At 62.7% G+C, this 55864-nt stretch carries 57 protein-coding genes (1 of these 57 cut by a window edge); 26 read left to right on the top strand and 31 right to left on the bottom strand.

Annotation, left to right across the window (positions count from 1 at the left end; all coding sequences use genetic code 11):
- The first annotated feature begins 104 nt into the window (after positions 1-104).
- The 7 genes from IEV38_RS09720 to IEV38_RS09690 all read left to right on the top strand — a co-directional run bounded on the left by IEV38_RS09720 (position 105) and on the right by IEV38_RS09690 (position 8314).
- Complete coding sequence (locus IEV38_RS09720; RefSeq protein ID WP_188395975.1) at positions 105-830, top strand: 16S rRNA (uracil(1498)-N(3))-methyltransferase; 726 nt, start codon at positions 105-107, stop codon at positions 828-830.
- Between the two features lie 115 nt (positions 831-945).
- Positions 946-1935 carry a bifunctional riboflavin kinase/FAD synthetase gene (locus IEV38_RS09715; protein WP_188395974.1) on the top strand — a complete coding sequence of 330 codons (990 nt, stop codon included), beginning with the start codon at positions 946-948 and terminating at the stop codon, positions 1933-1935.
- Between the two features lie 72 nt (positions 1936-2007).
- Positions 2008-4905, top strand: coding sequence for an isoleucine--tRNA ligase (gene ileS, locus IEV38_RS09710; protein WP_188395973.1), 2898 nt, complete (start codon positions 2008-2010; stop codon positions 4903-4905).
- Between the two features lie 66 nt (positions 4906-4971).
- On the top strand, positions 4972-5463 hold the full coding sequence (gene lspA / locus IEV38_RS09705) for a signal peptidase II (protein ID WP_188395972.1): 492 nt from the start codon (positions 4972-4974) through the stop codon (positions 5461-5463).
- A gap of 79 nt (positions 5464-5542) precedes the next feature.
- Positions 5543-6748, top strand: coding sequence for a bifunctional phosphopantothenoylcysteine decarboxylase/phosphopantothenate--cysteine ligase CoaBC (gene coaBC / locus IEV38_RS09700; protein ID WP_188395971.1), 1206 nt, complete (start codon positions 5543-5545; stop codon positions 6746-6748).
- 10 nt (positions 6749-6758) lie between these two features.
- On the top strand, positions 6759-7208 hold the full coding sequence (gene dut, locus IEV38_RS09695) for a dUTP diphosphatase (RefSeq protein ID WP_188395970.1): 450 nt from the start codon (positions 6759-6761) through the stop codon (positions 7206-7208).
- 17 nt (positions 7209-7225) lie between these two features.
- Positions 7226-8314 carry a M48 family metallopeptidase gene (locus IEV38_RS09690; RefSeq protein WP_188395969.1) on the top strand — a complete coding sequence of 363 codons (1089 nt, stop codon included), beginning with the start codon at positions 7226-7228 and terminating at the stop codon, positions 8312-8314.
- 93 nt (positions 8315-8407) lie between these two features.
- On the opposite strand, the gene IEV38_RS09685 is transcribed toward IEV38_RS09690, so the two are convergent.
- The 18 genes from IEV38_RS09685 to IEV38_RS09600 form a co-directional block, all read right to left on the bottom strand.
- Positions 8408-9337, bottom strand: a complete 930-nt coding sequence (locus IEV38_RS09685; protein ID WP_188395968.1) for a CysB family HTH-type transcriptional regulator — start codon at positions 9335-9337, stop codon at positions 8408-8410.
- Positions 9338-9438: 101 nt separating this feature from the next.
- The gene (locus IEV38_RS09680) at positions 9439-10506 is read right to left on the bottom strand and encodes a sulfate/molybdate ABC transporter ATP-binding protein (protein WP_188395967.1); all 1068 of its coding nucleotides are present in this window, start codon (positions 10504-10506) and stop codon (positions 9439-9441) included.
- Positions 10503-11411 (bottom strand): sulfate ABC transporter permease subunit CysW, encoded by a 909-nt coding sequence (cysW, locus tag IEV38_RS09675; RefSeq protein WP_188395966.1) that lies wholly within the window; start codon positions 11409-11411, stop codon positions 10503-10505. The genes IEV38_RS09680 and cysW overlap by 4 nt, the downstream gene beginning before the upstream one ends.
- Before the next feature lies 1 nt (position 11412).
- Positions 11413-12276: a sulfate ABC transporter permease subunit CysT gene (gene cysT, locus IEV38_RS09670; protein ID WP_188395965.1), complete on the bottom strand. Its 864-nt coding sequence runs from the start codon at positions 12274-12276 to the stop codon at positions 11413-11415.
- A gap of 179 nt (positions 12277-12455) precedes the next feature.
- Positions 12456-13742, bottom strand: coding sequence for a saccharopine dehydrogenase family protein (locus IEV38_RS09665; protein ID WP_188395964.1), 1287 nt, complete (start codon positions 13740-13742; stop codon positions 12456-12458).
- Between the two features lie 36 nt (positions 13743-13778).
- Positions 13779-14876, bottom strand: a complete 1098-nt coding sequence (locus IEV38_RS09660; protein ID WP_188395963.1) for a carboxynorspermidine decarboxylase — start codon at positions 14874-14876, stop codon at positions 13779-13781.
- A 46-nt stretch (positions 14877-14922) separates the two neighbouring features.
- Entirely contained in the window at positions 14923-15246 is a 324-nt protein-coding gene (locus IEV38_RS09655; protein ID WP_188395962.1) for a helix-turn-helix domain-containing protein, read from the bottom strand.
- Between the two features lie 84 nt (positions 15247-15330).
- Positions 15331-15972, bottom strand: coding sequence for a hypothetical protein (locus IEV38_RS09650; protein WP_188395961.1), 642 nt, complete (start codon positions 15970-15972; stop codon positions 15331-15333).
- A gap of 62 nt (positions 15973-16034) precedes the next feature.
- Positions 16035-17237, bottom strand: a complete 1203-nt coding sequence (chrA, locus tag IEV38_RS09645; protein ID WP_188395960.1) for a chromate efflux transporter — start codon at positions 17235-17237, stop codon at positions 16035-16037.
- Between the two features lie 160 nt (positions 17238-17397).
- On the bottom strand, positions 17398-17967 hold the full coding sequence (locus tag IEV38_RS09640) for an RBBP9/YdeN family alpha/beta hydrolase (RefSeq protein ID WP_188395959.1): 570 nt from the start codon (positions 17965-17967) through the stop codon (positions 17398-17400).
- A gap of 2 nt (positions 17968-17969) precedes the next feature.
- On the bottom strand, positions 17970-18815 hold the full coding sequence (locus IEV38_RS09635; RefSeq protein WP_188395958.1) for an EAL domain-containing protein: 846 nt from the start codon (positions 18813-18815) through the stop codon (positions 17970-17972).
- A gap of 49 nt (positions 18816-18864) precedes the next feature.
- Positions 18865-19083, bottom strand: a complete 219-nt coding sequence (locus tag IEV38_RS09630) for a TOBE domain-containing protein (RefSeq protein WP_188395957.1) — start codon at positions 19081-19083, stop codon at positions 18865-18867.
- 41 nt (positions 19084-19124) lie between these two features.
- Entirely contained in the window at positions 19125-19964 is an 840-nt protein-coding gene (locus tag IEV38_RS09625) for an ATP-binding cassette domain-containing protein (protein WP_188395956.1), read from the bottom strand.
- Positions 19965-19973: 9 nt separating this feature from the next.
- Complete coding sequence (ssuC, locus tag IEV38_RS09620; RefSeq protein ID WP_229728962.1) at positions 19974-20822, bottom strand: aliphatic sulfonate ABC transporter permease SsuC; 849 nt, start codon at positions 20820-20822, stop codon at positions 19974-19976.
- 12 nt (positions 20823-20834) lie between these two features.
- Complete coding sequence (gene ssuD, locus IEV38_RS09615) at positions 20835-21986, bottom strand: FMNH2-dependent alkanesulfonate monooxygenase (RefSeq protein WP_188396130.1); 1152 nt, start codon at positions 21984-21986, stop codon at positions 20835-20837.
- 51 nt (positions 21987-22037) lie between these two features.
- Complete coding sequence (locus IEV38_RS09610) at positions 22038-23018, bottom strand: sulfonate ABC transporter substrate-binding protein (RefSeq protein ID WP_188395955.1); 981 nt, start codon at positions 23016-23018, stop codon at positions 22038-22040.
- Positions 23019-23128: 110 nt separating this feature from the next.
- Positions 23129-23719: an NADPH-dependent FMN reductase gene (gene ssuE, locus IEV38_RS09605; protein ID WP_188395954.1), complete on the bottom strand. Its 591-nt coding sequence runs from the start codon at positions 23717-23719 to the stop codon at positions 23129-23131.
- Positions 23720-23776: 57 nt separating this feature from the next.
- Complete coding sequence (locus IEV38_RS09600) at positions 23777-24781, bottom strand: sulfate ABC transporter substrate-binding protein (protein ID WP_188395953.1); 1005 nt, start codon at positions 24779-24781, stop codon at positions 23777-23779.
- Between the two features lie 258 nt (positions 24782-25039).
- On the opposite strand from IEV38_RS09600, the gene IEV38_RS09595 reads away from it, so the two are divergent.
- Both IEV38_RS09595 and IEV38_RS09590 read left to right on the top strand, forming a co-directional pair.
- Positions 25040-26086: an NADP(H)-dependent aldo-keto reductase gene (locus tag IEV38_RS09595; RefSeq protein WP_188395952.1), complete on the top strand. Its 1047-nt coding sequence runs from the start codon at positions 25040-25042 to the stop codon at positions 26084-26086.
- Between the two features lie 51 nt (positions 26087-26137).
- Entirely contained in the window at positions 26138-26695 is a 558-nt protein-coding gene (locus tag IEV38_RS09590) for an NADPH-dependent FMN reductase (RefSeq protein WP_188395951.1), read from the top strand.
- A gap of 61 nt (positions 26696-26756) precedes the next feature.
- On the opposite strand, the gene IEV38_RS09585 is transcribed toward IEV38_RS09590, so the two are convergent.
- Positions 26757-27170 carry a diacylglycerol kinase gene (locus tag IEV38_RS09585; protein WP_188395950.1) on the bottom strand — a complete coding sequence of 138 codons (414 nt, stop codon included), beginning with the start codon at positions 27168-27170 and terminating at the stop codon, positions 26757-26759.
- A 144-nt stretch (positions 27171-27314) separates the two neighbouring features.
- Between IEV38_RS09585 and IEV38_RS09580 the strand changes: the two genes are divergently transcribed.
- Complete coding sequence (locus tag IEV38_RS09580; protein ID WP_229728961.1) at positions 27315-28118, top strand: IclR family transcriptional regulator; 804 nt, start codon at positions 27315-27317, stop codon at positions 28116-28118.
- A 66-nt stretch (positions 28119-28184) separates the two neighbouring features.
- Here the strand turns inward: IEV38_RS09580 and pbpG are convergent, their stop codons facing one another.
- The 3 genes from pbpG to IEV38_RS09565 form a co-directional block, all read right to left on the bottom strand.
- Positions 28185-29330 carry a D-alanyl-D-alanine endopeptidase gene (pbpG, locus tag IEV38_RS09575; RefSeq protein ID WP_188395949.1) on the bottom strand — a complete coding sequence of 382 codons (1146 nt, stop codon included), beginning with the start codon at positions 29328-29330 and terminating at the stop codon, positions 28185-28187.
- 200 nt (positions 29331-29530) lie between these two features.
- On the bottom strand, positions 29531-30451 hold the full coding sequence (locus IEV38_RS09570; protein WP_188395948.1) for a DMT family transporter: 921 nt from the start codon (positions 30449-30451) through the stop codon (positions 29531-29533).
- Between the two features lie 121 nt (positions 30452-30572).
- A complete protein-coding gene (locus IEV38_RS09565; protein ID WP_229728960.1) occupies positions 30573-32207 on the bottom strand; it encodes an ABC transporter permease in 1635 nt (544 codons plus the stop codon).
- A gap of 154 nt (positions 32208-32361) precedes the next feature.
- Between IEV38_RS09565 and IEV38_RS09560 the strand changes: the two genes are divergently transcribed.
- On the top strand, positions 32362-33441 hold the full coding sequence (locus IEV38_RS09560) for an ABC transporter ATP-binding protein (RefSeq protein WP_188395946.1): 1080 nt from the start codon (positions 32362-32364) through the stop codon (positions 33439-33441).
- Between the two features lie 49 nt (positions 33442-33490).
- Here the strand turns inward: IEV38_RS09560 and IEV38_RS09555 are convergent, their stop codons facing one another.
- Together IEV38_RS09555 and IEV38_RS09550 are read right to left on the bottom strand one after the other, a co-directional pair.
- Entirely contained in the window at positions 33491-34291 is an 801-nt protein-coding gene (locus tag IEV38_RS09555) for a competence/damage-inducible protein A (RefSeq protein ID WP_188395945.1), read from the bottom strand.
- A 20-nt stretch (positions 34292-34311) separates the two neighbouring features.
- Entirely contained in the window at positions 34312-35205 is an 894-nt protein-coding gene (locus tag IEV38_RS09550) for an EI24 domain-containing protein (RefSeq protein WP_188396128.1), read from the bottom strand.
- Between the two features lie 199 nt (positions 35206-35404).
- Between IEV38_RS09550 and IEV38_RS09545 the strand changes: the two genes are divergently transcribed.
- On the top strand, positions 35405-35761 hold the full coding sequence (locus IEV38_RS09545; protein ID WP_188395944.1) for an FKBP-type peptidyl-prolyl cis-trans isomerase: 357 nt from the start codon (positions 35405-35407) through the stop codon (positions 35759-35761).
- A gap of 47 nt (positions 35762-35808) precedes the next feature.
- The gene (locus tag IEV38_RS09540; RefSeq protein WP_188395943.1) at positions 35809-36063 is read left to right on the top strand and encodes an acyl-CoA-binding protein; all 255 of its coding nucleotides are present in this window, start codon (positions 35809-35811) and stop codon (positions 36061-36063) included.
- A gap of 84 nt (positions 36064-36147) precedes the next feature.
- Here IEV38_RS09540 and IEV38_RS09535 read toward each other — a convergent pair whose 3' ends face one another.
- Together IEV38_RS09535 and IEV38_RS09530 are read right to left on the bottom strand one after the other, a co-directional pair.
- The gene (locus IEV38_RS09535; protein ID WP_188395942.1) at positions 36148-36432 is read right to left on the bottom strand and encodes a polyhydroxyalkanoic acid system family protein; all 285 of its coding nucleotides are present in this window, start codon (positions 36430-36432) and stop codon (positions 36148-36150) included.
- Entirely contained in the window at positions 36429-37418 is a 990-nt protein-coding gene (locus IEV38_RS09530; protein WP_188395941.1) for a 2-hydroxyacid dehydrogenase, read from the bottom strand. The genes IEV38_RS09535 and IEV38_RS09530 overlap by 4 nt, the downstream gene beginning before the upstream one ends.
- A gap of 296 nt (positions 37419-37714) precedes the next feature.
- Here IEV38_RS09530 and fdxA point away from each other — a divergent pair, with 296 nt between their 5' ends.
- From fdxA to IEV38_RS09485, 9 genes are all read left to right on the top strand, one after another.
- Complete coding sequence (gene fdxA / locus IEV38_RS09525; protein ID WP_188396127.1) at positions 37715-38038, top strand: ferredoxin FdxA; 324 nt, start codon at positions 37715-37717, stop codon at positions 38036-38038.
- Between the two features lie 173 nt (positions 38039-38211).
- Entirely contained in the window at positions 38212-38901 is a 690-nt protein-coding gene (gene rsxB / locus IEV38_RS09520; RefSeq protein WP_188395940.1) for an electron transport complex subunit RsxB, read from the top strand.
- On the top strand, positions 38898-39548 hold the full coding sequence (nth, locus tag IEV38_RS09515) for an endonuclease III (RefSeq protein WP_188395939.1): 651 nt from the start codon (positions 38898-38900) through the stop codon (positions 39546-39548). Before rsxB ends, nth begins: the two co-directional genes overlap by 4 nt.
- Before the next feature lie 162 nt (positions 39549-39710).
- Positions 39711-40226 (top strand): sigma-70 family RNA polymerase sigma factor, encoded by a 516-nt coding sequence (locus IEV38_RS09510; RefSeq protein WP_188395938.1) that lies wholly within the window; start codon positions 39711-39713, stop codon positions 40224-40226.
- 10 nt (positions 40227-40236) lie between these two features.
- Positions 40237-41238: a FecR domain-containing protein gene (locus IEV38_RS09505; RefSeq protein WP_188395937.1), complete on the top strand. Its 1002-nt coding sequence runs from the start codon at positions 40237-40239 to the stop codon at positions 41236-41238.
- A gap of 137 nt (positions 41239-41375) precedes the next feature.
- On the top strand, positions 41376-43772 hold the full coding sequence (locus IEV38_RS09500) for a TonB-dependent siderophore receptor (protein ID WP_188395936.1): 2397 nt from the start codon (positions 41376-41378) through the stop codon (positions 43770-43772).
- Positions 43773-44025: 253 nt separating this feature from the next.
- The gene (locus tag IEV38_RS09495; protein WP_188395935.1) at positions 44026-44520 is read left to right on the top strand and encodes a sigma-70 family RNA polymerase sigma factor; all 495 of its coding nucleotides are present in this window, start codon (positions 44026-44028) and stop codon (positions 44518-44520) included.
- Entirely contained in the window at positions 44517-45473 is a 957-nt protein-coding gene (locus IEV38_RS09490) for a FecR domain-containing protein (RefSeq protein ID WP_188395934.1), read from the top strand. Before IEV38_RS09495 ends, IEV38_RS09490 begins: the two co-directional genes overlap by 4 nt.
- Positions 45474-45577: 104 nt before the next feature.
- Complete coding sequence (locus IEV38_RS09485; protein WP_188395933.1) at positions 45578-47929, top strand: TonB-dependent receptor; 2352 nt, start codon at positions 45578-45580, stop codon at positions 47927-47929.
- Between the two features lie 49 nt (positions 47930-47978).
- Here the strand turns inward: IEV38_RS09485 and IEV38_RS09480 are convergent, their stop codons facing one another.
- Entirely contained in the window at positions 47979-48563 is a 585-nt protein-coding gene (locus IEV38_RS09480) for a malonic semialdehyde reductase (protein ID WP_188395932.1), read from the bottom strand.
- Between the two features lie 154 nt (positions 48564-48717).
- On the opposite strand from IEV38_RS09480, the gene IEV38_RS09475 reads away from it, so the two are divergent.
- On the top strand, positions 48718-49146 hold the full coding sequence (locus tag IEV38_RS09475) for a DUF1841 family protein (RefSeq protein WP_188395931.1): 429 nt from the start codon (positions 48718-48720) through the stop codon (positions 49144-49146).
- A gap of 205 nt (positions 49147-49351) precedes the next feature.
- On the opposite strand, the gene IEV38_RS09470 is transcribed toward IEV38_RS09475, so the two are convergent.
- From IEV38_RS09470 to IEV38_RS09460, 3 genes are all read right to left on the bottom strand, one after another.
- Positions 49352-49702: a c-type cytochrome gene (locus IEV38_RS09470; RefSeq protein WP_188395930.1), complete on the bottom strand. Its 351-nt coding sequence runs from the start codon at positions 49700-49702 to the stop codon at positions 49352-49354.
- 12 nt (positions 49703-49714) lie between these two features.
- Entirely contained in the window at positions 49715-50038 is a 324-nt protein-coding gene (locus IEV38_RS09465; RefSeq protein ID WP_188396126.1) for a c-type cytochrome, read from the bottom strand.
- Positions 50039-50183: 145 nt separating this feature from the next.
- On the bottom strand, positions 50184-52310 hold the full coding sequence (locus tag IEV38_RS09460; protein ID WP_229728959.1) for a site-specific recombinase: 2127 nt from the start codon (positions 52308-52310) through the stop codon (positions 50184-50186).
- A 159-nt stretch (positions 52311-52469) separates the two neighbouring features.
- Here IEV38_RS09460 and IEV38_RS09455 point away from each other — a divergent pair, with 159 nt between their 5' ends.
- Together IEV38_RS09455 and IEV38_RS09450 are read left to right on the top strand one after the other, a co-directional pair.
- The gene (locus tag IEV38_RS09455) at positions 52470-53324 is read left to right on the top strand and encodes an AAA family ATPase (protein WP_188395928.1); all 855 of its coding nucleotides are present in this window, start codon (positions 52470-52472) and stop codon (positions 53322-53324) included.
- A 24-nt stretch (positions 53325-53348) separates the two neighbouring features.
- Positions 53349-54518, top strand: a complete 1170-nt coding sequence (locus tag IEV38_RS09450) for a vWA domain-containing protein (RefSeq protein ID WP_188395927.1) — start codon at positions 53349-53351, stop codon at positions 54516-54518.
- Positions 54519-54536: 18 nt separating this feature from the next.
- On the opposite strand, the gene IEV38_RS09445 is transcribed toward IEV38_RS09450, so the two are convergent.
- Positions 54537-55367, bottom strand: coding sequence for a response regulator (locus IEV38_RS09445; RefSeq protein WP_188395926.1), 831 nt, complete (start codon positions 55365-55367; stop codon positions 54537-54539).
- Between the two features lie 247 nt (positions 55368-55614).
- Here IEV38_RS09445 and IEV38_RS09440 point away from each other — a divergent pair, with 247 nt between their 5' ends.
- Positions 55615-55864: the start of a DNA topoisomerase IV subunit B gene (locus IEV38_RS09440; protein WP_188395925.1), read on the top strand. It continues 1745 nt past the right edge of the window; 250 of the gene's 1995 nt are visible here — the first part of the coding sequence; its start codon is at positions 55615-55617; its stop codon lies beyond the right edge, outside the window.

The following is a 55864-nucleotide window of genomic DNA, read 5'->3' as shown; positions in this document are numbered from 1 at the left end:
ATTTTACCAGAGAGCGCCTCCCCGGACTAAAATCGCTGCTGGTGAAAACTTTGCATCCATGCGTTTTCGGCAACCTTTGCCGCGCACCCAACCGGAAAGTCCGCATGCCCCGCTTTTTCTGCCCGCAACCACTCGCCATCGGCCAGACCGTTTCCCTCCCCGACCACGTTGCGCACCACGTCCAGGTGCTGCGCCTGGCCGTCGGCGACCGCATCACCCTGTTCAACGGCGACGGCGGCCAATATACGGCGACGCTGGCGACCATCGAGAAGAAACGCGCCAGCGCCGACATCAAGCTGTTCGAGCCGGTGGAAACCGAACTGCCCTACGCCGTGACGCTGGCGCAGGCGCTGCCCGAGGCATCCAAGATGGACTGGATCATCGAAAAGGCGGTCGAGCTCGGCGTGCACGCGATCCAGCCGCTGGCCGCGCAGCGCTGCGTGGTGCGCCTGTCGTCGGACCGCGCGGAAAAGAAGATGCAGCACTGGCAGGGCGTGATCGTCGCCGCCAGCGAACAAAGCGGCCGCAATCGCCTGGCGACGCTGGCCGAGCCGGTCGCCTTCTCGCAATGGATCGCGCAGGACGACCTGCACCGACGCGTGCTGCTGAGTCCGCGCGCCGAGCAGTCGCTGTCCGACTGGGCGCGCCACCAGCCGCCACAGTCGCTGGCGCTGCTGATCGGTCCCGAGGGCGGCTTCACCGAGCGCGAGGAGGACGACGCCATCGCGCGCGGCGTGCTGGCGCTGTCGATGGGGCCGCGCGTGCTGCGCACCGAAACCGCGGGGCTGGCGGCGCTGGCGGCGCTGAACGCGGTATGGGGTGCGATGTAGCGCGCCTCGGCGCCTGAAACGCCCGTTCCGGCGTCGCGCGCCGGGGAAATCGCGGCGAAAGCATTTATAATGCAAGGTTTTGCGGCGGCCCCGCCGCCCGGCTCTTCCTGACTCGATGAAGGTATTTCGCGGACTTCCCAATGCGGCATCGCGCGCACCGTGTGCGCTGGCGATCGGCAACTTCGACGGCGTGCATCGCGGCCACCAGGCCCTGCTGGCGCGCCTGCGCGAAGTCGCGTCGTCCATGGGGCTGGAGTCGGCGGTGATGACCTTCGAGCCGCATCCGCGCGAATACTTCGCGGCGCGTGCCGGCGATCCGTCGCGTGCGCCCAAGCGCATCGCCAGCCTGCGCGACAAGCTGGCCTCGCTGTCGCGCGCCGGCGTCGATCGCGTGATCGTCGAGCATTTCAACGAACATTTCGCCGCACTGACGCCGCAGGAATTCGTCGAGAACATCCTGGTGCACGGGCTGCACGTCAAGTGGCTAATCGTCGGCGAGGACTTCTGCTACGGCGCGCGCCGCGCCGGCAACGTCGCCACCCTGCTGGAAGCCGGCGAAAAATACGGTTTCACGGTGGAGTCACAGCCGACCGTGACCAGCAGCGGCACGCGTATCTCGTCGTCGGCGGTGCGCGAGGCGCTGATGCACGGCGATTTCGCCACCGCAGAAACCCTGCTCGGTCATCCGTATTCGATCTCCGGTCACGTGGTGCACGGCAAGAAGCTCGGCCGCACCATCGGCTTTCCGACGCTGAACCTGCGCGTCAGCCACAACCGCCCTGCCGTTTCCGGCATCTACGTGGTGCAGGTGCATGGCCTGGCGGACCAGCCGCTGCCCGGCGTGGCCAGCATCGGCGTGCGGCCGACGGTCGATGACAGCGGCCGCGTGCTGCTGGAAACCCATGTGTTCGATTACAACCAGCCGTGCTACGGCAAGCTGGTACGCGTGGAATTCCTGAAGAAGCTGCGCGACGAGGAAAAATACATCGACCTGCCGACGCTGACCGCCGCCATCGTGCGCGATGCGGTCGAGGCGCGCGCCTGGTTCGCGCAACTGCCTACGCAGCGCAGCGACGGCGCGACCTCGGCCACCGACCGAATTTGACGATCGAACGTCCTGCCGGCAGTGCCGGCGCCACGTCCGTTCGATCCACCGATATCTTTCGAAAAGCAGACCATGTCCGACAATCAGAACAAAACCGAGAAAAAAGCCGAAAACAAATCCGGCAAGCCGGCCAGCAAGTATCCGGTCAACATGACCGATACCGCCTTCCCGATGCGCGGCGACCTCGCCAAGCGCGAGCCGCAATGGGTCAGGCAATGGCAGGAACGCAAGATCTATGAAAAGATCCGCGCCGCTTCCAAGGGCCGCCCCAAGTTCATCCTGCACGACGGCCCACCGTATGCGAACGGCGACATCCACCTCGGCCACGCGGTCAACAAGATCCTGAAGGACATGATCATCAAGACACGCCAGTTCGACGGCTTCGACGCGCCTTACGTGCCGGGCTGGGACTGCCACGGCATGCCGATCGAGATCCAGATCGAAAAGCAGTTCGGCAAGAACCTGCCGACCGAGGAAGTCATGGCCAAGGCGCGCGCCTATGCCAACGAACAGGTCGAGCGCCAGAAGAAGGACTTCATCCGCCTCGGCGTGCTCGGCGAATGGGACAACCCGTACAAGACCATGAACTTCGGCAACGAGGCCGATGAAATCCGCGCGCTCGGCACGCTGATGGAGAAAGGCTACGTCTATCGCGGCCTGAAGCCCGTCAACTGGTGCTTCGACTGCGGCTCGGCGCTGGCCGAGGCGGAAGTCGAATACCAGGACAAGCGCGATCCGGCGATCGACGTCGGTTTCCCGTTCGCGGAACCGGACAAGGTCGCCAAGGCCTTCGGTCTCGCCAGGCTGCCTATCGACAAGGGCTACGCCGTCATCTGGACCACCACGCCGTGGACCATCCCGTCCAACCAGGCGCTCAACATGCACCCGGAACTGCGCTATGCGCTGGTCGAAACCGCGCGCAACGGCGAGCCGCTGCTGCTGATCCTGGCCGCCGACCTGGTCGAGGACGTACTCAAGCGCTACGGCTTCGAAGGCAAGGTCATCGCCAGCTGCGACGGCGCAGCACTCGAAGGCATACGCTTCAAGCATCCGTTCGCCGATCTCGATCCCGCCTACAACCGCACCTCGCCGGTCTATCTGGCCGACTACGTGGCGGCCGACAGCGGCACCGGCATCGTGCACTCGGCGCCGGCCTACGGCGTCGATGACTTCATCTCGTGCAAGAAGCACGGCCTGCGCGACGACGAGATCATCGCGCCGGTGATGGGCGACGGCCGCTACGCGTCGTGGCTGCCGCTGTTCGGCGGCATGACGATCTGGGAAGCCTCCAAGCCGATCTGCGCCAAGCTCGACGAAGTCGGCTCGCTGTTCAAGCTCGTCATGTTCGACCACAGCTACATGCACTGCTGGCGCCACAAGACGCCGATCGTCTATCGCGCAACCTCGCAATGGTTCGCCGGCATGGACGTGATGCCGAAAAACCAGGGCGCGACGCTGCGCGAAACGGCCCTGGCCGCGATCGAGGAAACGCAGTTCTTCCCGGGCTGGGGCAAGGCACGCCTGCACGGCATGATCGCCAACCGTCCGGACTGGACGCTGTCGCGCCAGCGCCAGTGGGGTGTGCCGATGGCCTTCTTCGTCCACAAGGAAACCGGCGACCTGCATCCGCGCACGCCGGAACTGCTGGAACAGATCGCGCAGCGCGTCGAGCAGGAAGGCATCGAAGCCTGGCTCAAGCTCGATCCGAAGGAACTGTTGGGCGACGAAGCGGACCTCTACGTGAAGAACCGCGACACGCTGGACGTCTGGTTCGATTCGGGCTGCACGCACCAGACCGTCTTAGGTGGACCAAAAGGACAGGGTTCGCACGGAAAAGAACTGGCCTTCCCCGCCGATCTGTACCTCGAAGGTTCGGACCAGCATCGCGGCTGGTTCCATTCCTCGCTGCTGACCTCGTCCATGCTCAACGGCCGCGCGCCCTACAAGGCGCTGCTGACGCACGGCTTCACGGTGGACGGCGAAGGCCGCAAGATGTCCAAGTCGCTCGGCAACACGCTGGCGCCGCAGAAGATTTCCGACACGCTGGGCGCCGACATCCTGCGCCTGTGGATCGCCTCCACCGACTATTCGGGCGAACTGTCGATCTCGGACGAGATCCTGAAGCGCGTGACCGAAGCCTACCGCCGCATCCGCAACACGCTGCGTTTCCTGCTTTCCAACACCTCCGACTTCGATCCGAAGAAGGACCTGGTGGCGGTGGCCGACATGCTCGAGATCGACCGCTACGCGATCGCGCAGATGCAGGCGATGCAGGACGAGATCCGCGCGCACTACACGGTCTATGAATTCCACCCGGTGGTCGCCAAGCTGCAGGGCTACTGCTCGGAAGACCTCGGCGGCTTCTATCTCGACATCCTGAAGGACCGTCTCTACACAAGCGGCGTCGCCTCGCATGCACGCCGCTCGGCACAGAGCGCGATCTGGCACATGACGCAGTCGCTGCTGCGCCTGCTGGCGCCCATCCTGTCGTTCACGGCCGAGGAAGCGTGGGCCGTGTTCGCCGGCGAGGAAGCCGGCGACACCCTCTTCACGCAGACGCACTACGCGCTGCCCGAAGTGGCCGACGGCGCCGCGCTGCTCGCCAAGTACGCGACCCTGCGCGAGATTCGCGACGGCGTGATGAAGCAACTGGAAGAAGTCCGCGTGGCCGGCGGCATCGGTTCCTCGCTGCAGGCCGAAGTCGATCTCGCGGTCACCGCCGACAAGTACGCGCTGCTGGCGAGCCTGGACGACGACCTCAAGTTCGTCTTCATCACCTCCGCCGCGCGCGTGGCGCAGGCGGCGAGCGCCGACGAGGAAAGCGTCACCGTCACGCCCTCGGCACACGAAAAATGCGAGCGCTGCTGGCACTATCGCGTCGAAGTGGGGTCTCATGCCGAGCATCCGGGCCTGTGCAGCCGCTGCATTTCCAACCTGTTCGGTCAGGGCGAGACGCGGCGCTTCGCCTGATCCAGGGTCGTGCCGGTTGCGTACAGCGCGCCGGCACGACGTTCATCCACGCAACCGACACCATCGATGGCAAACAAACGCTCCCTTTCCTCCGCCGGCCTGCTGCCCTGGCTCGGCATCGCCACCATCATCATCCTGCTCGACCAGATCACCAAGATCGCGGCGGTGCGCATGCTGGCCTATGGCGAATCGGTGGCCATCACCTCCTTCTTCAATTTCGTCCACGTCTATAACAAGGGCGCGGCGTTCAGCTTCCTGGCATCCGAAACCGGCTGGCAGCGCTATTTCTTCACCATCCTCGGCCTCGCTGCCGCCGTCTTCATCATCTATCTGCTGAAGAAGCACGCCGGCCAGCGCCTGTTCAGCTGGGCACTGGCACTGATCCTCGGCGGTGCGCTCGGCAACGTGATCGACCGCCTGCTGTACGGCCACGTGATCGACTTCCTCGACTTCCACGTCGGCGGCTGGCACTGGCCGGCCTTCAACGTGGCCGACAGCGCGATCTGCATCGGCGCCGTGCTGTTCATCTACGATGAACTGCGGCGCGTCGGCAAGTAGGGCATCGCAGGCGGATACAGGCAAGTACAGACGATACGGACGAACTGCTACACTAGCCGGCAATCTTTCAGGAGACGGTATGGATCTCGCTGGTAAACACATCGTGCTGGGCCTCTCCGGCGGCGTGGCCTGCTACAAGGCCGCCGAACTGACGCGCGCGCTGGTCAAGGCCGGCGCCTCCGTGCAGGTGGTCATGACCGAAGCGGCCAGCCATTTCATCACGCCGGTCACCATGCAGGCGCTGTCCGGGCATCCCGTCTATACGCATCAGTGGGATGCGCGCATAGACAACAACATGGCGCACATCGACCTCACGCGCGAGGCCGACGCCATCGTCATCGCGCCCTGCTCGGCCGATTTCATCTTCAAGCTCGCGCACGGTGCCTGCGACGATCTGTTGTCCACATTGTGCGTGGCACGTCCCGCCCATCTGCCGCTGCTGGTGGCGCCTGCCATGAACGTCGAGATGTGGCAGAACCCGGCCACCCAGCGCAACGTGGCGCAGCTGCGCGCCGACGGCATCGCCCTGCTCGGCCCCGACGCCGGCGCACAGGCCTGCGGCGAAACCGGCATGGGACGCATGCTGGAACCAGCACAGTTGCTCGAGGAAATCGTCGCAGCCTTCCAGCCCAAGGCGCTCGCCGGCAAATCGGTACTGGTGACGGCCGGCCCGACCTTCGAACCGATCGATCCGGTGCGCGGCATCACCAACCTGTCGTCCGGCAAGATGGGCTATGCGATCGCGCGCGCGGCGCGCGAGGCCGGCGCCGAGGTCACGCTGGTATCCGGCCCGACCGCGCTGGAAACGCCGTTCGGCGTGCAGCGCATCAATGTGCAGACGGCGCAGCAGATGCACGACGTCGTCATGGCGCGCGCGGCAGCGCAGGATGTATTCGTCGCCGTCGCCGCCGTCGCCGACTGGCGCGTGCGCAACGTCGCCGCGCAGAAAATCAAGAAGACCGCCGAGAGCCGCACGCCTGCGCTCGAATTCGACGAGAACGTCGATATCCTGGCCGCAGTCGCCGCGCTCGACAAGAAGCCGTATTGCGTCGGCTTTGCCGCCGAATCGGAAAACCTGGTCGCGCACGGCGAGGCCAAGCGCCGCAAGAAGAACATTCCGCTGCTGGTCGGCAACATCGGCCACCAGACCTTCGGCCAGGACACCAACGAACTGGTCCTGTTCGACGACCATGGCCACACGCCGCTGCCGCATGCAGACAAACAGACACTCGCGCGCCAGCTGATCGGCGAGATCGCCGCGCGCCTCACCACCTCCCAATCCTGATCCCCGCAACATGAAAACAATCGACGTCAAGATTCTCGACCCGCGCATGAAGGACCAGCTGCCGGCCTACGCCACGCCGGGCAGCGCCGGTCTCGACCTGCGCGCCTGCCTCGACGTGCCGCTGGTGCTCGAACCCGACAGCACGCACCTGGTGCCGACCGGCCTTGCGATCCATCTCGCCGATCCGGGCTACGCCGCCGTCATCCTGCCGCGCAGCGGCATGGGCCACAAGCACGGCATCGTGCTCGGGAACCTGGTCGGCCTGATCGACTCCGATTACCAGGGCCAGCTCATGGTCTCCACCTGGAACCGCGGGCAGACCGCCTTCACGCTGAACCCGATGGAGCGTCTGGCGCAACTGGTCATCGTGCCCGTGCTGCAGGTCGGCTTCAATGTCGTCGAGGAATTCGGCGCCAGCGAACGCGGCCAGGGCGGCTTCGGCAGCACCGGCAAACACTAATTTCAGGAGAACGACTTATGCAAGGCCTGCTTCACCCCTTCGTATCCCGTCTGCGCCGCCTTCCCTCCCGCACAACCGCCTGCCTGCCGCTGGCCGCGCTTGTGCTGGCAGGCTGTTCTACCGTCTCGCTCGACACGCCGCGCACGAGCGGTCCTGCCGCCGGTACGCCGCCCGCCGAATCGCAGCAACTGCAGACGCTGCGCCTGATCACCACGCAGCAGGAGCGCCTCTACAACGTGTCCGCGCCACTGCTGGTCGATAACGCGGAACTGTGCAGGAACAATGCGCGCAAGCTGATCGGTTTCACCGCCAAGACGCGTTACTCGTATTCGGAAGACTATGTTGACGCCGCCACCACGCTCGGACTGGAAGAGCGCCTGCAGATCACCGGCGTGCTGAAGAACAGCGGCGCCGCGCGTGCCGGCGTGCAGCGCGGCGACGTCCTGCTGACGGCCGAGAACCAGGCCATGCCGCAGGGTCCGAACGCCGAGCGCCAGGCAGCCGCCGTGCTCGGCCCCATCGTCAACAGCCTGTCGACGGTACGTCTCGGCCTGCTGCGCAACGGTGCGCCGGTCAACCTGAACGTGCCGCTGACGCCAGCCTGCGGCTTCGGCATCGAACTCGGCAACGTCGATAACGTCAATGCCTACGCCGACGGCCGCCGCGTGCTGGTCACGCGCGGCATGCTCAACTTCGTGCGCAACGACACCGAACTGGCCTACGTCCTGGCGCGCGAACTTGCGCACAATGCGCTCGGCCATCCGTCGCGCCAGCAGATGAACGCCACCATCGGTGCCGTCATCGACAACATGACGCGCGTCAATCCCGACCTGAGCGTGCTCGGTGGCAGTGCCGGCATCCAGCCTTACCCGCAGGACCTTGACGGTGCAGCCGATACCGTGGCGCTGTACATGCTGGCGCGTGCCGGCTACAGCGTCGATGGCGCAGCCGCCTTCTGGCAGCGCCTGGCGAACCAGTATCCGGCCAGCGTCACCAACGGCTACACCGCCCTGCATCCGGCAACGCCGGCGCGCCTGATCGCGATCCGCAAGGCGACGGCCGACATCAAGGCCAAGCAGGCATCGCGCCGGCCACTGCTGCCCTGAACAGAGCGATGATGAAAAAAGGGCGATGCCATGGCATCGCCCTTTTTGTTTGTCCATGCGCCAGCAGGAAATCGACAGCCCGTACAGCGGCGTTTACACCCCGCCGCGCATCGCCTTGTCGATGTCCTCGCGCGTCAGGTCGGGCGCGAACTCGAGGATGAAATCGTAGGTATAGCTGCGCAGGTAGGCCCCCTTGCGCACCGCCAGGCGCGTGACGTTCTCCGCGAACAGATGCGCGCCGTCGATGACCTTGAGGCCGGGATTGGGACCGTTCCTCTTCAGCGCCATCGAGGCCACCAGCCCCACGCCGAGGCCGAGTGCGACATACTGCTGGATCACGTCCGAATCCATCGCCGTCAGCACGATGTCGGTGGTCAGATCGGCATTCTTGAAGGCGTCGTCGATATGGCTGCGGCCGGTGAAGCCGAGGTCATAGGTGATCAGCGGATACTGCGCAAGGTCCTGCAGCTTGACAGGCGACTTCTCGAGCAACGGATGACCGTCCGGCACCACGATCGCATGGTGCCAGCGATAGCACGGAAAGGAGACCAGATCCTCGAACTGGCTCAGGCCCTCGGTCGCGATGCCGATGTCGGACTTGCCGGACAGCACCCATTCGGCGATGTGCTCGGGCGAACTCTGCTGCAGCGCGATGCGCACCTTGGGAAACGCCGTACGGAATGCCTGCACCACCTTGGGCAGCATGTAGCGCGCCTGCGTGTGGGTGGTCGCGACGGCCAGCGTGCCGATCTCCTGCTCCGCGTATTCGCGGCTGGCGCGCTGCAGGTTTTCCGCTTCCAGCAGCAGGCGGTCGATGATCTGCAGGATGCCGCGGCCGGGATCGGTGAGGCCGGTCAGGCGCTTGCCGTTGCGTTCGAAGATATCGACGCCGAGCTCTTCCTCGAGCTCGCGGATCTGGCGGCTCACACCAGGCTGCGAGGTGAAGAGCACATTGGCCACTTCGGTCAGGTTATAGCCGCAGCGTGCGGTTTCGCGTATCGATCGTAATTGCTGAAAATTCATTGCAAGACACCTCGGTCAAACATCGTCGTCATGGGCAAACGGGTTACTGAATCTGCGCGATCACTCCGACGACGTCCGACGGAAGTGTCAGGGGCAATCGCTCAAACGGAATCGTCGACAAACACCTGCAGACGTTTCGGGCGCACCACCAGCGTCTCGCCTTCCTTCAGCGACAACGACGAGAAGCGGTCGTTCGGAATCACTGCTTCGATAAGGTCGCCGTTGTCGTCACGCTCGAGTTCGAGCTGCGCCAGCGGGCCGATCGCATGGGCGCGGCGCAGCTGCACCACGATGCCTTCGGCGCCCGACGTGTAGCGCTCGACTTCCAAATCGTGCGGACGCACGTAGCCGATGCCCTTGGCATCCTGGGTGCCGACGTGATCCGGCGCATCGAAGCGGATGCCCTCGGTCTGCAGCACGCCTTCGTGCACGCGGCCGTGGAACAGGTTGACGTTGCCGAGGAAGCCATAAACGAACGGCGAAGCCGGGTTGTTATAGACATCCTTGGGCGAACCGATCTGTTCGACATTGCCCTTGTTCATCAGCACGATCTGGTCGGCCACCTCGAGCGCCTCTTCCTGATCGTGGGTCACGAAGATGCTGGTGACGTGCAGTTCGTCGTGCAGGCGGCGCAGCCAGCGGCGCAGTTCCTTGCGCACCTTGGCATCGAGCGCGCCGAACGGTTCGTCGAGCAGCAGCACGCGCGGTTCGACCGCCAGTGCACGCGCCAGCGCGATACGCTGGCGCTGGCCGCCCGACAGTTGCGGCGGATAGCGGTCGGCCAGCCAGTCGAGCTGCACCAGCTCGAGCAGCTTGGTGACCTTTTCCTTGATCTGCGCTTCCGACGGACGCGTCGCCTTCGGGCGCACGCGCAGGCCGAAGGCGATGTTGTCGAACACGGTCATGTGCTTGAACAGCGCGTAGTGCTGGAACACGAAGCCGACCTGGCGTTCGCGCACGTGGCGCGCCGAGGCATCCTCGCCGTCGAGCAGCACCTGGCCGTGGTCGGGCTGTTCGAGGCCCGCGATGATGCGCAGCAAGGTCGTCTTGCCGCAGCCCGACGGGCCCAGCAGAGCGGTCAGTTCACCCGCCGGGAAATCCAGCGAGACGTTGTTCAGTGCCGTGAAGCTGCCGAACTGCTTGTGAATGTTTTTGACTTCGATGCTCATGATCCCTGCTCCTGAAACTGTTCGTGTGTGTCGCGCAAGCGCCATTCAATAAAGGTTTTGAGCGCAAGTGTAACCAGTGCCAACAAGGCCAGCAACGACGCAACGGCAAAAGCAGCGGAAAACTGATACTCGTTGTACAGAATCTCGACCTGCAGCGGAATCGTGTTGGTCTGACCACGAATGTGGCCCGACACGACCGACACCGCGCCGAATTCGCCCATCGCACGCGCATTGCAGAGGATCACGCCGTACAGCAGGCCCCACTTGATGTTGGGCAAGGTGACGTGCCAGAAAGTCTTCCAGCCGTTGGCGCCCAGCACCAGCGCAGCCTCTTCCTCCTCGCTGCCCTGCGACTGCATGAGCGGAATCAGCTCGCGCGCCACGAAGGGGAACGTGACGAAGATGGTCGCCAGCACGATGCCCGGCACCGCAAACAGGATCTTGATGTTGTGTTCCTGCAGCCATTCGCCGAACCAGCCCTGCGCACCGAACAGCAGCACGAAGATCAGGCCGGAAATCACGGGCGAGACCGAGAACGGCAGGTCGATCAGCGTCAGCAGGAAGCTCTTGCCGCGGAAATCGAACTTGGCGATGCACCACGACGCCGCCACGCCGAACACCAGGTTCAGCGGCACCGCGATGGCCGCCGTCAGCAGCGTCAGCTTGATCGCGGAGATCGCATCTTCCTCGAGAATCGCGGCGACATAGGCATCCCAGCCTTTTTTCAGCGCCTCGGCGAAGACCGCAACCAGCGGCACGAACAGGAACAGCGTCAGGAACGCCAGCGCGACGCCGATCAGCAGCACGCGCACCCAGACCGGTTCCAGCGTGGCGGCCGGCACCACCGGTGCGGTACGCGTGCCGGCAGCGAACGGCAGGCCGGCGGAAGGAGCAATGGCGGACATGTCAGACTTTCTCCACCTGACCGCGCTTGCGGGACCAGGCTTGCAACAGGTTGATCGTGAGCAGCATCGTGAACGAGACCAGCAGCATCACCATAGCGATGGCAGTGGCACCCGCATAGTCGTACTGCTCAAGCTTGGTGACGATGAACAGCGGCGTGATTTCCGACACCATCGGCATGTTGCCGGCAATGAAGATGACGGAACCGTATTCACCGGTCGCGCGTGCAAAGGCCAATGCAAAGCCCGTCAGCAGGGCCGGCAGCACGGTCGGGAAGATCACCTTGGCGAAGGTCTGCCAGTGGTTGGCGCCCAGACTGGCGGCGGCTTCCTCGAGCTCGCGCTCGGCGTCTTCCAGCACCGGCTGCACGGTGCGCACCACGAACGGCAGGCCGATGAAGGTCAGCGCCACGATCACGCCCAGCGGCGTGAACGCCACCTTGATGCCGATGGCAGCCAGATACTGGCCGATCCAGCCATTGGCCGAGTACAGCGCGGTCAGCGCAATGCCGGCCACTGCGGTCGGCAGCGCGAACGGCAGGTCAACCAGCGCGTCGATGATCTTCTTGCCCGGGAACTGGTAGCGCACCAGCACCCACGCCACGATGCCGCCAAACAGCACGTTCAATGCGGCGGCAATCAGCGAAGCGCCAAAAGTCAGTTTGTAGGATGCCACCACGCGGTCCGAGGTCACGGCCGCGACGAAACCGTCCCAGTTCATCGTGAACGTGTTGATGAAGACCGCAGAGAGCGGGATCAGCACGATCAGGCACAGATAGAACAGCGTAAACCCGAGCGAAAGATGGAAGCCCGGCAACACGCGTGTCGGGCGATATTTCCCTGATGGAACGGCGGCAATGGCGGACATATGCGTCTCTTATTACAAATATAGCTAACAGGCCGCCATAATTGCACCCGATCGTTATAAAAAGAACGAATCTTTTCGCATGTCCTTAGAAGAAAAACAAATAAAGAAACCTGCCGGGAGGCAGGTAAACAGATAATGGCCCGGAACGGGCAACCGGGCGGGTAGCCCGCCCTTCGGTCTCAGTAATTGACTAGGCGTGCCGGTGCGGTCTTGCCTGGCGCTTCCTGCTGCGGGTCGAGGACGCGATCGCCCTGTGCATCGCGGATACGCGTCACCAGCCCCATACGGTTCATCAGGGCAATGAAAGGCGCCGGATCGAGTTCTTCCACATTGGCCATCTCGCCGATATCCCAGGTACCGTTGGCGATCAGCATGGCGGCCGCCACGGCCGGCACCCCGGCGGTATAGGAAATCGCCTGACTGCCGACTTCCTCGTAGCAGGCCCGGTGGTCGCAGACGTTATAGACCAGCACCTCCTGAGTCCTGCCGCCCTTGATCCCCTTGATCAAGTCACCGATGACAGTCTTGCCGGTATAAGCGGGCGCCAGCGATGCCGGGTCCGGCAGCACCGCCTTGACGACTTCGAGCGGCACCACTTCCTGGCCGCGCGCGGTGCGCACGGGCTGCTCCGACAGCAGGCCAAGGTTCTTGAGCACGTTGAAGACGTTGATGTAATGCTCGCCGAAGCTCATCCAGAAACGGATGTTGGGCACGCCGAGGTTCTGCGACATCGAATGCAGTTCGTCATGTCCGGTCAGATAGGTCGTGACCTTGCCGGTCACCGGCATGTCCCAGTCCTGGCGGTGCTCGAACATCGCATTCGATTTCCATGCATTGTTTTCCCACGACCAGACAGTCGAGGTGAATTCGCGGAAGTTGATCTCGGGATCGAAGTTGGTCGCGAAGTAGCGGCCGTGGCTGCCGGCGTTGATGTCGATGATGTCGATCGAATCGACGCTGTCGAAGCAGTTGTCGAGCGCATAGCGCGCGTAGGCATTGACCACGCCCGGATCGAAGCCGACGCCGAGCACGGCCGTCACGCGCGCATCCTTGCAGGCGTCGCGCCGCTTCCATTCGTAGTTGGCATACCAGGGCGGCGTCTCGCACACCTTGGCCGGATCTTCGTGGATCGCCGTATCGAGATAGGCGGCACCGGTCTCGATGCAGGCCGCCAGCACCGACATGTTGAGGAAGGGCGAACCGACGTTGATGACGATCTGGCTGTGGGTAGCGCGGATCAGAAACTTGGTGGCGTCGATATCCATGGCATCGAGCGCGTGCGCCTGCAGATGGCGGTCCTGCTGCAGGCTGCCCTTTTCATGGACCGAATCGATGATGGCCTGGCACTTCGACAGCGTGCGCGAGGCGATATGGATATCGCCGAGCACCGCATTGTTCTGTGCGCACTTGTGCGCGACGACGTGCGCCACGCCGCCGGCGCCGATAATGAGGACATTGCGCTTCATTGGTCTTCCCCCTTCACTCAAAACCGGATGACGTCGTCAGGACAGGCTGGCGACGTAATCATCGAAATCGAATTCGCGCACCACGCGCACACTGCCGTCGGTCTTCCTGACGGCGATCGCCGGCATGTGCACGCCGTTGAACCAGTTCTTCTTGACCATGGTGTAGCCGCCGGCATCGCCGATCGAGATGCGGTCGCCGATCTGCAAAGGCCGCTCGAACTTCGCTTCGCCAAAGATGTCGCCAGCCAGGCAGGTTTTGCCGCACACCTGATACACGTGTTCGCCCTGCCCGTTGCCGATCGGTGCCGTCTCGCGATAGATCAGCAGGTCCAGCATGTGCGCCTCGGTCGAACTGTCGACCACGGCCAGGTTGCGGCCGTTGAAGCCGACATCCAGCACGCTGACTTCCAACGTGGTCGTATGCCGCACGGTCGCCTCGCCCGGCTCCAGATAGACCTGCACGCCGTAGGTCTGCGCAAAGCGACGCAGGCGTTCGCAGAACGCATCGAGCGCATAGCCGGGCGCGGTGAAGCTGATGCCGCCGCCGAGGCTGACCCATTTCAGCTTGTGCAGGATGTCGCCATAGCGCTGCTCGACCTCGCCCAGCAAGGCATCGAAGCGATCGAAGTCGCGGTTCTCGCAATTGTTGTGGATCATCACGCCGTCGATGCGGTCGATGACGGACAGGATGCGCGCCGGGTCGGATTCGCCAAGCCGGCTGAACTGGCGCGCCGGATCGGCCAGATCGAAGCTCGCGCAGCTGACACCCGGATTCAGACGAAGCCCGACCGGCTTGCCCGCCGCATGCAATGCAAAACGCTGCAACTGGCTGATCGAGTTGAAGATGATCTTGTCGCAGTGCGCGACCACGTCCTCGATCTCGTGATCGGCAAAGGCGACGCTGTAGGCGTGCGTCTCGCCGCCGAACTTCTGCTGCCCGAGCTTGACCTCGTACAACGAGGACGACGTGGTGCCGTCCATATGCTGGCGCATCAGGCCGAACACCGACCAGGTGGCAAAGCACTTGAGCGCCAGCAGCACCTTGGCGCCCGAGCGTTCGCGTACCTCGTCGATGATCGCCAGGTTGCGCAGCAGCGCCGCTTCGTCTATCAGGTAATAGGGTGTGGGAATCATCTGCATACTCAAGAAAAACCGGGGGTACGCCGCAATCGGGCGCAGATCAGTTGCGCTTCTTCGGCGCGCGTTTCTTGTCGCCGCGGTGATCGATGATCACGGGCGGCTGGTTGGGAAAGGTCGCCACCAGCGTCAGTTGGCCGCCGATGGTTTCGACATAGTGATGCAGGGTGGACAGCAGCATGTCGCTGCGTTTTTCCAGACGGGAGATGGTTTCCTGGCCGACGCCGAGCGACGCCGCCATTTCTTCCTGGGTCTGTCCCGCGCGCTTGCGCAAGTCCTTCAGGGTGGCGGACGTCATCGCGTTGGCCGCGATGGTCCTGCCACGATTGCCATCGCACATGGAATCCGCATCGCCCTTCTTCGCCATGTCGACAGTTTTTCCGTTCAATGCCAACCGCGAATTATGACTTAAAAGGCATATTCTGTAAAGGGCGTATTCCCTCGGACTGCGCTAGCTTCCGATGACGGGGGAAAAGCCGCCCTGGCGGAAACCGCGCATCACGCGCGCCTGCGCCAGCAGCAAGGCGGAGTAGGCACACAGTTCCGCCAGTTCCTCGAAGACCTGCGAGGTCCCTTCGCTCAGGTTCAGGCTCAGGCCCATGTGCCCTTCCGCCGCGGCAGAGACGAACATGCAGATCACCACCAGCGCCATTTCGCGCAAGGGAATGCTGTGCTGGCGCCACAGCGCGCCAAGCGTGCGCAGATGTCCGCCGCGCACGAAGATCCATACGCAGACCAGGAGCACCAGCGCCAGCACCGGCGTCACGGCCGGCTTGTACCAGAGTTGCATCGACGAAGAGAACATCGGCCCGGTCTCGTGCGAAAACGATACCGGTGCATGGAACACCGCGCCCCAGCTCAGCTCGCGAAAACCGAGGATCAGCCACAACGGTGCGATCGCGTGCCAGAACGCCTTCTCGCGTGGTGACGGCAGACGGGCCGCAAACCAGAAGGCCCACACGCCGCCGGCGAACAGCAGCAGCGCCTGCAGGTTTTCTATCCATCCGTTTTCCCATCCCGCGGTCACCGGCAACAGCGGCGCACACAGATAGCTGACCGCCAATGCCAGCAAAATGAAAACGGAACCAAACATGCCTTGCCATCGTGAAGAGTTCATTCAGTCACATCCATCAAAAAAATAGCTATAGTCAAAAGTCAAAGAAGATGCACTGCCCAGCCAGCCATGCCGCCGAACAATACCACCAGCCACGGCGGCAGCTTCCACGCCGTCAGCGAAGCGAAAGCCAGAAACGTTAGCGCCATGTCCCATCCGTCGTGAATGGTGTCTTTCCACAACGGGTCGAACAGCGCCGCCAACAGCAGACCTACCACTGCGGCATTGATGCCACCCAGTGCCACCTGCATGCCGTAATTGCGCTGCAAGCTGCTCCAAAAAGGCAGGACCCCTGCCACCAGCAGAAAAGAGGGAAGGAAAATGGCCACGAGGCACATGACCCCGCCAAGCACGTCACCCGGCCCGGCGTCCATGACCGTACCGAGAAACGCGGCAAAGGTGAACAACGGTCCCGGCAAGGCCTGCGCCGCACCATAGCCGGCGAGGAAGGTCGCGCTGTCGGTCCAGCCCGGCGGCATCACTTCCGCCTGCAGCATCGGCAGGACGACATGCCCGCCGCCGAACACCAGCGCACCCACGCGATAGAAAGCATCGATCACCGCCCATGTGCGATCGGGCTGCATTTCCGCCAGCACCGGCAACCCCGCCAGCAAAACGAAAAACAGGCCCAGCCATACCGCGCCCGAACGCCGGCCGATTGTCGGCGGCAAGACGTCACTGCCGTGTCCGAGCGCGGGCCTGATGCCGATCCAGCCGATCAGGCCGCCTGCGGCAATCACGACAAGCTGCGCCCATGCCGACGAAAAGAACAATACGATACAGGCGGCAGCCAGCATGATGGCGAGGCGCAACGCTCCTCGACACAAGCTTCTACCCATGCCCCATACTGCCTGCGCCACCATGGCGACCGCCACCAGCTTCAGTCCCTGCATGAGACCTGCCGGCAGAAGCCCTTCGCCGTGCCCCACGCTCAGGCCGAACAGGATCATCGCCGCTGCCGACGGCAGGGTAAAGCCGGCCCATGCCGCCAGCATGCCCGCATAGCCAGCGCGCGTCATGCCCAGCGCCATGCCAAGCTGGCTGCTGGCCGGTCCAGGCAGAAAATGGCACAGCGCCAGCATGTCGGCATACGCGCGCTCGGACAGCCAACGTCGCCGCACCACGAACTCGTCGCGAAAATAGCCAAGATGGGCAACGGGACCGCCAAAGGAAGTCAAGCCCAGCCGCAGGAAAATCAGGAATACCGACCAGGTACGGCGCTGTTCAAGAAAGGGAATCGTCATGCATGCGTCTGCGATCGTTCATGGAACCGCGGAACACGGCCACGTCATCCGGCTCATGCGCAGCTGCACGAAGGAAGACAGCTCTTGCGGTGCGTCATCGTACCGCAGGAGCGAAACGTCGTGGAGAAAGAAATCCGCACGCGGTGCGGGTGAATCGCACTCAGCGTGCCAGCAGCGAAGTCTGCGGATGCGCCAGCGTATCGGCCATCCGGACCAGTTGCTCGAACTGATGCCAACCCTGAGGCCAGTCGCCGAGGCCGGAGTCGGCATTGATGTGGCCGAGCGCGCCCATGCTGATGAAGCCGCTGTTCCAGACATTGGCCCACCACGAGGCGCGCGCCGCCTGCATCCACGGGTCGTCGGTGCTGCCGATGACTACCGCCGGATAGGACAGGCGCGCTTCCTGCAGCGTATCGGCGACACCGAACTTGTCGGGATCGGCGGGCGCGACGAGCAAGGCACCCGCCACGTTGAAACGGTCGTGCCGCGTCGCATGTACTGTTGCCAGGCAGCCGAAGCTGTGCGCCACGATCAGCGTCGGCCGCTCCGACTGCGCCAGATGCTGCTCGAGCCGCCACGCCCAGCGCGGCAGGTCGGGCACCGCCCAGTCGTCCTGCATCACGCGCTCGAAGGCGGGGTGAAGGCGTTCCCAACGAGTCTGCCAATGCTCCTCGCCGCTGCCGTGCAGGCCCGGCGCGACGAGAACACGGTAGTCATCGAGTGCCCGCATGATCAGGACTCCGTGCCGGCCGGCACGGCCGCCTCTTCCTGCGGACTCGCCGGCGCGGAGAACACGGCACGTGGCTGGTCGAACAGATAGCCCTGCACCGCGATCGGCAGCTGCGCGCGCTGCTGCAACCGCTTCAGCTTTTCATGCACCGCTTCCGATTCCACGCGCTTGAACACCACGTGTGCATTGCTTGCGTGTGCTTCCAGCAGCAGTTGCAGCGCGGCCTCTTCGTCATACAGTTCACGCACGTCGACCTTGACCACGTCCGGAAGGATCTGCGCGAATTGCGCAAGTCCCTGCCGCACGTCGGCCACGTTGATCGCCAGGCGGAAACCGTTGCGCCGGTAGTTGTCGGCCACGTAGTGCGCAAGCCAGGCCTGATCCTCGCGAATGACCGGCAACTGCAGCACGATCTTGCGATGCGGCAGTTCCAGCACGTCGAGCACATGGCGGAACGACATGCCGTGGTTGCTGTCGACCGCCGCCAGCAGGCGCGCGTGCACGCTCAGATAGAGATCGACGTCGGCCAGCTCCGGCTGACGATAGAAATTGACCGCATGCAGCAGCCGGCACAGCCGGTCGAGTTCGATCGACTGGTCGTCGGTCGCCACCGTGTCGAGCAGCTTCCAGACGCTCAGGCCCTCGTCGCTGCGCGAATGGCTGCGCATGAAGCCCTGCACGCCGACGACGTGAAGATCCGCCAGATCGCGTATCGGCTGGAATACGCTGGTCAGCGTGGAATTCAGATAGCGCCCGTGCGCCCTGCCCTGCGCATCCAGCCACAGGGAAGTATCCGTCGGCGCGTTCCGCAGACGTGCGAGATAGTCTTGCAGCGCGGGAAATGTCATGGCGTTCCTTGCAGTTTCGGCGTTGCCGGCGAAGGCAACGCCGCATGCCTTACAGCAGTTTGGCCAGCGACACCTCGGTGGCCTTGACCAGCGCCACGACTTCGGTGCCGATCTTCAGCTCCAGGTCCTTGACCGAGCGCGTGGTGATGACGGACGTCACGATACCGGCGGGCGTTTCCACATCGATTTCCGAAACGACCGGACCTTCGATAATGGTGGAAATCTTGCCCTTGAACTGGTTGCGTGCGTTGATTTTTTCGATGCTCATGATGTTCCTTGATGTTGGAGGGATGAAACGGAAATGAATGCCTAGACTGCCCAGGCGAACTGGTTGACGGACTTCAGCAACGACAGATCGCCCAGCGAGGAATCGGGATCGTTGGCGGAAACCGGTTGCTGCAGGACGCGCGACAGGATGTGTTCCTCCAGTTGCGCAAAACTCGGGTTGCCGCGTGCGCGCGGACGCGCCAGCGAAATGCGCTCGTCGAGCGTGATGCGGCCGTCCTCGATCAGCACCACGCGGTCGGCCAGCGCAATGGCTTCCTGCACGTCGTGCGTGACGAGCAAGGCAGTGAAGCCGCGTTCCTGCCACAGCGATTCAATCAGCTGCTGCATCTCGATGCGGGTCAGCGCATCGAGCGCACCCAGCGGCTCGTCGAGCAGCAGCAGTTCGGGATCGTGCACCAGCGCGCGTGCCAGCGCCACGCGCTGGCGCTGGCCGCCGGACAGCACGGCCGGCCACTCGCCGCCGCGGTCGGCCAGACCGACCTGCTGCAGCGAGGTGCGTGCCCCGTCCTTGTTCGGCAGGCCGAGCGCCACGTTGTCGAGCACGCGCTTCCACGGCAGCAGGCGCGAATCCTGGAACATGATGCGCGTCTCGGGGCGCTGCCCCTGCTCGCCGAACACCAGCGCACCGCGATCGGCGCTTTCGAGCTCGGCGATCAGACGCAGCAGCGTGCTCTTGCCGCAGCCGCTGCGGCCGACCACGGCGACGAATTCGCCGGGTTCGATGTCCAGATCGATGGACTTCAGGACCTGGCGGCCGTTATAGGATTTGTAGAGGCTGTCGATGACGACGCGGATACCACGACGCGCACCGCCGCTGCGACCTGCACTTTCCGTTTTCTGTTCTTGCAATTGGGCTGACATGGTCGCTCCTCAATGACGATAACCGGGATGCCAGCGCAACCAGTAACGCTCGAGCAGGCGCGACAGCACGTCGGCCAGCTTGCCGAGCAAGGCGTACAGCAGGATGCCGACCAGCACCACGTCGGTCTGCAGGAACTCGCGCGCGTTCATCGTCATGTAGCCGATGCCGGACTGCGCCGAAATGGTTTCCGCCACGATCAGCAGCACCCACACCAGTCCCAGCGAAAAGCGCACACCGACCAGGATCGACGGCAGCGCGCCCGGCAGGATCACGTCGCGATACAGCGACCAGCCCGACAGGCCGTAGCTCTTGGCCATTTCGATGAGGCCCTTGTCGACCGAGCGGATGCCGTGAAAGGTATTCAGATAGACGGGAAAGAACACGCCGACCGCCACCAGGAAAATCTTGGAGGTTTCCTCGATGCCGAACCACAGAATCACGAGCGGAATCAGCGCCAGCGCCGGGATGTTGCGGATCATCTGCAGCGTGGTGTCGAGCAGCGTCTCGGCGGTCCTGAAGGTGCCCGTCAACAGACCGAGCAGCAGACCGAGGCCGCCGCCGACCGCGAATGCCATCACCGCGCGGCCGAGGCTGACCTGCACGTGGGTCCACAGTTCGCCGGAGACCGCGAGTCCCCACGCCGCCTTCGCCACCGCCCACGGTTCGGGCAGGATGCGGCTCGACAGCCAGCCGACCTGCGACGCGAACTGCCAGACCGCGATCAGCAGCACCGGCACGATCCACGGCGCCAGCCGCGACCACGACGAGGTCCACCTGCCTGTCTGCCGGACCGGCTGTGCTTCGGCCTGGTCGGCCGCTGCCGCCCCCTGCGCCGTTCCTGAAACCACTGCACTCATCGCATCCTCTCCTCAGCTCTGCGAGACCTTGGGCAGGATGTCGTTGGAGATCACCTCGCCGAAGGGGCCCGTCAGGGTCGGTTCGTCGTCGGCGCGCGTGCGCCCCTTGCCCAGCAACGGGAACACCAGTTCGGCAAAGCGATACGATTCCTCCAAGTGCGGATAGCCGGACAGGATGAAGGTCTCGATGCCGAGGTCGGCGTATTCCTGCATGCGCGCCGCCACCGTTTCGGCGTCGCCGACCAGCGCGGTACCTGCACCGCCACGCACCAGACCGACGCCGGCCCACAGGTTGGGCGAGACTTCGAGCTTGTCCTTGCGGCCGCCGTGCAGCGCGGCCATGCGGCGCTGGCCTTCCGAATCCATCTTGCTGAAGGACGCCTGGGCGCGCGCGATCAGGTCGTCGTCGACGTACCTGATCAGTTCGTCTGCATCGCGCCATGCCTGTTCATTGGTCTCGCGCACGATCACGTGCAGGCGGATGCCGAACTTGACAGTACGGCCATGTTTGGCGGCGCGCGCGCGGATGTCGGCGATCTTTTCCGCCACCGCGGCCGGCGGCTCGCCCCAGGTCAGATAGACGTCGACCTGTTCGGCCGCCAGATCGTGCGCCGCTTCCGACGAGCCGCCGAAGTACAGCGGCGGATACGGCTTCTGCACCGGCGGATAGAGCGTCTTGGCACCTTTCACCTGCAGGTGCTTGCCGTCGAAATCGAAGCCGGCATCGCCGCCCTCGCCGGCCAGCGAAGCGCGCCAGATCCTGAGAAATTCGGAAGAGATTTCGTAACGATCGGCATGCGATGCCCACAGGCCGTCGGCCTCGAGTTCTGCCTGGTCGCCGCCGGTGACGACATTGATCAGCAACCGGCCCTTGGACAGGCGGTCGAAGGTCGCCGCCATGCGCACGGCCTGGCCCGGCGTGCTCAGGCCGGGACGCACCGCCACCAGGAACTTGAGCTTTTTCGTCTCGCCGATCAGGCTCGATGCCGCCACCCACGCGTCCTCGCACGAGCGCCCGGTCGGCAGCAGCACGCCGTCGTAGCCGAGCGTATCGGCCGCCACCGCGACCTGCTTCATGTAATCGAAATCGACCTGGCGCGCGCCCTTGGAGGTACCAAGATAGCGGCTGTCGCCGTGGGTGGGGATAAACCAGAATACGTTCAGACTCATTTCTCTTCCTTCGGGGCTGCCCGTTTCATGCGGGCAACTTCATGCTCAAGGCTGGACGGCGAGCACCGCGTCCTTGACCTTGATGGTTTTGGGGATCAGTTTCAGTTCGGCGAAGACGTCGGCGATCTTCTGCTGCTCGGCGATCACCTGCGGCGTGACGGGCTTGACGCCATACGAATAGCGCTGCGCCGCCAGTTCCACGGTCGGATAGTCGAGGCCGGTCTGCTGCGCCAGGATGGCCGCCACTTCCTTCTGGTTCCTGGCGCCCCACTGGTCGATCTTGTCGAGCTCCTCGATCAGGATCGCAAGCGCCTTCGGATTCTTCTGCGCATACGCGCGCGAGGCCAGGAAGAACTGGTGATTGGCGACGAGGCCGGTGCCGTCTTCCAGCACACGCGCGCCGATCTGCTTTTCGGCCGCGGCCAGGAACGGGTCCCAGATGACCCAGGCGTCGAGGCTGCCGCGCTCGAAGGCGGCACGCGCGTCGGCCGGTGCCAGGAACAGCGTCTGCACGTCCGTGTAGGCCAGGCCGGCACGTTCGAGCGCCTTGACCCACAGGTAGTGGACGTTGGAACCGCGGTTCAGCGCGACGCGCTTGCCCTTGAGTTCGGCCACGCTCTTGATCGGCGAATTCCTTGGCACGATGATGGCTTCGCTGGTCGGCGACGGCGGTTCGTTGCCGACATAGATGAGATCCGCGCCGGCCGCCTGCGCAAAGATCGGCGGTGCTTCGCCGGTGGTGCCGAAGTCGATGCTGCCGACGTTCAGGCCTTCCAGCAGCGCCGGGCCGGCCGTGAACTCGGTCCATTTGACATCCACGCCTTCCGCCGCGAAGCGCTTCTCCAGCGTGCCCTTCCCTTTCAGGATCACCAGCGTGCCGTACTTCTGATAGCCGATGCGCAGCACCGGACGGCTTTGCGCGCCGGCGATCTGCGGCAGGCCCGCCGTCGCCGCGCCGATCGCGGCAGCCGACAGGTAACCCAGGGTACGGCGTCTTGCATTGCGTTTGTCTTCTTGCGTGGACATCCTGTTTCCTCGATTCAGGTTTCAGAAAAGCGATCTTCCTGGCATGGCTGCGCGCGGGAAGATCGACACGATTGAACGGGCATGTTTCCGGCGACGCCGGAGTGCCCTGCCTAGACGCTGCAGCGCACGGCGGAGAACGGGATCGGATCGAAATCGTTCGCTGCCACGTCGCTGATGGCGGACAGGCTCGACGACAGGTTTTCGATGCCGTCCGAGACGCGCTTGGCGATGGCCGGATCGATCGTCAATCCTGTTTCCGCCGACCATGCGATCTGCTGGTCGGTGGCATAAATGCTGGGCAGCACATGGCGCGCATCGAGCGCCGACAGCACCGGCCGCAGGCCGTAGTCGAGCGCCAGCATGTGCGACTGGCTGCCGCCGGTAGCGATGGGCAGCACCAGCTTTCCCTTCAGACCGTCCTGCGGCAACAGGTCGAGAAAGGCCTTGAGGATGCCGCTGTATGCCGCCTTGTAAACGGGGGTGGCAATCACGACGGCGTCCGCCTGGTCCACCTGCTCCCGCGCCGTCTTCAGCACGGGATCGTTGAAGTCCGCCTGGATCAGCGCCTGCGCAGGCAGGTCGCGGACATGCAGCTTCACGTAACGGTGGCCAAGCAGCGCCAGTCTTTCTCCAACATGATGCAGCAGGCGGGTGGAACGGGACGGCGTCGATGGACTACCCGCAAGCAACAATATGTTCATTTTTCTGCGTTCGAAGCTTTGTTGAAGGAACCCCGGGGAGACCCGGGGATATTCGGATTACTTGCTGCCCGGCTGGTAGATCTTGTCGAACACGCCGCCATCGGAGAAGTGATCCTTTTGCGCCTTGGTCCAGCCGCCGACGTCCTCGATCGTGTAGAGCTTCAGTTTCGGGAACTGCGAGGCATACTTGGCAGCGATCTTGGTGTCGATCGGACGGTAGTAGTTCTGTGCCGCGAGCTCCTGACCTTCGGTCGTGTACAGATACTTCAGGTAGGCTTCCGCCACTTCACGCGTACCGCGACGATCAACGTTCTTGTCGACCACGGTCACCGGCGGTTCTGCCAGGATGGACACGCTCGGCGCCACGATCTCTACCTTGTCCGGGCCGAGTTCCTTGATTGCCAGGATGGCTTCGTTTTCCCAGGCCAGCAGGACGTCACCGATGCCGCGTTCAACGAAGGTGGTGGTCGAACCGCGCGCGCCGGAATCCAGCACCGGCACGTTCTTGTAGAGCTTGCTGATGAAGTCGGTAGCCTTGGCTTCGGTGCCGCCCGGTTGCTTCAGCGCATACAGCCATGCGGCGAGGTGGTTCCAGCGTGCGCCGCCCGAGGTCTTCGGATTCGGCGTGATCACGGCGACACCCGGCTTGACCAGGTCGTCCCAATCCTTGATGCCTTTTGGATTGCCCTTGCGCACCAGGAACACAATGGTCGAGGTATAGGGGGAGCTGTTGTGCGGCAGGCGTTTCTGCCAGTCCTTGGCGATCAGGCCCCTGTCGGCGATGGCGTCAATGTCATAGGCCAGTGCCAGCGTCACCACATCGGCTTCCAGGCCATCGATGACCGAGCGGCCCTGCTTGCCCGAACCGCCGTGCGAAGTGCGAATCTTCAGATCGTCACCGCTTTTGGCTTTCCACTCCTTGGTGAAGGCCTTGTTGAATTCCTGATACAGTTCGCGGGTCGGATCGTACGAGACGTTCAACAGCGACACTTCCTTTGCGTGGACGGCCGGCGCAATCAATGCGAGTGCCAGTGCACTTCCTACCAGTTTCTTGAGCAGCATATTTTCCCCTGAGCAGTGTTTTCGAAAACAAACCAATCTGTTTCCAGAGCATGAAGAGTACGGTTGCGCCAAAAAAAAACGAACGAATTGTTTCGCGGTTGCTTATCTGTTTTGCGCATAAAGAAGGACGGGATTGGCTCAAATTGCGAACTACTTGATTTGCGCATATCGATATAGCGCAGATATCTATCGGGACCACGTCCGGTAAGCCTCGACGATTGTTGATAGACTCGAATGCCTCGCAAGAAAGGGGATTCGATGAAATACCATTTACTCGGCAATACAGACATCCGCGTCAGCGCGATCGCGCTGGGCACCATGACCTGGGGCGAACAGAATTCGGAAGCGGATGCCCACGCGCAACTCGACATGGCGCTCGAGGCCGGCGTCAATCTGGTTGACGCAGCAGAGATGTACCCGGTGCCGCCCAAGCCGGAAACGCAGGGACTGACCGAACGCTATCTGGGAAGCTGGCTCAAGAAGAGCGGCAAGCGCAAGCGCATCGTGCTGGCGACCAAGGCCACCGGACCGGCGCGCATGGCGCACAATCCGCAGCACATCCGCAACGGCTATTCGCGCCTCGACCGGCGCGGTTTGACCGAGGCGCTGCACGGCAATCTCGAGCGCCTGCAGACCGACTACATCGATCTCTATCAGCTGCACTGGCCGGACCGCAGCGTCAACATCTTCGGCAGCCGCGAATACGTGCATCACGCCGACGAAGACACCACACCGATCGAGGAAACACTGGGCGTGCTGGCGGAGTTCGTCCAGGCCGGCAAGATTCGCCACATCGGCGTATCCAACGAAACGCCGTGGGGCGTCTCGCAGTTCCTGCGCGCCGCCGAGCGGCTCGGCCTGCCGCGCATCGTCAGCATCCAGAATCCGTACAACCTGCTCAACCGCAGCTTCGAACTCGGCCTGTCGGAATTCGCACATCGCGAACAGGTCGGCCTGCTCGCCTATTCGCCGCTGGCCTTCGGCACGCTGTCGGGCAAGTATCTGAATGCGCAACCGGCCGACGGCCGCCTGACACTGTTCAGCCGTTTCGTGCGCTACAAGTCGCCCTATGCAACCGAAGCCGTGGCCGCCTATGTGGCGCTGGCGAACAAGCACGGTCTCGATCCGGCGCAGATGGCATTGGCCTGGGTCAACACCCGTCCCTTCGTGACCAGCAACATCATCGGCGCCACCACGCTGGCACAATTGCAGAGCAATCTGGCGAGCATCGATCTCGCGCTGTCGGACGACGTCGTTGCCGGCATCGAGGAAATCCACGCGCGCCATCCGAATCCCGCGCCCTAGGCACGGCAAGCAAGTCAGGACAGCACCCCTCATTTTTCCGAAAGGAGCATCATGAGCACAACCCGCAACGTCGCAGTCATCGTCGGCAGCCCGCGCAAGGAATCGCTGAACCGCAAGGTGGCACAGGCACTGATCGGCATCGCCCCGACCAATCTCAAGCTGACGATCATCGATATCGCCGACCTGCCGCATTTCAGCCAGGACTGGGAAGCCGATCCGCCGCAGAACGTGATCGACTTCCGTGCGCGGATCAAGCCGGCCGACGCCGTACTGTTCGTCACGCCCGAATACAACCGCTCGGTGCCGGGCGTGCTGAAGAACGCGATCGACATCGCCTCGCGTCCGTATGGCGAAGGCGTGTGGCTCGGCAAGCCGGGCGCCATCATCAGCGCCTCGCCGGGACCGACCGGCGGCTTCGGCGCCGCGCATCACCTGCGTCAGGTCGCGGCGGCGGTCGGCCTGGCGATCCTGCCACAGCCCGAGGTCTATCTCGGCGGCGTCGACAAGCTGATCGACGACGCCGGCAAGCTCGATGAACGCAGCGAGAAATTCCTCGGCAAGTTCCTCGCCGCCTTCGCGCAATGGATAGACCGCAACGCGCAGACCTGAGCGACACGCCCAACAAAAAAGCCGAAGCGATCGCTTCGGCTTTTTTCATGCAGCGACAGATTCAACCAAGAAAATAAGGCCAGAGGATCACCAGCCACGTCGCGCCGGCCAGCAGCAGCGTCAGCAGCACGGCCGCGCTGCCGAAATCCTTGGCATTGCGCGACAACGGATTGCGCTCGAGCGAGACGCGATCCACCGCCGCCTCGATCGCGGAATTGAGCAATTCCACTACCAGCACCAGCACGAACACGCCGATCAGCGCCAGTCGTTCCCATGGCGTCACCGGCAGCATGCAGGCCAATACCGCAGCCACCACGAACAGCACCGCCTCCTGCCGGAACGCATGTTCGATGCGCCATGCCGTGCACAGACCCGCCATCGAATAGCGGAAGGCGGAGACGATGCGGCGCAGGCCGCTCTTGCTCTTGAATTCGCTGACCGGCTGCGGGGAAGAAGGATCGGGGGTGGTGGACATGAGGTGGGATAACAATTGTCGGAAGATGGTGCGGCCATTATCGATGCAGGCCCGACGGCAGACAAGCAGACAGATGGCACTATCCTGCTGTTTCGATCTTTCACAATGTGATATAACGGTGGCTCTGCACTGTCACCGCGAAACATGAGCACACCCATCACTGCAGATCAGGAAAAGACATCCATACAGGTCATCGAGCGCATGGTCTCCCTGCTGGATGCGCTTGCCACCCACCCCGACCCCGTCAGCCTCAAGGAACTCGCGGCCGCCACCGGCCTGCATCCGTCAACCGCGCACCGCATCCTCAACGACCTGGTGCTCAAGCGCTTCGTCGACCGTTCCGAACCCGGAACCTACCGGCTCGGCATGCGGCTGCTGGAACTCGGCAACGTGGTCAAGAGCCGCCTCGACATCCGCGACGCCGCGCTCGACCTGATGCGCAACCTGCATCGCAAGACCGACCAGGCGGTCAATCTGTCGGTACGCCAGAACGACGAGATCATCTACATCGACCGTGCCTATTCCGAACGCTCGGGCATGCAGGTGGTGCGCGCCGTCGGCGGACATGCGCCGCTGCACCTGACCTCGACCGGCAAGCTGTTCCTGTCGGTCGATGAACCGAAATCGGTGCGCGAGTATGCGCAACGCACCGGCCTCGCCGGCCACAACCGCAACTCGATCACCGAACTCGACAAGCTCGAAGCCGAACTCGAACGCGTGCGTGCCCACGGCTATGCGCGCGACAACGAGGAACTGGAACTCGGCGTGCGCTGCATGGCAGCCGGCATTCACGACGACAGCGGCAAGCTGATTGCCGGGTTGTCGATCTCGGCGCCGGCCGACCGCCTGCAGGAAGCATGGCTGGAAGACTTGATGGCGACCGCACGCCAGATATCTGCCGCACTCGGCTACAACCCGGCCGTTGCCAATGGACAGACGGCGCGCTGAAACTTCACGCATCCAACAAAAAAGCGAACCGCAGGGTTCGCTTTTTTGTTGGTTCTTCCGACAGAATCAGCTCTCGATCTTGCGCACCGTGCGCGAGGCATTCTGCGGCTGGGTTTCCTCTATCCACTTGCGGATGCGCTGCGCATCGCCGAGACGCGAGTACTTGCCCTTGGAATCGAGGAAGATCATCACGATCGGACGGCCGTTGATGTTGGTCTGCATGACGAGGCAACGGCCGGCTTCGGAAATGTAGCCGGTCTTCTGCAGGCCGATTTCCCAGTCCGGGTTGTTGACGAGACGATTGGAGTTCGCATACTGCAGCGAATGGCCGCCCGGATCGACCACGTACTTGGTGTCGGTCGAATACTGGCACAGGATAGGATGGCGCGAGGCGTGCGCGACCAGCCGCGCCAGATCGCGTGCGGTGGCGACGTTGAGGCTAGACAGGCCGGTCGAATCCACATAGCGCGTGCCGCTCATGCCGAGCTCGCGCGCCTTGGCGTTCATGGCGGAAACGAAGGCATGGATGCCGCCCGGATAATGACGGCCCAATGCCGACGCCGCGCGGTTCTCGGAACTCATCAATGCGATGTGCAGCATGTTGGCGCGCGACAGGCGCGAGCCGACGCGCAGGCGCGACGAACTGTTCTTCTCGCGGTCGATGTCCTCGCTCGTGACTTCGAGGATTTCATCCATGTCCTGATGCGACTCGACCACCACCAGCGCCGTCATCAGCTTGGTGATGGAAGCGATCGGCAGCGTGACGTTGGCGTTCTTCTCGAACAGCACGGTGGAATCGGACTGGTCCATGACCAGCGCGACGTTCGACGCCAGCGCCAGCGGATCGCGCGTGAGGTTCAGGCCGGCCAGGTCGCCAGCCGTCATGACGGGCGGCACCACCGGCAGCGAAGGACGGGCTGCAACGCGCTGATAGACCGTCTTGCGCTTGCCATTGACCACCACGGTCTTCTTGACCAGCCGTTCCTTGCTGTTGAGCGATGCGTTCTTGCGCGCAGGCGCCTTGGCGCTTGCCTTCTTTGCGGTCTTGGTTTTCCTGGCGGTGGACTTGGCGGCAGTCGCCTTGGCAGGCGCTTTCTTTACCGTCTTGCTGGCGGTCTGCTTCTTGGGAGAAGTCTTGGCTTCCTTGGCGTGGGCGAGTGGCGTGGCGACGATCAATAGCGAAAAAAAGATGCCTAGCGCGGACTTGATCATCTGCGGCTCCCCAAAGCGAAACAAAAATTGCTTGCAGTTTAGCAAAATGAAGAAAATACGCAAGCAAATGAATCAGTTAGCGTTAGTCATTAAACTATTTTCTAACTATTAATATTCATTTTTCACCAGAAAGGTGCGTTGTTTCGGCGGGGAAAAACATTTATCCGGGCAGCGGCCTATTTTATTTCCAAAAAGAAACATCAGTCCGACCGCGCCGACTTGCTCACCACGAAGGCCACGCCCAGCACCGCCAATACCATTCCCAGCAAGCCGACCATGCTGAACACTTCGCCAAATGCCAGCCACGCCATCACCGCCGTGGTCGGCGGCGTCAGGTACAGCAGGCTGGTGACGCTGGTCGCGGCGCTACGGCGGATCAGCGCGAACAGCACGAAGATCGCGCCGATCGACAGTGCCAGCACCGACCACAGCAAGGCGCCGATGAATTCCGGCGTCCATTCCACCGCGGCGAAGGCCGGCGTCCAGTCCTCGAACCAGATCGCCAGCGGCAGTATCGCCAGCAGCGAAGCGACGTACTGGATCAGCGTACCCGAGCGCAGATCGAAGTGCGGGCAATGGCGCTTCTGGTACAGCGTGCCGATGGTGATCGAGAACAGCGCGATCACGCAGCAGACGATGCTCTCCAGCGTCAGGCCCACCAGCGAAATCTTGTTGGCGACCACCAGCCCCACACCAGACAGTCCGAGCACCAGCCCCAGCCACTGACGGCCGCGCACGCGCTCGCCGACCAGCGGTGCGGCAAACGCCGTCAGCACCGGCTGCAATCCCACGATCAGCGCCGACAGTCCGGCCGGCATGCCGAGCTTGATCGCGCACCACACGCCGGCCAGGTAGCCCGCATGCAGCAGCACGCCGGAGACCGCGATGTGCCATGCCTTGTCCGCCGGCCATGGCGCACGCACCAGCAGCACCAGGGGTACCAGCAGAATCGAGACGACCAGGAAGCGCAGGATCAGGAAGGTCAGCGGCGGTGCATACGGCAGGCCGTACTTGGCGGCGATGAAGCCGGTGCTCCACAGCACGACGAACAGCATCGGCATGAGCGCCAGCCACGCCGACGTGGACGAAGAAGAGGGGCGATGTGTTGCGGGATCGGTCATGAATCGGCTGTCTTGTCTTTCATCGCCTGCACCGGGCGCAGGCGAATCCGGCAGTGTGCGCTCTCGCGACAGTCCTGTCCGTGATTATTTTCGTATCGTCGGCGGGCGCGATGAATATTGTTCATCGCCGCGCCATCGCGCGTGCCAGCACGATCACCGGCACCATTGCGATCAGCACGATGGAAAAGGACGGCAAGGCTGCTTCGCCAAGCCGCTCGTCGGATGCCAGCTGGTGCGCAACCACCGCCAGTGTGTCGAAGTTGAAGGGGCGAATCGTATAGGTCGCCGGCAGTTCCTTGACCACATCGACGAACACCAGCAGTCCGGCCGTCAGCACGCTGCGCCACAGCAGCGGCGCATGCACGCGCGCCAGCATGGAACCGATGCCGTGACCGAGGCTGCGTGCGCTCGCATCCATGGCCGGCGTGATCTTGAGCAAACCCGCCTGCACGCTCTGCAGCGCAATCGCGAGGAAGCGCACCAGATACGCATAGACCAGCGCCACCACGCTGCCGCTCAGCACGAGCGCGATGCCCTGCTCGGCGCTCCATTGGTCGAGGCGTGCGATCGGAATCAGGATGCCGACCGCGATCACCGCGCCCGGAATCGCGTAGCCCATGCCGATGATGCGGTTGCAGACACGCTGCAGCAGCCCGCCCGAGGTACGCGCCGCATACGCGATCACGACGCAGACGACGATCGCGATGACGGCCGTGATGCCACCCAGCAGCACCGTGTTGCCGAGCCAGTCCAGATAGCGCGTGCTCACCACCACGCTCTCGGCATCGAGCAGCAGATGCAGCAGGATCGCGAACGGCGCGACGAAGCCGAGCAGGATCGGCAGGCCGCAGAACGCCATCGCGCCCCATGCCTGCCAGCCGCGCAGAACAGGCCTCTGCTGCACGGAGCCACGTGCGCCGACTGCGTAATAGCGCGCCCTGCCCCGGCTCTTCTGTTCGACGAACATCAGCAGCATCACGGTCAGCAGCAATACGCCGGCGATCTGCGCCGCGGCCGTGCGATCGGAAAAGGTGTACCAGGACTTGTAGATACCGGTCGTCAGCGTCTGCACGCCGAAGTAGTCAACCGCACCGTAATCGGCCAGCGTTTCCATCAGTGCCAGCGCGATGCCGGCCGCCGCCGCCGGACGCGCCAGCGGCAGGCTGACGGCGAAGAAGGCGCGCCACGGTCCCGCGCCCAGCGTACGCGCCGCATCCCACATGCGCGAACTGCGCTCGAGGAAGGCATTGCGTACGATCAGATAGACGTAGGGATAGAGAATGAAGCCGAACAGCAGGCCGGCGCCACCGACCGAACGGATCTCCGGGAACCAGTAGCTGCCGCCCTGCCAGCCGAACCATGCGCGCAACGCGCCTTGCACCGGCCCGCTGAACTGCAGGAAATCGGTATAGGCGTATGCCACCACGTAGGCCGGCATCGCCAGCGGCAGGATCAGCGCCCATTCGAAGACGCGCCGCCCGGGAAATTCGCAGACCGCCACCAGCCATGCGCAGCCGATGCCGATCACGGCGGTCAGCAGCACGACCATCAACGCGATGACGACGCTGTTGACGATGTACCCGGGCAGCACGGTCTGCCACAGGTGCGCGAAAGTCTGCGCCTCGGCCTCCACGACCGCAAACAGGTTCGACAGCACACCCGCGATCGGCAGCGCCACCAGCATGGCGATGGCCAGCGATGCCAGCAGCAGCGGATGCAGCGCGCCGCGCTGCCGTTGCAGAGCACGACATGGCATGGCGGCTATTGAAGGCGTGGAAAAACGAGCGGAGAAGGAAGCAGGCATCAAGGGAATCGTCTTTGCGGGATCGTCGGAGTCGGTCGATTGCGCCTCGGCGCCAAATGAAAATTATAATCAATGTCGTTTTATCCCAACCTTATCCGGAGCATGCATGTCTGCCGACCCGAACGCCGCCCATCTGCATGTCGATGCCATCCGCGTCGGCTACCGCCTGCACGGCAAACTGCATGAAGTCGTGCACGGCCTATCGTTCGCGCTGCAGCGCGGCGAAATCGGCTGCCTGCTCGGTCAGTCCGGCTGCGGCAAGACCACCGTGCTGCGCGCGATCGCCGGCTTCGAAGGATTGAGCGCCGGCCGCATCGCGCTCGGCGGGCGCGAACTCAGCACGGCGCAGGCGACGGCCGCGCCCGAGACGCGGCAGGTCGGCGTGGTGTTCCAGGATTACGCGCTGTTTCCGCACCTGTCGGTCGCCGACAACGTCGGCTTCGGCCTGCGCCGCATGAAGGGCAGCGAACGCCAGGCGCGCATCGCCAGCCTGCTGCAACTGGTCGGCCTTGCCACGCATGCGGACAAGTTTCCGCACGAGCTTTCAGGCGGCCAGCAGCAGCGGGTGGCGCTGGCGCGCGCGCTGGCGCCGGCGCCGGACCTGCTGCTGCTCGACGAACCGTTTTCCAATCTCGACGTCGATCTGCGCGAACGGCTGGCAACCGAGGTGCGCGACATCCTCAAGGAAGTCGGCACCACCGCCGTGCTCGTCACGCACGACCAGCACGAAGCCTTCGCGATTGCCGACCGCATCGGCGTCATGCACGACGGCGCCATCGTGCAGTGGGACAGCGCCTACGATCTCTATCACCGCCCTGCCAGCCGCTTCGTGGCCGACTTCATCGGTCTCGGTGTATTCGTGCCGGGCGTGATCGCCCAGGGCGGCGAACAGGTCGGCATCGAACTCGGCAACCTGCGGCTCGACCGGCAAACCTTCCGGCCGGCCGGCGCGCGCGTCGATGTGCTGCTGCGCGCCGACGACGTCGTGCATGACGATACGGCGACAGTGCATGCCGAAGTCACGCGCAAGGCGTTTCGCGGTGCGGAATTTCTTTATACGTTGCGTCTCGCGAGCGGCCAGCAATTGCTGGCACTGGTACCCTCGCACCACGATCACGCCGTGGGCGAATGGATAGGCATCCGGCTCGACGCCGAACATGTGGTGAGTTTTCCGCGCCTAGACTGAGGCGTTTTCGTGCATGCCGCAACGCGGCCGGCATGGTGCTCGGAGATAGTCAGGCCGGGCGGAAGTCCTCGCCGCGCCGCGCCAGTTCCGCCGTCATGCGTGCGAAGGCCAGCTCGACCTGCTGCGGATCGCCTTTGACACCGAGTTCGATGTGGCGGCGCGTCTGCGCATCGCCGACATGCGGCAGGCTGAAGACCCGTACCGTGTCGTACTCGCGTTCGATCGCTTCCATCATCGGCGTCAGCGCCGACTCCATCGCCTCGAACACCAGCACCGATTTCTCGCTCTTCGGCTGGCGATGGAACAGATGCGCGTGGTGGGTATCGAGCGCCCATTCCATCATCGGCCACGCCATCACCGGAAAGCCCGGCATGAAGTAATGCACGCCGCCGTTGCCGTGGCGAATTGAGAAGCCCGGAATCTTGTTGTAGGGATTGGGCAGGATGTCGGCGCCTTGCGGGAACTCCCCCATCTTCAGGCGATGCAGGTTTTCCGGCTGGTTGAGGTCGAACGGCACGCCGGCCTCGCGCGCCATGTCGAGCATGCGCTCCTGGATCTTTTCCTTTGCCTGCGGATGCAGCACCAGCGGCCGTTCGAGCGCGGCGGCTGCGCACTGACGCGTATGGTCGTCCGGCGTGGCGCCGATGCCGCCGCAGCTGAAGACGATGTCGTCGCTGGCGAAGGTGCGCTTCAGCGTGGCCGTGATGCGCGCGCGGTCGTCGCCCAGGTATTCGGCCCAGTCCAGCGCCAGGCCGCGCGCGGCCAGCAGTTCGACGGTCTTGGGGAAATGCTTGTCGGCGCGTTTGCCGGAGAGAATCTCGTCGCCGATGATGATGAGTCCGATTGCCATGGATCGTGGTTTCTTTTCGTTCAGTGAAGTGCCGCGGGCGGCGTGCCGGATGCAGCCGGAGCGTCTGCCGCTTCATCCATATCGAGCAGCGGCAGCGCCGACTCCGGTCCGCCCGCGCCATGCTCGACGCGATAGCTGGCCAGCGCCTGCAGGCAGTAATGCTGGAACCAGAGCCCGGTGAAGACAAACACCAGCACGTAGAGCCAGATCGCGCCGGTCGCAAACACCGGCAGGAAGAACAGGAATACCGCGCCGCCCAGCCACAGCAGCATGGGCGCGGCACCGAGCAGGCCCGACAACGTGCCGATACACAGCAGCGGCCAGCGATGCTTGCGCAGAATCGCCTTGCGTTCCTCGGCATCGGCAAAATCGGCCAGTGCGTCGTAGGCCATCACGCGATACGTGACCCAGCCCCACAGCGCTGCCTGCGCGACGAACATGAACGGCAGTACGAAGGAGAGCGGCAGCGAAACCAGCCACAGCACGATGAAGACCGCAAAGGACGAAACCGACATCCACAGGCTGCCGAGGAAGCTGCCACCCTTGCGCCGCTCCAACCCCTTGTAGTGGCGCCCACCGACGTGACGCGAAATGAAGGGCATCGCCATCGCCGCCACGAACACCAGCGCCGTGAAAATCATCAGCGGCAGCAGGATCCACATCGAGATCAATGGCACCACCACCGCCTTCAGCGTCGCCAGACCAAGCCAGGTCAGCACCTCGCTGGCGGTGGAAAAGCCGTCGTTCTCGATGAAGAAGGCCTGGGTCCAGTCCATCATCGCATTCAGGCACAGCCATAGCACCACGCCCCAGATCGCGATCGACAGCACGAAAGGCAGCACCGTCAGCAGCAGCATGCGCACATGCAACTGGCTCACGATGGCGCGGCCGAAGGCGGTCAATACGGCTTGCATCTGTTTCTCCTCGTGCAGGGAAGCGATGCCGTGCGGACGGTCATCGCGGGGTCTCATTCTACCGTGCGGCCTCCATGCACGCCGGGGCTGAACCATGGCGACAGCACGTTGTCATCCGATACAGGCGGATGCATCCACCTGCTACAATCGGTTTCACCTCCGACAACAATCATCGGCAATCATTCATCAAGGGAAAAACATGGCAACCACCACCACATCCTCCGGCCTGCAATACGAAGACAAGGTCGTCGGCGACGGCGCAGAAGCCACCGCGGGCGCACACGTTACGGTGCATTACACAGGCTGGCTGCAGAACCCGGACGGCAGCGCCGGCGCCAAGTTCGACTCGAGCAAGGACCGCAACGATCCGTTCCGCTTTCCGCTCGGCGCAGGCCACGTCATCAAGGGCTGGGACGAAGGCGTGCAGGGCATGAAGATCGGTGGCACCCGTACCCTGATCATTCCGGCATCGCTGGGCTATGGCGCACGCGGCGCCGGCGGCGTGATCCCGCCGAACGCCACGCTGATCTTCGAGGTCGAACTGCTGGGCGTGTAAAGCGCTTCGGCGGCTGTCTTCATCCGCTTTTCATCGCAGGAGAAACCATGAGTCTGCAGGAACAGTTCGACCAGGCAGTCGCCGATTCCAAGACGCTGCCCGAGCGTCCCGACAACCTCACGCTGCTGAAGATCTATGCCCTCTTCAAGCAGGCCACCAGCGGCAATGTCGAAGGCGAGCAGCCGGCCATCACCGATTTCGTCGCGCGCGCCAAGTGGGATGCATGGCAGAACCTCAAGGATCTGCCGGCCGACGACGCCAGGCAGCAGTACATCGATCTGATCACCGACCTCAAGGGCTGACGACACGCATCGTTGGCGATCGATCCTTGTAAAAATCCCCGTACCGGTCTGCGCCTGTACGGGGATTTTGATTTGAAGACGCCCTCAGGCCGGGATGCCGAACGCCTTGTCCATGTTGCGCGCAATCTTCTCTTCCAACGTCGAGGCAAACGCCTTGAACAGGAAATCGAGCTTCACCTCGACCTGCGCCTCGTTCTCGCGCAGCGCCAGCGTGCCGGACACGCCGCTGCGTTCGAAAGCCAGCACGTCACCGTTCCATTGCGTCTTCATGTCGAACTCGCTGACCATGCGATCGGCCATCTTCTGGGCGGCGCTGCGCGCCTGTTCCGGCGGCAGGCCATGAGAGCGGGTGATGCGGATGTCGGTCATGCGTGATTTCTTTCCTTGACGGTCGGGTTGACGAGATTGGGTGGACGCTGGCCCGAGAGGGCTGCGACCAGGTTGGCGGAAGCGCAGTCGGCCATGGCGCGGCGCGTCTTTTCCGAGCCGCTGCCGATGTGCGGCGTCAGCACCACGTTGGGCAGCGTCAGGAAGCCCGGATGCAGCGCCGGTTCATTCTCGAACACGTCGAGCCCGGCCGAGGCGATACGGCCTTCGCGCAGGGCGTCAACCAAGGCCTCATCGTCAACGATGCCGCCGCGCGCGATGTTGACCAGCGTCGCCGTCGGCTTCATCAGCGCCAGTTCGGCGGCACCGATGATGTGATGCGTTTCGGCCGAATACGGCAGCACCAGCACCAGGTGATCGGCATTGCGCAACAGTTCTTCCTTGCTGACGTGACGCGCATTGTTGGCGCGCGCCTCGAGCTCGGGCGCGAGGTGGCTGCGGTTGTGATAGATGACCTGCATGTCAAAGCCCATCGAGCGCCGCGCCACCGCCTGCCCGATGCGTCCCATGCCGAGGATGCCGAGCGTGGTGCCGTGCACATCGGCACCGAGAAACTGGTCGAAGCGCCAGTGTTTCCACTTGCCGGCACGCAGATAGTGTTCCGACTCGCTCACGCGGCGCGCGTTGGCCATCAGCAGCGTCCACGCGTAATCGGCGGTGGTTTCGTTGAGCACGTCGGGCGTGTTGGTGACCATCACGCCGGCCTGCGTGGCGGCGGCGACGTCGATGTTGTTGTAGCCGACCGCGACGTTGCAGATCGCCTTCAGCTGCGGATGGGCGGCGATCACCTCGGCCGTCAGCTTTTCGCTGGCGGTGACGACCACCGCGTCCTTGCCCTGCATGCGGCGCTGCAGTTCCTCGGGAGAAAAGATATGGTCTTCCTGATTGGAATCGACATCGAACTGCTGCTGCAGACGTTCCAGCACATCCGGAAAGGTGGCGCGTGCAACCAGGACCTTGGCTTTCATTCATGTCTCCTCGGGCAGGTGGATGGGGCCGGCGGATGTTATGCGTATAGGTAATACCCCGATGCCGGTGCCAAATTCTAGCGCAACAAGCTTGCGCAATCTTTACGCCGCGCATGGCCTGCATCGCGCAAAAACCCTATTTGCTTATGCCGAATCCATATAAGAGCGATTTGTCGCGAACAGCGATTTGCCTTAGAATGACGGGTTCTACGGTTGCCCGGCGCGATCTTTTTCCGACATCCCGCCTCCTGGTCTGCAGCCGGCAGTTTTCCGAATATCAACAGTTAGGACCTGGTATGACCCACGTAGTTGCCGATTCATGCGTCCGGTGCCGCTACACGGACTGCGTTGACGTATGTCCGGTGGATTGCTTCCGCGAAGGCCCGAATTTCCTCGTCATCGACCCCGATGAATGCATCGACTGCGCCGTGTGCGTGGCCGAATGTCCGGCAGCCGCGATCTTCGCGGAAGAAGACCTGCCAGCCGATCAGCAGGAATATATCCAGATTAATGCCGAACTCGCACAGGTCTGGCCGTCCATCACCAAGACCAAGTCGCCGCTGCCCGATGCGGACGAATGGAAGGACGTGCCGAACAAGCTCCAGTACCTGGAACGCTGATTCGCCGCTGCCCTGCATGAACGCCCCGTGGATTCCCCGGGGCGTTTTTCATTCGCGCGTAAATTGAAATGCCTCTCATTACGAATATCCGTACACGCAGACAGCCCTTCCTTGGCTCTGCATGCTTGTTGAGACGATAATTCGATTTACGCCACATCAGCCCCGCAACCATCTTGTCCTCTTCCGACAACCGCCCGCTCGCCGACCGCCTCGAGGATCTGCTGCCGCAGACCCAGTGCACGAAGTGCGGCTATCCGGCCTGCCGCCCGTATGCGGAAGCGATGGCCGACGGCAGCGCCAGCTACAACCAGTGCCCGCCCGGTGGCGCCGAAGGCGTGGCGCGGCTGGCGAGCGTGCTCGGCAAGCCGGTGATCCCGATCAATCCCGTCAACGGCTTCGAACGCGCGCGCCCGGTCGCGCTGATCGACGAACAACTCTGCATCGGCTGCACGCTTTGTATCCAGGCCTGCCCGGTCGACGCCATCGTCGGCGCCGCCAAGCAGATGCACACCGTGGTGCACGCGCTGTGCACCGGCTGCGACCTGTGCGTGGCGCCCTGCCCGGTTGACTGCATCACCATGGTCGAGGTCACGCCCGGCAGGACCGGCTGGGATGCATGGACGCAGGAACAGGCCGACGAGGCGCGCGCGCGCCACGACTTTCGTACCGAACGCCTGAAACGCGAGAAGGAAGAGAACGACGCGCGCCTGGCCGCCAAGGCCGCGGCCAAGCTGAAGGAACTCGAAAGCGAGGAAATCTCGGAAGAACAGAAGGCCGAGCAGGCACGCAAGAAAGCCATCATCCAGGCCGCCATCGAACGCGCGCGCCTGAAGAAGGAACAGGCCGAGAAAGACAAGCAATGAACGCCGAAAAACGACGCGCCATCTTCATGCGGCTGCGCGCCGCCAACGACAAGCCGACCACCGAGCTCGAATACACGACGCCCTTCGAACTGCTGATCGCCGTGCTGCTGTCGGCGCAGGCGACCGACGTCGGCGTCAACAAGGCCACGCGCAAGCTCTATCCGGTTGCCAACACGCCGGCCAAGATCCTCGCGCTCGGCGTCGAAGGCCTGACGCCCTACATCCAGACCATCGGCCTGTACCGCACCAAGGCCAAGAACGTCATCGCCACCTGCCAGATCCTGCTCGAACAGCACGGCGGCGAAGTGCCGCGCACGCGCGAAGAACTCGAAGCCCTGCCGGGCGTGGGCCGCAAGACCGCCAACGTGGTGCTCAACACTGCCTTCGGCGAACCGACGATCGCGGTCGACACCCACATCTTCCGCGTCTCCAACCGCACCGGCCTCGCGCCCGGCAAGAACGTCGAGATCGTCGAACAGAAACTGCTCAAGTTCGTGCCGGACGAATTCAAGCTCGACGCCCACCACTGGTTGATCCTGCACGGTCGCTACACCTGCATCGCGCGCAAGCCCAAGTGCTGGAACTGCATCATCGCCGACCTGTGCGAATACAAGGCCAAGACGCCGTTGCCGGAAAAAGGCGTCTGACCGCGAACCGGCAAGCCGCTCGCAGCAAACCGTCTTTTGTATGCATTCCCCCACACAAACGGCGCGGATTGCATGGAATACCCGGCATCTTGCAGCAAGGCAGTTGCCGCGCACGCACGCAAAACCTAAAATGCGAATAATTCCCATTTAAATGCGTGCCTCATGGCCTCCGATGCCCTTCGCGACGACATCCAGTCGCTCTATATCGATCACCATTCCTGGCTGCTCGGCTGGCTCAGACGCCGCATGCGCGATGCAGGCCACGCCAGCGATCTGGCTCAGGATACGTTTCTGAAAGTGTTCGTTGCGGGCAACACCACGGACATTCGCGAACCGCGCCCCTTCCTGGCGACCATCGCCCAGCGCCTGCTGACCAATCACTGGCGCCGTGAAGAACTCGAGAAAGCCTATCTCGATGCGCTCCAGCATTTGCCGGAGCCCAGCTGGCCTTCGCCGGAAACACTATCCATCCTGATGGAATCGCTGTCGCTGGTGGATCGCGCGCTTGCCAGGCTGTCCGACAAGGCACGCAGCGCCTTCCTGTTCGCGCATCTCGATGGCATGACCTATGCAGAGATCGCCACCGAACTGAACGTCAGCACGCATTCGGTGAAGAAATACCTGACGCAGGCCAACATGCTGTGCTTCTTTGCCGCTCCCGACTTCGCCGCCCTCTGACCCTTCCCGTATGTCCGCCATTCCCTCCTCTTCCAGTGCCGGTGTGCTCTATGCCGATGGACGCCCGCTGTCGATCGAGGTCGCGCAACAGGCCGCCGAGTGGCTGACCGTGCTGATGCAGGAGGATGTGTCGGCCGAAGAAAAGCGTGAGTGGCTGGCGTGGCGGCAGGCACACGGCGACCACGAACGCGCATGGCAGCACATCGAACGCGTCAGCGGCAACTTCCGCAATCTGGACGCACAGGCGGGAAGAAGCGCACTCGGCCGCAAACGCGTCACCCGCCGCACCGGCCTCAAGACACTGGCATGGCTGCTCGTCATCGGCGCAACCGGCTGGACCGGTCTGAAGACCACGTCCGTGCGTGCCGTGCTGGCCGATCTCTCGATCGGCGTGGGCGCACGCCGCGAGACCACGCTCGCCGACGGCAGCCTGCTGCAGCTCAACAGCAATAGCGCCGTCAACATCCGCTACACCAGCACGCAGCGCCTGTTGCAACTGGTCAAGGGCGAACTGTTCGTCGCCACGGCTGCCGAACAAGGCAGCGCCTACCGTCCGTTCCTGGTCGATACCGAGCATGGCGAAGCCTGGGCGCTCGGCACGCGTTACGCGGTCAGGCTGGACGGCGACGCCACAGTGGTCGCGGTGGAAGAAGGCGCGGTAAGACTGGTGCCGCGCCGCGGACAGCCGCTCGTGCTGCAGGCCGGCCAGACTGCACGCATGCATGCCGACGGAGTGGAGCCTGCCCAGACTGCTTCCGAGCAGACCTGGGGCTGGCGCCGCGGCCAGATCCTGGCCGATGGCATGCGCCTGCAGGATTTTCTCAACGAACTCAGCCGCTATCGCCACGGCTTCGTCGGTTGCGACGACAGCGTTGCCGATCTGCGCATCTCGGGCGTATTCCCGGTGGACGATACCGACGAAGTCCTGCGTTCGCTCGGCCATTCCCTGCCGCTGCAGGTACGCTTCATCAACCGCTACTGGGTCAATGTCGAGTCCTTGCCTGCCAGTTGAAAAGTCGCTGAAAAATAAATCCGAAAAAAGTAGTACCCGTTTTTTCTTCTCGTACGACCTGTGTATTGAAAACCCGATTCACTTCCTTTCGATACAGGTCAACCATGACACATGCTCCACTCCGTCGCCGCAAAACAATGCGCGGCCAGCCGCTCAAACGCAAACCCATCGCCTTTGCCGTCCATCTGATCTTCGTCGGCGTCCTCTGCGTCCTCAACCAGCCAGCCCCGTCGCTTGCGCAAGGCACCGCATCCGAAGCCCGGGCGGCGATCCTCGATTTCGATATCGCCGCCGGCGATCTCGCGACAGCATTGCGACAGGTAGCCAGCCAGGCTGGCGTGATCCTGAGCTTCACGCCGGAACAGACCCAAGGCAAGAAAACCGCAGGACTGCAGGGCCGCCACACCGTATTGCAGGCACTGAATAACTTGCTGACGGGCACGGGGCTGCAGGCAGAACGCAATGCCAACGGCAGCTACGCCCTGCGAGCAGGCACGACAGAGCAGCCATCCGTTCTGCCGGCGGTGACTGTACATGGAACTGGGTCTGAAGAACATGCGCTCGGACCGGTGAAGGGATATGTCGCCAGCCGCAGCATCACGGCAACAAAATCCGATATTCCGCTGATGGAAACGGCACAGACCGTCAACATCGTGACCGCAGACCAGATCGAAATCCAGAATGCAGAATCGCTGAGCCAGGCATTGCAATACACGGCGGGCGTACATGCCCTCGGTGGCGAAAACACGACCAGTGACGGCATGGTCATCCGCGGCTTCAACGTCACCGGCTCTGCACCGATGTATCTGAACGGCACGAAACTGACGCGCAACACGTTCAGCGGCGTATCCGAACCGTATGCCATGGAACGCATCGAGTTGCTGAAAGGACCAGCGTCCGTCCTGTACGGCAATGCGGCTCCCGGCGGCATCATCAACATGGTGACCAAGCAGCCGCAGCTTGAAACCCTGCGCGAACTCAAGCTCCAGCTCGGCAGCTTCGATCGCAAGCAGATTGCCGGCGACTTCTCCGGCAAGATCACCGAAGACGGCTCGTTGAGTTACCGCTTCACCGGTCTCGTCCGTCGCAGCGATACCGCAACGGACTATGCCAACGACGACCGCAACTTCGGCGCTGCCTCGATCCGCTGGCAGCCGACGGACGATACCTCCCTGACGCTGTTCGCCAATCTGCAGGACAACGACACTGTCTCGGTCTATGGCCTGCCATTCGAGGGCACGGCCGTCGCCAATCCGAACGGCCGTATTGCGCACGACCGCTTCATCGGCGAACCCGGCTTCAACCGCTTCGACTCCGAGAACCAGACGCTCGGCTATCTTCTGAGCCACAAGCTGAACGAAACGCTGACGTTCCGCCAGAACCTGCTCTACTTCCACGGCAGGACCAATCACGCGGACATCTGGATGGACGGCTTCAGTACTGCAGACCAGCGTAATATCCTGCGCGGCGCCTATACCCGTGACGACAAGGATCGCTCTTTTTCCATCGACAATCAGCTCGAAGCCAAATGGCGCAGCGGCAACATCGAAAACACCACATTGATTGGCGTGGACTACAGCCGCCAACGCTTCGACCGTGTGCAATACGGCGGTAGCGTCGCGATGCTGGATGTGTATAGCCCGATCTATGGCTCGCCGGTCACGTTGAACGCCACGCCGCAAACGGATGGCCTCGACAAATCGCGCCAACTGGGTCTGTACGCCCAACAGCACATGAAGTTCGATGATCGATGGGTACTGACGCTGGGCGGTCGCTACGACAAGGTCGATGCATCGTACGACGACCGCATCAGCGGTGCCTCGGAAACCGTATTCGATGACAATGCCTTCACCGGCCGCATCGGCCTGGTACGTCTGTTCGAAAATGGCTGGGCGCCTTACGTCAGCTATTCGCAATCCTTCGAACCCTCGTCCGGCCGTTCCTTCTCCGGCAACGCGTTCAAACCTACCGAGGGAGAGCAATACGAAATCGGCATACGCTATCGTCCGCCCGGCGCCAACCACTCCTTTACCGCCTCGGTGTATGAACTGACCCAGCAGAACGTCACCACCACAGATCTTGCCAATCCCGGTTACTCCATCCAGGAAGGAGAAATCCGCTCACGTGGTCTCGAACTGGAAGCACACGCGCAATTCGACAATGGTCTTAACCTGATCGCCTCCTATGCCTATATCGACAATGCTGTCACCAAAAGCAACTCCGGCACGGAGGGCAACCGCGAAGGCGGCGTACCGCGCAACATGGCGGCACTCTGGCTGGACTACCGGATGAACGATGCCCTGTCCTTCGGTGGCGGCGTCCGCTACTTCGGCAGCTCGAAAAACTTTACCAATACCGTGGACGTATCGAGCTATACCGTGATGGATGCGGTAGCCAGCTATCGCTTTACGCCGGAATGGCTGTTGTCGCTCAATCTGACCAACATCCTCGACAAGCGCTATGTCACCTGCTCGTATGCCTGCTTCTATGGTACGCCCCGCTCTGCCATCGCTACCCTGACCTACCGCTGGTAGGCACGCTGGCAACCTCATCTCTTGCAAAAGCGGCATTCGATGCCGCTTTTTTTTTGCGCGATAAATGCTGTCGGCCACAAACTGCGACATGTATTTCAACCATGCCCATCAGTAGCAAGTTCACCACAACAGGCGATTCGGTGGGCATCCTGATTGACTCCAGGCACCCCGCCGTAGAGAATAAGAAACATTCTCATTAGCCAGCACTCCAGTCCGGAACGCCAGCCACTTCTGTTTCTTACTTGAGCGTCCCGTGCCCAAATCCTCTCCGATTGCAGAACTCTATACCGAACACCATGCGTGGCTGCATGGCTGGCTGCGCCGCAAGCTGGGTTGCCTGGATCAGGCCGCCGATCTGGCGCAGGAGACCTTTGTCCGCGTCATGAGCAGCGAACGCGCGGAAATGGCAAGCTGGCGCGAACCGCGTGCCTACCTGACTACCATCGCGCGCAATCTGGTCAACGATCACTGGCGCCGGCAGGAACTCGAACGCGCCTATCTCGAAGCGCTGGCCATGCAGCCTGAAGCGCAAGCACCTTCTCCCGAAACACGCATGCTGATCATGGAAACGCTGCTTCGCATCGATCAGTGCCTATCCGCGCTGCCGCCACTGACGCGCCGCATCTTTCTGCGCTCGCAGCTCGACGGCCTGGTCTATGCAGACATCGCGCAGGAAATGGAGATCTCGCTCGCCACCGTCAAACGCCACATGAGCGCGGCCTTTCTCGCCTGCCTGAGCATGGCATGACGACAACCAATCCCACCGCCGACATCGATCCCGTCATCCTGCGCGAGGCAGCCGACTGGCTGATGCGCCTGCATGCGGGCGATGCAGGTCCTGCGGACTGGGAAGCGGTTGACCGCTGGCGCAGCACCAGCGCGGCCCACAGCCGTGCATGGCAACGCGCCGAGGGGCTGCTCGGCGACCTGCGAGCACTTCCTCAAGGACCGGTTCGCACTGCGCTCGAACAACCGAATGCACGCCGCCGCCAGTTGCTGCGCCTGCTCTGGCTGCCCGCTCTGCCGGCTGGCTGGCTCGCCTGGAGGCATGTCAGCATCGATGGCGAGCGCTGGCAGACCGCCACCGGCGAACAGCGCAGCATGACGCTGGCAGATGGCACACAACTGCTGCTCAATACCGGCACCGAGATTGCCGTGCAGTTCAATGCAGAAACCCGCCTGATCCGCCTGCTCGCCGGAGAAATCCTCGTCACCAGTGCGCCCGATCCGGCGCCTACGCCGCGTCCGCTCGTCATCGCCACCGCGGATGGCACCGCGCGTCCCATCGGTACCCGCTTCGCGGTGCGTCGGGCCGCCGGCGAACAGACCAGCCGCGTCGCTGTCTTCGAAGGGATGGTGGAAGTCGAATCCGCCGGCCAGCGCCGCCAGGTCGAGCACGGTTACAGCATCGTCTTCGGCCCCGACGGCCCTGCCATGCCGGAAAAGAGCGACAACGCCGCCGACGAAGCCTGGACCAACGGCATGATCGTCGCGCGCCGCATGCGGCTGGCCGATCTGCTTGCCGAGCTCGACCGTTACCGTCCCGGCCTGCTGCGCTGCCATCCGGAGGTGGCCGATCTGCGCGTATCCGGTACCTTCCCCGCGCTGGAACCCGAGCGCAGCCTGCATCTGCTGGCTGCCAGCTTCCCGCTGCAGGTGCGTTATCGCACCCGTTACTGGGTCACGGTGGAGCCCGCCTGATACCTTTTTCCGTTTCGTTCGTCGTGTTCTTTGTAAGTCACAAAACATGCAACGAAAGGAAACCCACCGTGCCGCTCCTCTCTTCACGCTTTCAGCCCAGGGCCATGACGCTTGCCGTCCTGCTTGCCTTTGCCTTGCCGATCCTTCCCTCCCAAGCACAGACCGCGCCGCCGCAATCGGCACGCAGCTACAGCATTGCCGCCGGTCCGCTGGAAGACGTGCTTACGCGCTTCACCGCCAGCGCCGGCATTGCGCTTTCGTTCGATCCGGCACTCGTCGCCGGCCTGCACAGTGCCGGCCTGAGCGGCAGTTATACCGGCGACCAGGGATTGCGAAAGATCTTGCAAGGCAGCGGACTTGCTGCCGACGCGCACGGTGACGGCAGCTACACGCTGCGCAAGCTCCCTGCCACCGGCATGCAGGCCGAATCCACACTGGCGCCCGTCACTGTCACGACGACACTGTACGGTTCGCGAGAAACCAGTGTGCTCAACGATTCCACGGCATCCGTCGGAATCGTGACGGCGGACGACATCGAAGACGGCCAGATTCGCACCTTCCGCGAAGGCTTCAGGCGTCTGGGCAATGTCATGGACAGCGCCTACGTCAGTTCGGGTTTCGTCATCCGGGGCATGAGTTCGGAGGGATTCGTTCCCGGCGGAACACCTGTCGGATCGCTCTATATCGACGGCGTCTTGCAAACACGCGTGAACGCACGCCGCGCACCGCGTTCCCTGTGGGATGCGGAACAGGTGGAGGTGTATCGCGGGCCGCAGTCCACCTTGAGCGGCCGGGCGGCCATGACCGGCGCCATTTATCTCAAATCGAAGGACCCGGTCTTTCGGCAGGAAGCGGAGATTTCCGGAACCGTGGGAAGCGATCGCTTGGCCGGCACCGCATTCATGGTGAATACGCCGCTTGTCGCAGATGAAGTGGCAATGCGCATTACGGGTTCGTACGAACGCTCCACGTCTCCCGTGTCATTTCCCACCTACACCCAATTTTCGAACTATGACGAGTACCGGACCGACCTGAGCTACAACCTGCGCGGAAAAATCCTTTTCGCTCCCAAGGCGCTGCCGAATACCACCGCCCTCTTCACCTATGCCGTCGGCAAGGAAAATCCTGCCGATCGCTTCATCGGCGCCAATGCCAATTTCGGACTCGATGCCGAGCGCGGCGATTTCTATCAATGGCCGACCTATGCCGAATACCGACCGCTGAGAACGCAGAATGCCGCACTGGAGATCACGCATGCGTTGTCGGACAGACTCAAATTCACCTCGTCAACCGGCTGGAACGATGGTGCCAGCCGCCGCATCTCCGTAGAACTCGGGACGCCTGGAATAGCCAGCGGCATCGACGGCTCGATTGACGATTCGCTGATCACGCAGGAATTCCGTTTCAACTATCAGGGAGAAAAGTGGAAGTGGGTCGGCGGTCTTTACGGCAGCTACCAGAACACCAATACGGACCTGGATATCACCCTTCCGAACGGCGTCATACAGCGCCAGGTAACCGGAGGCAAAACCGACAATGTGGCGTTGTTCGGAGAAGCCACCTATGAGTTCGTCCCGACATGGCACGCCACGCTGGGCGGCCGCCTCGACTACCTGCGCAACAAGGAATACCAGTTCGCGTCGCAACGCAATCTGAACGGCACAATGATCTCCCGCAGCAATCAGGCCGATCTGGACGAAACCAATTTCGTGCCCAAGGTCGCCCTGTCCAAAAAACTGTCCGAAACCCAGATGGCCGGCGTGTCCTATACGCAAGGCTTCCGCACCGGCGGTTACTACATCAACCAGCGCACCCTGACCGCGCACTACTACAACCCGGAAAAAGCGCACAGCTACGAACTGTTCTACAAAGGCAGCTTCCTCGACAACCGCCTGCTGCTGAATGCCAACCTGTTCCATACCAAGTACATCAACCAGCAAATTGAAATCCGTCCGGATCCCAATGACGCGTTTTATCGCGAAACCCAGAATGCCGCCTCTTCACGCACATGGGGCTTCGAAATCGAACCGACATGGAAGGTAAACAACCGCCTTTCCACATTTGCCTCGATTGGTTACCTCGATACGAAATTCCTCGAGTTCGATCACTTCAGCTACGGCGATCTTTCCGGACAACCCCTGCCCGAAGCACCGAAATGGACGGTCGGCCTGGGCGGGCATTATCAGTTCGGGAACGGTTTCTACGTCGGTGGCGATGCCAAATACACGTCTGGCTATCAGGCGGTCTTCGGCATTGCACCGCAGGACTCGATCGATTCGCGCATCATCGTCAATGCGCAGACCGGCATCAGGAGAGGCAACTGGTCGGTCAATGCCTTTGTCGAGAACCTGCTGGATGAACGTTATTACACAGGGATCGACCGCGATGCCAATCCGGTCTTTGCACAAATGGGGCTGGGAAGAAGCATCGGCATTCGTGCCAATCTGAAATTCTAGGAAGATACAAGCCAGTTCTTTTGCAAGGAACTGGCTTTTTCAACGATGCTTACAGCACCACCGCGCACGCCGCATCGAAGGTCAGCCTCGGCAGGCGCGGCTTGATCTTGCTGTGGTCGCCGTAGCCGATGCTGCACAGGAAGTTGGCCTTGACCTTGGTGCCGACGAAGAATGCCTCGTTGACCTTCTCTGCATCGAAACCCGACATCGGTCCCACGTCCAGGCCGATAGCGCGCGCCGCGAGGATGAAATAGCCGCCCTGCAGCGAGCTGTTACGGAACGCAGTTTCCTCCGCCAGCGCCGGATTGCCGTCCATCAGCGACTGCACGTCCATGTGCGGGAACAGTTGCGGCATCTTGCGCGAGAACGCCATGTCCATGCCGATGATGGCGGTGATCGGCGCCGATTTCACCTTTTCCACGTTGCCGGCCGATACGCAGGCGGCGAGTTTTTCCTTGGCCTGCGGCGACTTGATGAAGGCAATGCGCGCCGGCGCGCAGTTGAAGGCGGTCGGGCACCATTTCATCAGTTCGTAGATGTCGCGCAACTGGCCGGTGGTCACCGGCTTGTCGAGCCAGCCGTGATTGGTGTGGGCGTGGGTAAAGAGGGTGTCGAGTGCTTCCTGGTTAACCATGGTGGATTCCGTGTTGTAGTCGCTGGGCGCGCTGCCCGGAGCGGCAACGCTTGTCGCCCGCTATGGTAGCCGAAAGCAGACCTGCGGGCAGACTGCAGGCAACGTACAATGGCGGCTTCAACCCATCATTGCGCCCTTTCCGCCCGGCAGGATCATGTTTACACCATCCCAACACGACGTGCGCCGCTTCTTCTGCGAGACCTATCGCAAGAGCGTCGATAACGCCATTCTCACGCCCTTGGAGGCCATCGCCCGCGACTGGATCGTGCAGCATCCCGAATACGCGCCCGATTTCGAGAACGTCGAGGATGCGCTGGCGCAGGATTACTCGGTGGAAGCCGGCCGCATCAATCCCTTCCTGCACCTGTCGATGCACCTGTCGATCGCCGAACAGATTTCCATCGACCAGCCACCGGGCATCCGCGCCGCCTTCCAGAACCTGGCGCGCCGGCTCGATTCCGAACACGAGGCACATCACCAAATCATGGAATGCCTGGGGCAGATGATCTGGAATTCGCAGCGCAACGGCGTGCCGCCGGATGGGGCGGCGTATATCGAGTGCATCAATCGCGCGGCGAGTTGATTGCTGTCTCGTCCACGCAGTGGATACTGAATCCGTTCCTTCCTTGAAGAGACGCCGGTGCCGGGGGTAATCCGGTAGCCACTTACTCTCTTTGCTTCGCCAAAGAAAGTAGGCAAAGATACCCTTTCCTTTCCAGCGATCAAAAAAATGCCGCCTGTTCAACATCAGGCGGCATTTTTCTCGATCTCGATCGAGCGCAGGCGTACTACTTCTTCAGCACCAAGCTCCCCGGCAGACTCGCCAGATAGGCCGAAATATTCTCGATATCCTGGTTCGACAGCTTCCTCGCCTCCGGCACCATGATCGCATTGGCGCGTCCGTTGGTGCCCTCGCCGCCGCGCTTGTAGGCCGTCAGCGCATGCTTGAGGTAATCGCGATGCTGCCCGGCCAGGTTGGGATAGGCGGGATCGATCGGCGTCTTGAAGTCGGCGCCATGGCACTGCGCGCAGTTGAACTTGGTCACGGCGGCCTTGCCGGCCTCGATGCGCTTGTCTGCATGCGCCGGCAAGGAAAGCGCTGCCAGCGAGAACGCGGTCAGGGTAAGGATGGTTTTCATGAATGCGCTCCCTTATTTCTTTTGCTGCGAGTAATAGGCCGCGACGTCCGCGATGTCCTGGTCGGACATGCTTTCGGCAATGCCTCGCATGGTGGGATGGGAGCGCTCGCCCTTCTTGTAGGCATTGAGCGCATTCACGATGTACTTTTCGTTCTGGCCGCCGATCATCGGGACCTGATAGACCTCGGGGAAAGTTGCCTTGTAGCCGGGAATGGCATGACATCCGATGCACATGGCAATCTTGTTGACCGCCGCCTTGGCATCACCCACCACTTCAGCTGAAACAACGATATTGGCGAAGCTCGCGAGCGCGAGAAGTGCAAATAGTTTTTTCATGTTAGCCGTGGACAAGTTAGTCGGAACTGCTGCATGAAGCGTTGTGCGGCCGGATGAAGATATTGCTGTGCCGCACGGAAAGGCGAATTGATTCTACATGAAGAAAAATTTCAGTCCAACTATCCGGCACGCCAAGTGTTGCACTTCAGACATTGTCTTCTGTACGGTCCGATGACAGCCGATGCGGCTCATGCGCGCCCGCCACCGGTTCCTCTTCGTTTTCGACAGCCGGCGCCTGCCGTGGCGGGGCCGCCATCGGCCAGAAGAATGCCAGGGGCGCCAGCGTTGCACGGCGCAGAATCGAACGATAGACGATATGCCGGATACGGCGCGGCACGTCGCGCGCACGCAGGGCCAGCATCAATGCCCCGGCAAAGGCGACACTCACGTTGAGCACGCCGATGGCGACGATACCGGCAAACGCCAGCCAGAATGCCGGTGTCAGCAACACCTCCCATCCCATGCTGCCGACAGTGGCCGTCAGCGTCGCCGCCGACAACGCCACATGGCGCACATCAAACGGCACACCGAAGAAATGGGCGATGGCCGGCGTCATGCCCAGCAGGAGCGCCAGCGAGACGCCGCCGGCAACACCGGCCACGTTGCGCTCGAGCCAACCGGCAAAGCGTTCGGCGCGTCCCGCGCCCATGGCATGCACGACGCGGCGATGATTGGCGATCGCTTCCTTCAGCCGGCGCAGCGCGAACCAGTTGTCGGCAACACCGGCGATCAGGCTGGACAGCCACAGCAAGACGCCGGTCAGAATCGCGAACAGCGGCGTGACACCGACGATGGACAGCGATTGCAAGGTACGCGCGGCCTCGGGTGGATCCATCAACGGTCGATCCCACACCTGCACCAGCCCGAAACCAAGCGCCGCCACCACCGGCACCACCACCAGCAGGTTGCCGAAGATGCCCGCCGCCTGCGCGCGCAGCAAGGCCGCCACCCGGTCCAGCAGCGCGCGCAAACCGTCTATGGTGTCGAGCGCCCCCATCTTCTCGGCCAGCGCGGGGGCCAGCACGGCCGGCTGCCTGGCCGCGAACAAGCCGCCCAGCAAGGCGATCAGCAAGAAGCCGAAGGCAAAATTGATCGAGTGGAAGAATCCCTCGAAAAACTCGGCCAGACCGGCGCGGTTGATAGCCGCCCGTGCCAGCCCGGTGAATCCCACTACCAGACCGCCCACCATGGCGGCCTTGGCGATGGCCTTGTATTCCTTGCGGTCGCGCGCGATGTAGTACTCGCCGTGATAGGCCGTGCGTTCGACCATCTTGCGTGCCAGCAAGGAAAAGCTGCGCCGGATCAGATCGCGCACCGACGAGCGATGGTGATGCGCAACGATCAAGTCGACCAGCACCGCCTGAATCTGCCCTGCCCCTTCTTCGGAACCCGGTGCGTTGCGCAGATCGAGCAGACGGCCGATGCGGTTGATCTGCGCGCGCATGCGTTCGAGGTGATAGACCAGTCCCAGCGAGGTGCCGTGCTCGTCGAGGTGCGCATAAATGCGGTCGGTCTGCGCCTGGCACACCGCCAGCAGCATGCGCACGCTGCGCAGCGCGCCCTGGTCGCGCGTATTGCTGATCAGGTAGTGCTCGAGCTCGCGCCGCAGCGACATGAAGGGCGTTGCCAGCAACTGCATGCGCGGTTCGAGCCGCTGCCGGAACGCCGGACTGATGCCGACCGCCACCACCATCTGCACGAGATACAGCATCGCCTCGTCGATCTGCTGGCGATAGCCGTGCGCAATGCCGTCGTCGCCGCACAGCTTCCACAGGCGCATCATGGTACGGTCGTCGAGTTCGAGCAGCCATTCGGCGTCCGACACATCGGGAAACATCATCGTGAACAGTGTCGAGAGATCGTGCTGGCCCAGCGGGCGCGGCAATACCAGCTTGACCAGACGCTCCGACAGTTCGGAAAAGAAGGCAGATTCGCGCGGCATGCCGGTCGAGGAAAACAGCTCGTGCCCGGTCGCCTCGCGCAGGGTCTTGCGCAGCGTGTTCTGCACACCCTGCCTGACGTCGCGATGCGCATCGAGCCAGTCCAGCAGAAAACGCAGGCGCTGATGCTTGAGACGGCGCCATTCGTCGCGCGCCAGCAGCGAGACCTTGGGCTCATGCCGCAGCCAGTCGGCCAGATCGAGCATCCAGTTGGCGCGCACGTGCCACGAGTCATTGGGGTCGGCGCGACGCATCAGCGATTCGATCTGCGGCACATACTGTGCGTGATCGGCATGATGCCGCAACGCACCACGACGGAACCTGCGCCACACGGCGCAGATTCTGAGAAACGAAATTTTCATTTTATTTATTGTAATGAGGGGATGACGGGAACCGGTAACGGCGCGCGTTAGTCGCGCAGGAAAACCTTTCCCTGTCTCGCTTATACTCCGACTTCCTTCTTCTGCTTTTTCTTATTCTTTACGACACGCATGCGACAAGATACACGCTTCGAAGGTTCCCGCAATTATGTGACGACCGACGATCTCAAGCTCGCCGTCAATGCCGCGCTGACGCTGCAGCGGCCGCTGCTGATCAAGGGCGAACCCGGCACCGGCAAGACCATGCTGGCGGAAGAAGTGGCCGCCGCACTTGGCATGCCATTGTTGCAATGGCATATCAAATCGACCACCAAGGCACAGCAGAGCCTCTACGAATACGACGCCGTGTCGCGCCTGCGCGATTCCCAGCTCGGCGACGAGCGCGTGAAGAACATCGAGAACTACATCGTAAAGGGCGTGCTGTGGCAGGCTTTCGCGGCCGAGCAGCAGGTGGTACTGCTGATCGACGAGATCGACAAGGCCGACATCGAGTTTCCCAACGACCTGCTGCGCGAACTCGACCGCATGGAATTCCATGTCTATGAGACGCGCGAGATGGTACGCGCAAAACACCGTCCGCTGGTCATCATCACCTCCAACAACGAGAAGGAATTGCCGGATGCCTTCCTGCGCCGCTGCTTCTTCCACTACATCCGCTTTCCCGACCATGAGACGATGGAGCAGATCGTCGCCGTCCACTTCCCGAACCTAAAGAAAGACCTGCTGGCACGCGCGCTCGAGGTCTTCTATCAGTTGCGCGAAGTCGGCGGCCTGAAGAAAAAGCCCTCCACCTCCGAGTTGATCGACTGGCTCAAGCTGCTGCTGGCGGAAGACATTCCGCCCGAGGCATTGCAGAGCCGCGACAACAGGATCGCGGTACCGCCGCTGCATGGCGCCCTGCTGAAGAACGAACAGGACATCGCATTGTTCGAGCGGCTGGTCTTCATGGCGCGCAACAATCGCTGACGTGCGGATCGACAAGGCAGAACCATGCTCATCGATTTCTTCACCACGCTGCGCGCGGCGGGCATTCCGGTTTCGATCAGGGAATTCCTCTTGCTGCTCGAAGCGCTGGAAAAGAACATCATCGATTGCTCGTTCGACGACTTCTATTACCTGGCGCGGCTGACGCTGATCAAGGACGAGGCGCACTTCGACAAGTTCGATCGTGCATTTGCGCAATACTTCAAGGGTATCGAGGCAGGTTTCGACGACCAGGCACAGATACCGCTGGACTGGCTGGTCAAGCGCGCCATGCGCGAACTCTCGCTCGAGGACAAGGCACGCCTGGAAAAATTCGGCTACGACAAGCTGATGGATCGCCTCAGGCAATTGCTGGAAGAGCAGAAGGAAAGACACGAAGGCGGCAGCAAGTGGATAGGCACCGGCGGCACCTCGCCGTTCGGCAACGGCGGCTACAACCCGGAAGGCATACGCATCGGCGGCGCCGGCACGCACCGGCGCGCGGTCAAGGTCTGGGAACAGCGCAGCTACCGGGACTACGACGCCTCGCGCGAGATCGGCACGCGCAACATCAAGGTCGCCTTGCGCCGCCTGCGCCGTTTTGCGCGCGAAGGCGCCGCCGAGGAACTGGCGCTCGACGACACCATCCGCGCCACCGCCAGCAATGCCGGCTGGCTCGACCTGAAGATGCGTCCGGAACGGCGCAACAACACCAAGGTGCTGATGCTGCTCGACGTCGGCGGCTCGATGGACGATCACATCCAGCTGACCGAGGAACTGTTCTCGGCGGCACGCGCCGAGTTCAAGAACCTGTCGTTCTATTACTTCCACAACTGCGTCTATGACCATCTGTGGCGCAACAACCAGCGCCGGCAGAGCGAGCGCTTCGACACCTGGGACGTGCTGCGCACCTATCCGCCCGATACCCGGCTGATCTTCGTCGGCGACGCCACCATGAGTCCGTACGAAATCCTGTCGCAAGGCGGTGCCATCGATCATTACAACGAGGAAGCCGGTGCCGAATGGCTGCAGCGCTTCACGCATGCCTTCCCGAGCCACGTCTGGCTCAATCCGGAACCCGAACACCTGTGGGACTACCGGCAGTCGATCGCCATCATTCGCCAGCAGATGAACAACCGCATGGTGCCGCTGACGCTCGAAGGACTCGAGCGCGGCATGCGGCTGCTGAGCAGGTGACAGGAAAAGACTGGCCGATCAACGCGGCAAGGTCATGAAGCGCCGCAGCGCGCTGATCAGGTTGGAAGCCGAAACCGGCATCGTGAGAAAACCGTCGTAGCCGGCCTCGCGCGCACGCGCGACATCGAAGCTGCCGGCACGCGTGGCCAGAAAGATCACCGCCATGCGGTCCGACGGCCAGACCTTCCGTACCGTCTGGCAGAGCCGATACGGATCGATCTCCATTGCCGTATTGATGATCGTCACCGCGATCCGCTGCCGCGCACAGGCGGCTTCGACCTCGGCTTCGCTGGCGGCGCGGATCACCCTGGTCTGCAAGCGCGCCAGCGTTTCGGCGGCAACATCGCCAAAGGCCGATGCACTGTCGATCACCAGCACCGCGCCGCCATGCATGGGTTCGGTTCGCCTGCGCGCGTAATCGGCGGGATCGGTCAGATCAATATCGACACGATTGCCGCGCCGGCGCTCGGAAACAGCCACCACGTCCGACGCCTCCAGCCGCGACAAGGCGTCGGCGCGTCTTTCGATCAGGCGCTTCAGTTCGTCGTACAGCCGATGCCAGCGCAAGGGCCGCTCGATGCGCGCATACGGCAGCGGCACCAGCGGATCGCCGACCAGCAACGCCGGCCGCAGATCGCTCGGCCGCAGCTGGTCGAGCGCCACCAGAGCCTTGATGTTGTCGGCATTGACGATATACAGATCGGGGTCCTGCAGATTGTCGTCATCCAGTTTCAGATAGCCGCAGCCGTTCTGCCGGATCGCAAAGGTGGCGTCGAAGACTTCCGTTTCCTGCGGGCTGAAGCCGAGCAGCCGTACCGCAAAGGGGAAAGGGGTGGCAAGTATCTGCATCTGTGGAAATCGATCTGGGTGTGGATCGGAAAGACAGGATGGATTGCCGGATATTTGAACCCTTTCGCCGAAAAAGCGCCATAGGGACATGCAAATATTTTCTCCGAGCGCCGCCGCGCCGATCCGGGAAAACCCGCGGAAAACAGTGTCCCACCGGTTTTTTTATTAGAATGCAGACACATTGCAATTCCCGTTGGCAGGCACGCAACGCGCTTTTGCCCCTATCCGCATCTCCCAGCACGATTGAATGGCCACTAAAAAATCACCCGCAGACTACAGCGAAGCATCCATCCGCGTATTGAAAGGCCTGGAACCGGTCAAGCAGCGTCCGGGCATGTACACCCGCACCGAGAACCCGCTGCACATCATCCAGGAAGTCATCGACAATGCCTCCGACGAAGCGCTTGGCGGCTACGGCCGCAACATCGCCGTCACGCTCAACACCGACGGCAGCGTCAGCGTCGAGGACGACGGCCGCGGCATCCCGGTCGGCCTGC

Source organism: Oxalicibacterium flavum (assembly GCF_014635065.1).
GTDB lineage: Bacteria > Pseudomonadota > Gammaproteobacteria > Burkholderiales > Burkholderiaceae_D > Oxalicibacterium > Oxalicibacterium flavum.
The sequence above is the reverse complement of the archived record's forward strand: the minus strand, read 5'-3'. Positions and strand labels throughout refer to the sequence as shown.

Excerpts from the sequence above, each read along its gene's own strand:
- IEV38_RS09720 (WP_188395975.1), top strand. The coding sequence starts at position 105 with ATGCCCCGCTTTTTCTGCCCGCAACCACTCGCCATCGGCCAGACCGTT.
- IEV38_RS09715 (WP_188395974.1), top strand. The coding sequence starts at position 946 with ATGAAGGTATTTCGCGGACTTCCCAATGCGGCATCGCGCGCACCGTGT.
- ileS (WP_188395973.1), top strand. The coding sequence starts at position 2,008 with ATGTCCGACAATCAGAACAAAACCGAGAAAAAAGCCGAAAACAAATCC.
- lspA (WP_188395972.1), top strand. The coding sequence starts at position 4,972 with ATGGCAAACAAACGCTCCCTTTCCTCCGCCGGCCTGCTGCCCTGGCTC.
- coaBC (WP_188395971.1), top strand. The coding sequence starts at position 5,543 with ATGGATCTCGCTGGTAAACACATCGTGCTGGGCCTCTCCGGCGGCGTG.
- dut (WP_188395970.1), top strand. The coding sequence starts at position 6,759 with ATGAAAACAATCGACGTCAAGATTCTCGACCCGCGCATGAAGGACCAG.
- IEV38_RS09690 (WP_188395969.1), top strand. The coding sequence starts at position 7,226 with ATGCAAGGCCTGCTTCACCCCTTCGTATCCCGTCTGCGCCGCCTTCCC.
- IEV38_RS09685 (WP_188395968.1), bottom strand. The coding sequence starts at position 9,337 with ATGAATTTTCAGCAATTACGATCGATACGCGAAACCGCACGCTGCGGC.
- IEV38_RS09680 (WP_188395967.1), bottom strand. The coding sequence starts at position 10,506 with ATGAGCATCGAAGTCAAAAACATTCACAAGCAGTTCGGCAGCTTCACG.
- cysW (WP_188395966.1), bottom strand. The coding sequence starts at position 11,411 with ATGTCCGCCATTGCTCCTTCCGCCGGCCTGCCGTTCGCTGCCGGCACG.
- cysT (WP_188395965.1), bottom strand. The coding sequence starts at position 12,276 with ATGTCCGCCATTGCCGCCGTTCCATCAGGGAAATATCGCCCGACACGC.
- IEV38_RS09665 (WP_188395964.1), bottom strand. The coding sequence starts at position 13,742 with ATGAAGCGCAATGTCCTCATTATCGGCGCCGGCGGCGTGGCGCACGTC.
- IEV38_RS09660 (WP_188395963.1), bottom strand. The coding sequence starts at position 14,876 with ATGATTCCCACACCCTATTACCTGATAGACGAAGCGGCGCTGCTGCGC.
- IEV38_RS09655 (WP_188395962.1), bottom strand. The coding sequence starts at position 15,246 with ATGGCGAAGAAGGGCGATGCGGATTCCATGTGCGATGGCAATCGTGGC.
- IEV38_RS09650 (WP_188395961.1), bottom strand. The coding sequence starts at position 15,972 with ATGTTTGGTTCCGTTTTCATTTTGCTGGCATTGGCGGTCAGCTATCTG.
- chrA (WP_188395960.1), bottom strand. The coding sequence starts at position 17,237 with ATGACGATTCCCTTTCTTGAACAGCGCCGTACCTGGTCGGTATTCCTG.
- IEV38_RS09640 (WP_188395959.1), bottom strand. The coding sequence starts at position 17,967 with ATGCGGGCACTCGATGACTACCGTGTTCTCGTCGCGCCGGGCCTGCAC.
- IEV38_RS09635 (WP_188395958.1), bottom strand. The coding sequence starts at position 18,815 with ATGACATTTCCCGCGCTGCAAGACTATCTCGCACGTCTGCGGAACGCG.
- IEV38_RS09630 (WP_188395957.1), bottom strand. The coding sequence starts at position 19,083 with ATGAGCATCGAAAAAATCAACGCACGCAACCAGTTCAAGGGCAAGATT.
- IEV38_RS09625 (WP_188395956.1), bottom strand. The coding sequence starts at position 19,964 with ATGTCAGCCCAATTGCAAGAACAGAAAACGGAAAGTGCAGGTCGCAGC.
- ssuC (WP_229728962.1), bottom strand. The coding sequence starts at position 20,822 with ATGAGTGCAGTGGTTTCAGGAACGGCGCAGGGGGCGGCAGCGGCCGAC.
- IEV38_RS09610 (WP_188395955.1), bottom strand. The coding sequence starts at position 23,018 with ATGTCCACGCAAGAAGACAAACGCAATGCAAGACGCCGTACCCTGGGT.
- ssuE (WP_188395954.1), bottom strand. The coding sequence starts at position 23,719 with ATGAACATATTGTTGCTTGCGGGTAGTCCATCGACGCCGTCCCGTTCC.
- IEV38_RS09600 (WP_188395953.1), bottom strand. The coding sequence starts at position 24,781 with ATGCTGCTCAAGAAACTGGTAGGAAGTGCACTGGCACTCGCATTGATT.
- IEV38_RS09595 (WP_188395952.1), top strand. The coding sequence starts at position 25,040 with ATGAAATACCATTTACTCGGCAATACAGACATCCGCGTCAGCGCGATC.
- IEV38_RS09590 (WP_188395951.1), top strand. The coding sequence starts at position 26,138 with ATGAGCACAACCCGCAACGTCGCAGTCATCGTCGGCAGCCCGCGCAAG.
- IEV38_RS09585 (WP_188395950.1), bottom strand. The coding sequence starts at position 27,170 with ATGTCCACCACCCCCGATCCTTCTTCCCCGCAGCCGGTCAGCGAATTC.
- IEV38_RS09580 (WP_229728961.1), top strand. The coding sequence starts at position 27,315 with ATGAGCACACCCATCACTGCAGATCAGGAAAAGACATCCATACAGGTC.
- pbpG (WP_188395949.1), bottom strand. The coding sequence starts at position 29,330 with ATGATCAAGTCCGCGCTAGGCATCTTTTTTTCGCTATTGATCGTCGCC.
- IEV38_RS09570 (WP_188395948.1), bottom strand. The coding sequence starts at position 30,451 with ATGACCGATCCCGCAACACATCGCCCCTCTTCTTCGTCCACGTCGGCG.
- IEV38_RS09565 (WP_229728960.1), bottom strand. The coding sequence starts at position 32,207 with ATGCCATGTCGTGCTCTGCAACGGCAGCGCGGCGCGCTGCATCCGCTG.
- IEV38_RS09560 (WP_188395946.1), top strand. The coding sequence starts at position 32,362 with ATGTCTGCCGACCCGAACGCCGCCCATCTGCATGTCGATGCCATCCGC.
- IEV38_RS09555 (WP_188395945.1), bottom strand. The coding sequence starts at position 34,291 with ATGGCAATCGGACTCATCATCATCGGCGACGAGATTCTCTCCGGCAAA.
- IEV38_RS09550 (WP_188396128.1), bottom strand. The coding sequence starts at position 35,205 with ATGCAAGCCGTATTGACCGCCTTCGGCCGCGCCATCGTGAGCCAGTTG.
- IEV38_RS09545 (WP_188395944.1), top strand. The coding sequence starts at position 35,405 with ATGGCAACCACCACCACATCCTCCGGCCTGCAATACGAAGACAAGGTC.
- IEV38_RS09540 (WP_188395943.1), top strand. The coding sequence starts at position 35,809 with ATGAGTCTGCAGGAACAGTTCGACCAGGCAGTCGCCGATTCCAAGACG.
- IEV38_RS09535 (WP_188395942.1), bottom strand. The coding sequence starts at position 36,432 with ATGACCGACATCCGCATCACCCGCTCTCATGGCCTGCCGCCGGAACAG.
- IEV38_RS09530 (WP_188395941.1), bottom strand. The coding sequence starts at position 37,418 with ATGAAAGCCAAGGTCCTGGTTGCACGCGCCACCTTTCCGGATGTGCTG.
- fdxA (WP_188396127.1), top strand. The coding sequence starts at position 37,715 with ATGACCCACGTAGTTGCCGATTCATGCGTCCGGTGCCGCTACACGGAC.
- nth (WP_188395939.1), top strand. The coding sequence starts at position 38,898 with ATGAACGCCGAAAAACGACGCGCCATCTTCATGCGGCTGCGCGCCGCC.
- IEV38_RS09510 (WP_188395938.1), top strand. The coding sequence starts at position 39,711 with ATGGCCTCCGATGCCCTTCGCGACGACATCCAGTCGCTCTATATCGAT.
- IEV38_RS09505 (WP_188395937.1), top strand. The coding sequence starts at position 40,237 with ATGTCCGCCATTCCCTCCTCTTCCAGTGCCGGTGTGCTCTATGCCGAT.
- IEV38_RS09500 (WP_188395936.1), top strand. The coding sequence starts at position 41,376 with ATGCGCGGCCAGCCGCTCAAACGCAAACCCATCGCCTTTGCCGTCCAT.
- IEV38_RS09490 (WP_188395934.1), top strand. The coding sequence starts at position 44,517 with ATGACGACAACCAATCCCACCGCCGACATCGATCCCGTCATCCTGCGC.
- IEV38_RS09485 (WP_188395933.1), top strand. The coding sequence starts at position 45,578 with ATGACGCTTGCCGTCCTGCTTGCCTTTGCCTTGCCGATCCTTCCCTCC.
- IEV38_RS09480 (WP_188395932.1), bottom strand. The coding sequence starts at position 48,563 with ATGGTTAACCAGGAAGCACTCGACACCCTCTTTACCCACGCCCACACC.
- IEV38_RS09475 (WP_188395931.1), top strand. The coding sequence starts at position 48,718 with ATGTTTACACCATCCCAACACGACGTGCGCCGCTTCTTCTGCGAGACC.
- IEV38_RS09470 (WP_188395930.1), bottom strand. The coding sequence starts at position 49,702 with ATGAAAACCATCCTTACCCTGACCGCGTTCTCGCTGGCAGCGCTTTCC.
- IEV38_RS09465 (WP_188396126.1), bottom strand. The coding sequence starts at position 50,038 with ATGAAAAAACTATTTGCACTTCTCGCGCTCGCGAGCTTCGCCAATATC.
- IEV38_RS09455 (WP_188395928.1), top strand. The coding sequence starts at position 52,470 with ATGCGACAAGATACACGCTTCGAAGGTTCCCGCAATTATGTGACGACC.
- IEV38_RS09450 (WP_188395927.1), top strand. The coding sequence starts at position 53,349 with ATGCTCATCGATTTCTTCACCACGCTGCGCGCGGCGGGCATTCCGGTT.
- IEV38_RS09445 (WP_188395926.1), bottom strand. The coding sequence starts at position 55,367 with ATGCAGATACTTGCCACCCCTTTCCCCTTTGCGGTACGGCTGCTCGGC.